The organism is Streptomyces sp. NPDC003023, assembly GCF_042888225.1.
Taxonomy (GTDB): Bacteria; Actinomycetota; Actinomycetes; order Streptomycetales; family Streptomycetaceae; genus Streptomyces.
This window is the reverse complement of record NZ_JBIAPL010000001.1, coordinates 298,596-356,266: the sequence shown is the minus strand read 5'-3', so window position 1 is coordinate 356,266 and position 57,671 is coordinate 298,596. Positions and strand designations below refer to the sequence as shown.

The window sequence follows — 57,671 nt, the reverse complement described above, 5'->3', positions numbered from 1 at the left end:
GTTCGCCCCGCAGCAGGATGCGCAGATGGCGGTGCAGCACGTCCTCGGTGCCCGGCGGCCGGCAGACCGCCCCGTACCGGCCGCGCAGCAGCCGGTCGGCGAGGTCGCCGCTCTCGACGAGGACGACGCCGAACGCGTCTGCCGCCAGCAGCAGCCTGCTGAAGCGGTCCAGATGCAGCTCGGTGAGCCGGGCGGGGCGGGCGGCCTCCCGCCCGTCGGATGCCGGGGAGCGGTTCCCTTCGCGGTGCAGTTCCTCCGAGGGGAGTTCCAGCAGATGCCCGTATCCCTCCTTGAGCATGTCGCCGGTGAAGGAGTGCACCGCCTGGCTGGGGTCCAGCCGGGTGACCTGGTTGCCGGTCAGTTCGGAGAGCAGCGCGAGGGCGGTGGCCATGCGGCCGCTGCCGCGCTCGCCGCACAGCACCAGCAGACCGCACTCGCGCAGTCGCTGCCGCATCCGGACGTACCCGGGCGACTCGCAGTAGACACCGGCGAGCCGGCGCAGTTCCTCGACGGGGACCGGCCCGTCGAGCATGGCGGGCCCGTGCCCCGTGCCGAACTGGCTGATGAAGTAGTTGCCGTGGAAGTACTGGCCGTCGTCGCCGAAGTTGACGACGCGTTCCGCCTGCCGGGGTGCGAAGGTCCGGCGTGCCGCGTGGGCCGTGCCTGCTCCGCCGGTGCCGCCGGCCGAACCGATCGGGTTGCGGCCTGCCGTCGCGAAGGGGTTGGGTGCCTCCGGCGCCGGTTCCGCGCCGTCCGGTGCGGCCGCGCCGGCCGCGGCGTCCGCGTCCGCCGCGGGCCCCGGGCCGGGTGCGGCGGGGGGCTTGTCGTCCGCGGGGCCGGGGCCGTCGGCGGGCGGTGCCTGGTCCTGTTCGCTCATGCCGCACCGTCCGCGTCGCCGGCGGCGGCCCCGCGGTCCTTGCGGATGCCGGTCACGTCACCGTGGAAGACGTTGTTCTCGAACGAGGCGACGTCGCCCCGTGCGTTGATCTGTGTACCGATCCGCGGCGGAGCGGTGGGCGGTGGGCCGTCCCCCCGTGCCGGCCCACCGCCGGTCTTCGCACCCGGTGCGTCAGCGGCACCGGGCTGGTCATGGGTCCGGTCACCGGCTCGGTCACCGGACTGGTCGCCGGTCCGGTCACCGTGCTGCTCGTCGGGCAGCGGCGGCGCGGCCGAGCGCGGAATGTGGAACCAGGCCAGTTCGTCGGTCTCCTTGAACCTGACCCGCGCGCTGCGGTACGTCTCCGGCTCCACGTAACGGCCGCCTTCCGCCACCACGTTGGTGTAGAGCCAGTCGGAGACGACCAGCAGGAGGTCGGAACCGGGGGCCAGTTCCATCGTGCGCTTGGCGACCGGGCTGTCGCAGAGCCGGGCGGCCAGATCGACGGCCCGGCCGACCAGCCCCCTGCCGTCGTCGAGCACCGGGCCCGCGTTCATCCCGATCCTTAATCGCATGCGGTGCGCGCTGCCCGCGTTGTGCTCGCGCAGGCTCTGGAACAGGGTGTCGATCCATGTGCCGACCATCAGCGTCGGCGGTACACCCGGGTCGAGCGCCGCGAGGATCCCGTCTCCGCGGTCCTCCTGGTGGATACGGTCCACGTCGACGCCGACGGCCGCGTACGCCTCGGCGTACGCCCCGTACATGGCGGCCCGCATACGCCTCTTCGCGTCGAGGCCAAGGGCGCCCGATCCGCAGACGTCACCGAAGACCACCAGCCTGTTCACGGCTGCTGCACTGCTCACTGGGACCCCCTGGGTGCTGTCGTCCGACGGGACAAGACTGGATGGCTTCTGCGGCGGGCGATGTAGCCGTTTACACAAGTGGCGGCCTTTTCCTCACCGTCTTGCGGTTCGGCGGTTGTTCGCGCCCCTCGGCAAGCAGCCGCAGCAGGTCCATGTCGGTCACGATCAGACGGCGGTGCGCGGTGCGAACCACTCCCTGCTCGCGCAGCAGGCGCAGCACCTTGGCCACCGCCTCGCGGGTCGCGCCTATCGCCGCCGCGAGATCGTGCTGGGGCAGGGGCAGGTCGATGACGGTGCCTTCGTCACAGGGGCGGCCCACCCGCCGGCCGAGCTCGACCAGGCGCGCGGCGAGCCGCTGGAGCACCGAACCTGAGGCCAGCGACCGGCGCTCGACGTCCGCGCTGCGCAGCCGGGCGCTGAGCTGCCGCATGATCAGTGCCGTGGCCTGGGGTCTGGCGGCGAGAAAGCTGCGGAAACGTTCGCCGGACACGGCCACGGTGCGTACCTCGCCGAGCGCGGTGACCGTGGCACTGCGCGGACCCCGGTCGACGGCGGCGAGGTCTCCGACGACCTCGCCGGCGCCGCGCAGAGCGAGGATGAGACGACCGCCGCGGGCGGTGTCGACGGAGACCACGGCCCATCCGGAGAGCAGCAGCAGCACGAATGTGCTGGTGTCGCGCTCCTGGATCATGACCGATCCGGACGGGTAGACGTGTGAGCCGCCCAAGGCCGTGAGCGTGGCGCGGTCCTGCGGAGTGAGGGCGTCGAGAAACGAGCGGCCCCCTCCGAACAGACTCATCTTTCCGCCCCCCGCGGTGGCTGTACTGGCCCTTCGGGGGACCACGTTCCCAGCCGGTGTCACTGGCCGCGCAGCGTCTCAAGAGGCACTCGGTGCCACAGAGTTCACCAACCGTCACACTGCGTCGGGGCAATGACGCTAGGGGCGGGTTCCTGGCCGGTCAACATCACCTCGAAGGACCTTGGGAGCACAAGGGGCGCACTCCGGCCACATACCGGCGCATGGCTTCCAACCGTACTTCGGGTGCGAGCCCCCTCCGCACCTCATCGGGGGCCCTGCGGCACCGGAGCCTCGGAGGGGCCGGGGCCGGGGTCGGGGCCGGCGGGAGGGCGGCTCCCGTTGCCTCCCCCTGGAATCCGTGCAAGTCGTCCGCCGGCGGGCGGCGGACGACCACGGATCAGGGGGAGGGCACCGACGTCGCCGCCCGCGCCGGTTGCCGGACCCGCGCGGTCAGAGCCGGGGGTCGACCGGCTCCGACTCCAGGGCGAGTACGGCGAACACCGCTTCATGGACCCGCCACAGCGGCTCACCGTCGGCCAGGCGGTCCAGTGCCTCGAGCCCCAGGGCGTACTCGCGCAGCGCGAGGGACCGCTTGTGGTTGAGGTACCGGCTCCGCAGCCGCTCCAGGTTCCGCGGCCTCGTGTACTCCGGGCCGTAGATGATGCGGAGGTACTCGCGGCCGCGGACCTTGACGCCGGGCTGCACGAGCCGGCCCTTCTCGTCCCGAGCCAGTGCCTGCAGCGGCTTGACGACCATGCCTTCGCCGCCCCGGCCGGTCATCTCCAGCCACCAGTCGGTACCGGCGCGCACCGATGCCTCGTCCCCGGTGTCGACGATCAGCCGCCTGGTGACCTGGAGCAGGCCCGTGGGGTCGTGCTCCACCAGCTTGTCCAGCCAGGCCAGTTGTTCGTCGTGCGGCACCGCGGCGAGTGAGCGGCCCTGGACCGCGAGGATCTGGAACGGGGCGAGCCGCACGCCCTCCAGCCCGTCGGTGCTCCAGCAGTAGCGCCGGTAGGCGTCGGTGAACGCGGCGGCGTCCGTGGCCCGCTCCCGCTGCAGCGCGAGCAGACCCTCCACGGCGACACCCCGTGCGACGGCCGCCTCCAGTGCCGCACCGGCCTTGGGGAGCACGGCGCCGGAGGCCGCGCCGACCGCGGCGTACTGCGAGCGCAGCAGCCCGGACGCCTTGAGGGACCACGGCATCAGCTCGGCGTCCAGCAGCAGCCAGTCCGTCCCCAGCTCGTCCCACAGACCGGCCGCGGTGACGGCCGTGCGCAGGCGCTCCAGGATCTCCTCGGTGATCGCGGGGTCGTCGAAGAAGGGCCGCCCGGTGCGGGTGTGGATCGCGCCCGTCGGGCCTCCCCCACCGCCTTCGGCGTCAAAGGTGCCGACACCGAACCGTTCGCGCGCCGCCTCCGCGTCGCGGCACACCAGTGCCACCGCGCGGGAGCCCATGTGCTTCTCCTCGCACACGACCCTGGCGACGCCGTCGGAGCGGTACTGGGCGAACGCCTCCGCCGGGTGCTCCAGGTACCCCTCCTCCCCGGAGGTGGCCGTCGGGGCCATCGTCGGCGGCAGGTAGGCCAGCAGCCGCGGGTCCACCGCGAAGCGGCTCATGACCTCGAGCGCGGCCGCCGCGTTCTCCTCACGCACGCCGATACGGGCCATGTGCCGCGTCTCCACGACGCGCCTGCCCTGGACGTCGGCGAGGTCCAGCGGCCGGCCCTCGCGGCCCCCGGGCGCCTCCGTGACGAGCGGCCGGACCGGCTCGTACCAGACCTTCTCCGCCGGTACGTCGACCAGCTCACGCTCCGGCCAGCGCAGCGCGGTCATCTTCCCGCCGAACACGGCACCCGTGTCCAGGCAGATGGTGTTGTTGATCCACGAGGTGTTGGGGACGGGCGTGTGGCCGTACACGACGGCGGCCCGGCCGCGGTAGTCCTCGGCCCACGGATAGCGGACGGGCAGGCCGAACTCGTCGGTCTCCCCCGTCGTGTCCCCGTACAGCGCGTGCGAGCGGACCCGGCCGGAGGTGCGGCCGTGGTACTTCTCCGGCAGACCGGCGTGGCAGACGACGAGCCTGCCCTCGTCGAGGACGTAGTGGCTGACGAGACCGTCGATGAACTCCCGTACCTGCTCGCGGAAGGTGTCGTCCTCCTTCTCCAGTTGCTCGATCGTCTCCGCGAGGCCGTGGGTGTGCTGGACGTTGCGGCCCTTCAGCCAGCGGCCCAGCTTGTTCTCGTGGTTGCCGGGTACGCACAGGGCGTTGCCCGCCGCGACCATGCTCATCACCCGCCGCAGCACGCCGGGGCTGTCGGGGCCGCGGTCGACGAGGTCTCCGACGAAGACGGCGGTGCGGCCCTCGGGGTGGACGCCGTCGGCGTACCCCAGCTCGCCGAGCAGGGTCTCCAGTTCGGAGCTGCAGCCGTGGATGTCGCCGATGATGTCGAACGGGCCGGTGAGGTGGCGCAGGTCGTTGTAGCGGCGCTCGAGGACGATCTCCGCGCCCTCGGCCTCCTCCACGCTGCGCAGGACGTGCACCTTGCGGAAGCCCTCGCGCTCCAGGCCGCGCAGCGATCGCCGCAGCTCGCGGCGGTGGCGCCCGATGACATGCCGGGGCATGTCGGCGCGGTCGGGACGGGTGGAGTTGCGCAGGACGCACACCTCCTCCGGCATGTCGAGCACGATCGCGATCGGCAGGACGTCGTGCTCGCGGGCCAGCCGGACCAGCAGGCGGCGGCTCTCCGGCTGCACGTTGGTGGCGTCGACGACGGTGAGCCGGCCGGCCGCGAGGCGCTTGCCGACGATGTAGTGGAGGACGTCGAACGCGTCGCCGCTGGCGCTCTGGTCGTTCTCGTCGTCCGCGACGAGTCCGCGGCAGAAGTCGGAGGAGACGACCTCGGTCGGCTTGAAGTGCTTGCGGGCGAAGGTGGACTTGCCGGAGCCGGTGGCGCCGACGAGGACGACGAGGGACAGGTCGGTCACCGGGAGCCGGCGGCCGGGGGTGCCTGCCACGGTTGCTTCGGTACTGGTCATGCGGCCTTCGCCTCCTTCGTTCCGGGGGTGTCGGTCCCCGTCATCTCGAACACCGCCATCTGCGTGGGCGGCCCCACCTCGGGGTCGTCGGGTCCGACGGGCACATGGCGCACGTCGTACCCGTGCCGCTCCGCGACGCTCTGTGCCCAGGTCCGGAATTCCTCACGGGTCCACTCGAAGCGGTGGTCGCCGTGGCGCGCGTGGCCGGCGGGCAGGCTCTCCCAGCGGACGTTGTACTCGACGTTCGGTGTCGTCACGAGCACGGTGCGCGGCCGGGCGGAGCCGAACACCGCGTACTCCAGGGCCGGCAGCCGCGGCAGGTCGAGGTGCTCGATCACCTCGCTGAGCACGGCGGCGTCGTAGCCGGTGAGCCGCTTGTCGGTGTAGGTGAGCGATCCCTGCATCAGCTTCACCCGTGCGGCCTGGCGCTCACCGAGCCGGTCCAGCTTGAGACGCCGGCCTGCGATCGTCAGGGCCCGTACGGACACGTCGACGCCGACGATCTCGGTGAACCGGACGTCCTTCAGCAGTGCCTGCACCAACTGGCCCTGCCCGCAGCCCAGGTCCAGCACGCGGCTCGCGCCCGCGGCTCGCAGGGCCGTCAGGACGGCCTCCCGGCGCTGCTCGGCGAGCGGAACGGGACGCTCCTCCGTGTCGGTGGCCTCGTCCACGGCGTTGTCCACGTCCTCGACCTGCAGGTCGTCGGCCTCCGCGAGGCGGACCAGCTCGAGGCGTTCCATGGCCTGGCGGGTCAGTCCCCAGCGGCGCGACAGATAGCGGCTGGTGATCAGCTTCTGCTCGGGGTGCTCGGCGAGCCAGCCCTCACCGGCGCGCAGCAGTTTGTCGACCTCGTCCGGTGCGACCCAGTAGTGCTTGGCGTCGTCGAGGACGGGCAGCAGGACGTAGAGCTGGCGCAGCGCGTCGGCGAGCCGCAGCTCTCCTTCGAGCACCAGCTGTACGTAACGGGAGTCGCCCCACTCGGGGAACCGGACGTCGAGCGGCACCGGTTCGGCCTCGACGGAACTCCAGCCGAGCGGCCCGAACAGCTTGCGGACCAGTTCGGCACCGCCTCGCGCGGGCAGCGCGGGCACCTCGATGCGCAGCGGCAGCGGGGCCTCTGCCCGCCCGGGCAGGGCGGCGCACACGCCGCGCAGGGCGCTCTTGAACACCGTGCTCAACGCGACGGACAGCAGGGACGACGCCGCGTAGGGTCGGTCGTTGACGTACTGGGCGAGCGCGGAATCGGGGGCGCCGCCGCGGCCCTTGCCCTTGCCGCGCCGCACCAGGGCCACCGGATCCACCTCCAGCAGCAGCGCGGCCGTGCACCGCTCGGCCGACGCCTCGGGGTAGAAGACGTGTGCCGTGCCGTGCGAGGTGGAGAACGTCTGCGCCTTGTCGGGATGCTTGTGCAGCAGAAAGCCCAGGTCGGTCGCGGGACGTTCAGGGGTGCCGGTGGTACTGATCGTCAGGAACACGCGTTTGAGTATCGTCCGCTCGGGCCGCGCCGACCAGGGGTTTTCATCATGGACCCGGCTCCCGGCCCCGCTCGGTGCCCGTCTCCCTCCCCCGCACGGTGCCCGGCTCCCGGCCCCGCACGGTGCCCCTCTCCGGGCCGGGGGCCGCTTCCGGCTCAGGGCCCGTCTCCGCGTCCGGCCCTGCCCGGGATGCCAGAACCCGCGCGAGCCCGCCGATCTCCGCCGGACCGACCCGGCAGCAGCCGCCGACCAGCCGGGCACCGGCCGCGCACCACTCCAGGACCAGGGCGGGTTCGTACACCGAGCCGCCCCGCCAGGCCCGCGCGGCGGCGTCCCACCGTTCGCCGCTGTTGGGGTAGACGACGACCGGCTTGCCGGTGACCCGCGACGCGAGCGCCACCGCGGCTCCCGCCTCCCGCGGGTCGCAGCAGTTGACGCCGACGGCGATCACCTCGTCACGCCCCGCGGCGAGCCCGAACGCCTCGGCGGCGTCCTGACCGGCGCGCGTCCGGCCGCCCGCCAGGGTGTACGACAGCCACACCGGAACCCCGCAGCCCTCGGCGGCCCCCAGCAGCGCCGCCGCCTCGTCCGTGTCCGGGATCGTCTCCAGCGCGAGCACGTCCGGACCGGCGGCCGCGAGCGCCTCGATCCGCGGCCGGTGGAAGCGTTCGAGCTCGCGCACGCTCAGCCCGTACCGTCCGCGGTACTCGCTGCCGTCCGCGAGCATGGCGCCGTACGGTCCGACGGAGGCGGCGACCCACACGTCGTGTCCGGCCGCCTCCGCCGCGGACCTGGCCAGGCCGACGCCGCGCTCCAGCAGCCCGGCCGCCTGGGCCCGGCCGAGGCCCCGCCGGGCGAAGCCCTCGAAGGTCGCCTGGTAGCTCGCGGTGATGAGCACCTGCGCGCCCGCCCGTACGTACGCCGTGTGCGCCGCCTGGATCTGCCGCGGGTCGTCCGCGAGCAGCCGGGCCGACCAGAGGCTGTCGCTCAGGTCGCAGCCCTGTGCCTGGAGCTGGTTGGACAGTCCGCCGTCGAGGACGACGGGCCCGGCGGCGAGGGCGGCGGCGAGGGTACGGGCGGGTTTCACGGCGGCTCCCGGTACGTCAGCTCAGCTGCGAGCCGACCTGGGACGAGATGAGCTCCAGGTGGTCGAGGTCGTCGAGGTCGAGCAGCTGCAGGTAGACACGGGAGGAGCCGGTGGCGGCGTAGCGCCCGATCTTGTCGACGACCTCCGCGGGTGAGCCCGCCAGTCCGTTGGCCTTGAGCTCCTCCACGTCGCGGCCGATCGCCGCCGCGCGGCGGGCCACCTCCGCGTCGTCCTTGCCGACGCAGACCACCAGGGCGTTCGAGTAGACCAGGTCGTCCGCGTGGCGGCCGGCTTTCTCCGCCGCGGCGCGCACGCGGCCGAACTGCCGTTCGGTGTCCTCGATCGAGGCGAAGGGGAGGTTGAACTCGTCCGCGTACTGAGCGGCCAGGCGGGGGGTGCGGGTCGCTCCGTGGCCGCCGATCAGAACCGGGACCTTGGTCTGGGCTGGCTTGGGCAGTGCGGGCGAGTCGGTCAGCCGGTAGTGCGTGCCCTCGTACGAGAAGGTCTTGCCGGCCTCCGTGGACCACAGGCCGGTGACGATCTCCAACTGCTCCTCGAGCCGCGCGAACTTCTCCTTCGGGAACGGGATGCCGTACGCCTTGTGCTCCTCCTCGAACCAGCCCGCTCCCAGGCCCAGTTCGATCCGGCCGCCCGACATCTGGTCGACCTGCGCGACCTGGATGGCCAGCACGCCCGGCAGCCGGAAGGTCCCCGCGGTCATCAGAGTGCCGAGGCGGATGCGCTTGGTCTCACGCGCCAGGCCCGCCAGCGTGATCCAGGCGTCGGTCGGCCCGGGCAGTCCGTCGGCGGAACCCATGCGCAGGTAGTGGTCGGAGCGGAAGAAGGCGTCGAAGCCGAGGTCCTCTGTGGCCTTGGCGACGGCCAGGAGGGTGTCGTAGCTCGCGCCTTGCTGGGGCTCGGTGAAGATTCGAAGATCCATGATTCCATCCTGCACCTTCGGCCGAGGGCGCGTCGCGGTCGGCCGACGACCCGCTCGCACGCTCCCCGGTCCTTCGATCCGGCCCCGGCCGGTGTCAGGGACCGGCGCGTCCGCGGACGGTTTCAGGCGGTCGTTCCGGCTCGCGCTCGGCCAGCCGGCGCAGCATCCCGCGCACCCGGTCGCTCGACTCGTCGGCGGCGTCTATCGTCTCGATGCACTGCCAGTACAGGCCCTCGTCGTCCGTGGCGCAGGCGACGCCGACGAGCGCGATGCCGACGTCCCCGAGCAGCACGTTCAGAGCGAGCAACGCCGCCTCGGGGTCGGCGACTTCGGTCAGCTGAGTGGCCCGGACCACGCCGCTGCGCACCATCGGATGGTCCAGCACACCGCACCCGCGGCCGCCGATCTCGCCCAGTCCTCTGGCCTCGCCCCTGAGTTCGGTGGGGCCGCTGAGCGCCAGCCGGGCGCCGATCGCCTGCGCGAGCGCCTGGGCCTGCCAGGCCTCGGCGACGATGTCCGGCACCGCGCGGCTCTGTGCCAGCGCATGTCGGCATACCTTGACGAGCCGTTCCGCATCCATGTACGCGCCCCCGTTCGTACGACTTACTGCCTACCAAGTTCATTACCCAGAGTGAAGCCCATTGAGCCGAAAAGCCAGGGGAATTCGGAAATCTGTGGACAGCAAGGCCGTTGTGGATAACTCAGCAACTCCATAGAGTGACGAAACGCTGTCGCGTGCCCGGTTGAACCCCTCCGTCGGCCCCGGGTTGTCACTTCCGGGGGAAGCGGATCTCGTTGCGGTCGATCTTCTCCGACAGGGCCTGCAGGGCGTCGATGCCGAGCACTTCGCAGAACTGGAGCAGATACGCCAGCACGTCGGCGACCTCGTCACGCACCCGGTGCGCCTCCTGTGGCTCGTCCATCACCCGCGCCGACTCCTCCGGCGTCAACCACTGGAAGATCTCCACCAGTTCGGCCGCCTCGACGCTCAGCGCCACGGCCAGGTTCTTCGGCGTGTGGTACGGCTCCCAGCCGCGTTCCGCCGCGAAGGAGGCCAGCCGCCGCTGCAGCCCGTCGACATCCAGCCCGTCGTCTCTTGTCACAGCACAAGGTCTACCACCGTCACGCCGGCGACCCCCCGCGCGCACTCCGCGTCGGTGACCGTCCCCACCAGCCGGATGTGCCCTCGTGCGCACATCTCCGCGCCGAGGGCCACCAGTTGACGGGTCTGCTCGGGGTCGAGGCTGCGGTCGAAACCGTCGGCGAGCACCGTCAGCGACTGGTACGCGACCGGCACCTCCGCCACCTGGTCCACGGCCAGCACCCCCGGCCCGGTGAGCAGCACCAGGGCGAGGCCCAGATACCTGAGTTCACCCTCGCCGAGGCGCCCCACCGGAGTCGATCCGCGGGCGCCCCGCGCCAGCAGAGCGCGCACCCGCCCGTTCGCCAGTTCCTCCACCTGCAGATCGTCCACCGCTCCGGCACACCCCACCCGTGCCGCCGCGGCGAGCCTCGCGTGCCGCTTGGCGCATTCGCTGCGCGTGCGGTGCAGCACCGCCGCCAGGTTGTCGCAGCCGCGGCGCAGCCGTCCCGTCCCGGCCGGTACCGGCTCACGCATCCGCTCCGGCAGCGGGTCGCAGGCGAAGACCGACCGCAGTGCCACCACCACCTGCTCCGCCGAAGCGAGCACCTGTAACTGTGCCTCGGTGCTGCCGGCGACCCGCAGCGGCAGCAGCGCCGTGCCGAGCCTGTCGTCGGGCAGCGGGCCGCGGGTGACCTTCGCCGAGCCCGCCGTGTGCCAGGCCGCCTCCACGACGGGCCTGGCGGGATCGCGCAGCGCCGTGGTCAGCAGGGTGCGGCCGCCGCCCGTGAGACGTTCTCCCACGATCCGCAGGCGGGGCTCCACCTGCACGGCGACGTCGAGCCGGACCGGACCGGCCGGCCCGTCGACCGTGCAGCCGATCCGGAACCCCCGCCGCCCCTGCCGGTCGGCCGCGGCCCGCTCGGGAACGCATTCGGCCGGTTCGGGGAAGGCGGCGGCCAGGTCGCACCCGGCGCCCAGCAGCGCCAGGGCCTCGTACGCCTGCAGCGCGTTCGACTTGCCGCTGCCGCTCGCACCGGCGAACAGCGTCATCGGGCCGAGCGGGAAGGCGGCGGCGCGGTGCGATCTGAAGGCGGAGAGCCGCAGTTCCGTGACGGCGGGCCTGGCCCTGAGGGCCTCGCCGGGCGGCGTGTTCACGAGCGGGGCGCCGCTCCCCCGGGCCGGCGGCGTGTGCGGGTCCATGACCAGCGTGTTCGCGTTCATGAGCGGGACGGTACGCAGTGCCGCACACGCGGAACCGTTACGCCTTCGGGAGCTTCCTACGAATGAGGTACCGCGGTGGCCGCGATTCCCTCGACCTCGGTGCCGACGGGTGCCAGCAGGAAGACGTTGCGGTCGACGCGGTGCATGCCGCAGCCGAGTCCGAACACGACACCGCTGCTGAAGTCGAGGATGCGCTTGGCGACATCGGTGTCGGCGCCGGTGAGGTCGAGCAGCACGGGCATCCCGGCGACGAGGTATTCGGCCACCTCGCGGGCGTCGGCGAAGACCTGTACCCGCAGGACGATGAAGCGACGGTTCTCGGTGGCGGCGTACTCCCGTGGGGCCGTGACGTGGTCGACCCGCGACGGCCATTCGTTGCGGCCGCGCAGCGGGACCACCTGGGCCAGGCCCTCCCACTGCTCGTCGGTGGCGTCGTACCTCTCGTACCTACTCATGGTTCCATCCTCGCTCCCCTCACCCGTTCGGCCCAACAGCGACACGGGTGAGGGGACGGGGAACCTCGGGTGACGAGCGCGTTTCCTCAGCCGCGCTCGAACACGGCGACCGTACGCGCCGGGACCGTGAAGGTGCCTGAACTCCTCTCGTACGATGAGGACTTGACGGCCGCGTCCGAGCCGTCGCGCTGGATGTGGTGGAGGGCGTAGGCCGTGCCGGCCAGTGCGCCGACCCGCTGTGTCTGCTGCTCGGGAGTGGCATTGAACACCACGACCAGATCACCGAGCCGCATGGTGATCACACCGGGCGTCTCGTCCTTCCCGGACAGCGGGAAGGACAGTGCCGACTGGACCTGGTCCGCGGTGGACAGGCCGAAGGCCGGCTCACCGGTACGGATCCTCAGCAGGTCCCGGTAGGCGGCGGACGTGCCGTCGATCTCGGCGCAGCCCACGGTCAGCGAGGGTGCGGTGAGCAGTGGCTCGGCGAAGCCCCACTTGGACTTGTTGTCCGCCTCCGGCGGGAGTCCGCGCCCGAAGCCGTTGCCGTCACGGCAGTCCCAGTGGATGGCGTTGAACCAGTCGCCGCTGTCGTACGAGTTGCGGTCCAGGGACTTGGAGCGCAGGAGGTCCGAGCCCGCCTGGGAGAGCGAGGGCCCCTGCGACAGGGCGGAGGCCGCCATCGCGAGCACCTGCATACGCGCCCGGTCGGACGGAGAGGTACCGGCCGGGAGCTTGAAGGCGAGCGCGTCGTACAGCGACTCGTTGTCATGGGCGTCCGAGTACGCGAGGGCGTCACCGGGCACGGCGGCGTAGCCGGCCGGGGAGCCGTTGTAGTCGACCTCGGAGCCCTTGACGGTGCGGCCGCGGCTGTCGGTGAAGGAGTACGACGCGAGGTTGCCGGACAGCCCGACCTTGATCAGGTCCTGGTAGTGCAGCAGCCGTGCCTTCTGCTCCTCGGGAGTCCCGTTGGCCGGTGAGGAGTTCGGGTCGGTGTAGAGACCGGAGGCGAAGCCCTGCACTCCCGGGTCCTCGTCGAACGGCCCGCCGCCGCGGACGGCGTCGCGCGCACGGTCGGAGAAGGTCGCGACGCCGGTGCCGGCCATGTTCTTCTGGGTGGCCTGGACGAAGCGGGCGTCGTCGGCGATCTCACCGAAGTTCCAGCCCTCGCCGTAGAGGACGATGTTCTTGCCGTCCACGCCGTCCCGTTCGAGCGTCAGCTCGTCGAGCGCGGAACGGACCGCCAGGATGTTCTCCTTCGGGTGGTGACCCATGAGGTCGAACCGGAAGCCGTCCACCTTGTAGTCACGCGCCCAGGTCACCAGCGAGTCGACGACGAGCTTGCCCATCATCGCGTTCTCCGGTGCGGTGTTGGCGCAGCAGGTGGAGGTCGCGACGCTGCCGTCGGCCAGCAGCCGCTGGTAGTAGCCCGGCACGATCCGGTCGAGCACCGACTTGTCGGACTGCCCGGCGGCCACGGTGTGGTTGTAGACCACGTCCATGACGGTGCGCAGCCCGTCCTCGTTCAGGGCCTTGACCATCTGCCGGAACTCGACCGTGCGGCGCGTGCCGTCCGGGTCCGTGGAGTACGACCCCTCGGGGACAGTGTAGTGCAGCGGGTCGTAGCCCCAGTTGAACGCGTCCTTCGCGGCGGCCTTCGCGATGCACGCCTGCTGCTCGGGCGAGTCGGGCGCGAGGATCTTGAGGTCGCACTCCGGCTGCTGCTGGTCCGACTTCTTCTCGGGGATGGTGCCGATGTCGAAGGCGGGCAGCAGGTGCACGTACGAGGTGCCGGCGCCGGCCAGGTCCCGAAGGTGCTTCGAGCCCTTGCTGTCCTTGTCGGTGAAGGCGAGGTAGGTGCCCTTGTGGTCGGCGGTGGCGTCCGCGATCGAGAAGTCGCGGATGTGCAGCTCCTGGATCTGTGCGTCCTTCAGCGGCACGGCCGCCGGCTTCTTCAGCGCCGACCAGCCCTCGGGCTCGAGGGACTTGTCGGACAGGTCGACGACGATGCTCTTCTCCGAGTCCGCCGTCAGCGCGAGCGAGTAGGGGTCGGTGACCTTGTTGGTGACGATCTTCTGGACGCTCGGCGCCCAGACCTTCACGTGGTACCGGTACGCGTCGCCCTTCCAGTTCCTGCCGCCCCTGACCGACCAGACGCCGCTCGCGTCGTCGCGGCGCATGGCGACGGTCCTCCCGTCGAGTTCGAGGGAGACCTGCTGGGCCGTGGGCGCCCACAGCCGCAGTGTCGGGACGCCCTTGCGGTCGAAGGTCGCGCCGAGGTCCGCTCCGGTGGCCTTCGCCGCGTACAGGTCGTCGAGGACTCCGGCGATCTGCACCCCGGTGGCGGTCAGTGCCGCGCCGGTGGCCGCGTACTGCGCGGCGACGATCTGCCCGCGCAGCGCTTCACGCACCCTGTCGCGGTCGCGCGGGTCGACGGACCAGGCCGGGTACGCCTTGAGATGCGGGAACTTCGCCTTCTGCGCGTCCGTGAGCTGTGACCTGTTGAGACGGAGCACCTGGCGGTCACCGCCGAGCACGCCGTCCTTGACGGTGATGGAGCCGCCTGGCGAGTACAGCAGCGCGGTGGAGGCGGCGGCGTCGCTGCCCTTCCAGGCGACGGTGTTCTCATCGATCCAGACGGCCTCCGACTTGGTCAGGTCGAGGGCCGCGCCGCCGCCCTTGGGCTGCGGCAGCAGGTACTTCTCCTGGCCGGCGAGCAGCCACACCTCGTGACCGTTCGCCTTGAGGTCGAGCGACTGGTCGGACGGCAGGTCCTTCTCGTCGCCCTTGTGCAGGATGTAGCTGAGCGAGGTCGCCCCGGCCGCGAGCGGCACCTCGTACACCGCCCCGAACGCGTCGGTGCGCACCGGCTCCAGCGGCTTGCTCCAGTCGGTCGGGTTCGCGGCGCCGGTCCAGGTGTGCAGGCCCCAGCCCGCGTAGTCGCCGTCGGCGCGCTGGTAGTGGAGCACGGCCTTCGTGGTGTCCTGGGGCGGGTACGCGCCCTCGGGCGCGGTGCCCAGCACCTCGGGTTCGCCCTGCTCGATCCAGACCTCGCCGGTCTTCGACAGGTCGATCGTGCGGTCGGCGTCGGTGTCCTTCACGCCGTCCTTGTTCACGGCGATGAAGCCGACGGAGGAGGCGCCGGGCTTGAGCTTGACGTGGGCGAAGGCGCCGTAGGCGTCGCGGCCGGTGAACGGCTTGCCCGCGGGCCAGGTGGTTCCCTCGCCCTCCGCGATGTCGCCCCAGGTGTAGAGGCCCCAGTCGCTGTAGTCGCCGTCGGTGCGCTTGTAGTGCACGATCGCGTAGTCGCGCTGGGTGGCGGTCGGCGGCTGCTCGACCGCGGGAGCGCCGGCGGTCGACTCCGCGGTCGCGCTCGCGGTGCGGCCCGCGCTGTCGACGACGACGGCCTTGTAGCGCAGGGCCGTTCCCGCCGGGGCGGTGATGTGCTGGGTGACCTTGTACGGGGCGTGGTCGGCGGAGCCGAGTACCTGCCAGTCGCCGGTGCCGGCCTGGGCGGCGAACACGACGCGGTTCAGCTGTCCGCCGTCGACGTCCGCGGTGATCTCGACGGTGCCGGCCGCGCCGGCCGCCGGGGCCTTCAGTGTGACGGTGGGCTTCGCGGCGGGCGCGCCGAGCGGCTTCTCCGCCTTGAGCACCAGGGAGCCCAGCGCCGGGACGGTGATCTCGATCTTCTTGTCCGTGCCGCTGCGGGCGGTGCCCGAGGCCCCGTGGACCGACGTGAAGTCCGTACCGGCGGAGCCGGTCGGGATGCGCACCGTCTTCGCCTCGGTGGCGTTGTTCACGGCGACGACGTACTCGGTACGCGTCTTGGCGTCCGTACGGGAGAAGGCGTACACCGAGCCCTCGGCGTACCGCTGCTCCTGGACGCCGTCGCGCAGGGCCGGGTGCTCGCGGGTGAGCTTCGACAGCGCGGCGATCTGCCGGTACAGCGGGTGCGAGGTGTCGTACGCGTCCTCGCCGTGCGTACGGGCGGTGCCGATCCGGTCGTCGTCCAGGTAGTCGGCGGTCCTGGAGGCGAACAGCGTCTGCCGGGAGTCCTTGTCGCCGCCGGCTCCCGTGTAGCCCTGCTCGTCACCGTAGTAGACGACGGGGTTGCCGCGGCTGAGGAACATCAGCTCGTTGGCGAGCCGGTAGCGCTTCAGCAGTTCGGCGTCGTCGGCCTTCGGGTTGTCCTGCGCCAGGAAGGTGCCGAACCGGCCCATGTCGTGGTTGCCGAGGAAGGGCACCGACTCGTAGGCGTTGGCCTTGCCGGTGGTGTAGCGGTAGTCCTGCGCGAAGAGGTTCGCGAGCCTGTCCGCGGAGCCGCCCTGCGAGGCGTAGCCGCGCGCGGCGTCCTGGAACGGGAAGTCGAGGGTGGCGTCGAGGCGGCCCTGGGTCACGTACTTCGAGGTGATGGCCGGGTCGGCGGAGTAGACCTCGCCGAACATGAAGAAGTCGTCGCGTCCGCGCTTCGCCGCGTACTCGTCCAGCGCGGTGGCCCATTGGGTCCAGAACTCGGTGTTGACGTGCTTGACGGTGTCGATGCGGAAGCCGTCGATGTCGAAGTCGCGCACCCAGCTCTGGTAGATCTTCGCCATGCCCTCGACGACCTCGGGACGCTCGGTCCACAGGTCGTCCAGGCCGACGAAGTCACCGTTCTCCGCGGACTCGCCGGCGAAGGTGGAGTCGCCCCGGTTGTGGTACATCGTCGGGTCGTTGAGCCAGGCCGGGACCTTGAGGTCCTTCCTGTCCGCGGGGACGACGGGCGTACGGGGGAACGAGTCCGCGTCGACCCGCGGGAAGCGCTTCGAGCCGTCCGCACCGTCTGCGTAGCTGCTGTCGTCGAACGGCACGCCGTCCTTCGTCAGATACGGGAAGGCGCCCTCGGAGAGATAGCCGTACGACTTCTCCTTGTAGTCGACGACGTCGGCGGTGTGGTTGGTGATGACGTCGAAGAAGACCTTCATGCCCTTGGCATGGGCCTTGTCGATCAGCTTCTCCAGGTCGGCGTTGGTGCCGAAGTGCGGGTCGACCTGGGTGAAGTCGGTGATCCAGTAGCCGTGGTAGCCGGCGCTGGCGTCCTTGCCCTCGCCCTGCACGGGCTGGTTCTTGAAGATCGGCGCCATCCAGATCGCGGTGGTGCCGAGCCCCTTGATGTAGTCCAGCTTCTCGGTGATCCCCTTGAGATCGCCGCCCTGGTAGAAGCCCTTGTCGGTGGGGTCGTAGCCGGTCTCGAGGCGGGAACCGGTGAGCCCGCCGCGGTCGTTCTTCGCGTCGCCGTTGGCGAAACGGTCCGGCAGCACGAAGTAGAACTGCTCACGGGTCAGGTCGTGGCGGGCGGGCTCTGCGGCCAGCGCTCTGTCGGACGGCGGCTTCGGCGGTTTGGGCGCTGCTGCCGCCGGAAGGGCGGACACGAGCGCTGCGACCGTCGCCGCCGCCGCGGCGGTGGCCACCGCGGTGCGCAGCGGGACACGGGGGCGTATCAAGGCGGGTCTCTCCTGGATGAGGGTGACGGGTGGTGCTGGGCGCCCCTCCCGGCAAGCTCTGCCGGGAGGGGCACCGGTGCGCCGCCGCGTGCCCCGGGAGGGACACGCGGCGGCGCCGGAGGCCGGCGTCAGCTGCGCCAGGTGTCGTTCAGCGTGACCTTGCCGGACGCCGGAACGGTGGCGGTGCGGTTGGCACCGCTCTCCCAGACGACGTTTCCGGCCGCGTCCTTGCGGATGTACTTGTACTCGAAGGACGTGCCGGCGGGGAGGTTCACGTCGAGCTTCCACACGGGGTAGCTCGCCGGGTCCAGCTTGGGGGCGTTCGCCGGGCTCCAGTTGCCGAGCTCGGCGCGGTTTCCGGTGACGTGGATGTTCTGGCCCGTGACGGTGGTGGCCTCGACGGCGAAGGACGCGCCGGCGCTCACCGGATCGGGGTCCGTGGTGCCGCCGCCGGTGCAGTCCCTGGCGCCGGCGTGCAGCGCGACGGCGGTGTTCGCGCCGAGCGTGGCCGTGAACTGACCGGAGCCGTTCACCGTGACGGCGTTGCCGCTCTGCACGTCGCAGTAGGTGCCCGACGGCAGCGAGGTCTGGAAGGTGCGGGTCAGGGACGTGCCCTCGTGGTTGATGGCCACGTAGGCCTTGTCGCCGCGCCCGAAGGCGATCTGGTCGCCGCCGTTGTCCCACCAGTTGGTGACGGACTGGCCGCGTGCCGTGTTGCGGAAGGCGACCATCGACGAGATCTCGCGCCAGGCGTGCTGGCACTTCCAGCCGTCGTTGTAGCAGGCGTTCACCTGGCCGCCGCCGGGCGGACCGGCGTCGTGGTCGGAGAACTCGTAGCCGGAGTGGACGTCCGGAGAGCCGTACGGCCAGGCCAGCATGAAGACGTGCGCCAGGGTGTAGTTGGCGCCGTCCTTGTAGGTGAGGGTGTCGCCCACGCGCTCGGTGTCGTGGTTGGTGACGAACACGGCGGACTTGCCCGACTCCATGAAGCCCCAGCCCTCGCCGAAGTTCTTCAGGTAGGCGAGGTTCTCGTTGTTGAACACCTGCTTGAGGCCGCGCCCGTATCGGAACTCCTGGACGTCGCCGCTGCCGAGGTACTCGCTCGGGGAGACCGCCTCGCCGGCGCCGTGAATGGCCTCGTGCTTCCAGTACACGCCGGGTCGGGAGAGCCGCGACTTGATCGCGGCCAGGTCGTCGGCCGGCATGTGCTTGGAGGCGTCGATGCGGAAGCCGTCGACGCCGAGGGAGAGCAGGTCGTTCAGATATCCGGCGATCTTCCCGCGGACGTAGTCCTCGCCGGTGTCCAGGTCCGCGAGCCCCACGAGCTCGCAGTTCTGGACGTTCCCCCGGTCCTGGTAGTTGTTGATCTGCGAGGTGCAGTTGTCCATGTCGGGCGAGGAGTACACGCCGGGGTAGTTGTACTTGGTGTACGAGGATCCGCCGGTCCCGGTGCCGGAACCGGCGGACATGTGGTTGATGACGGAGTCGGCGATCACCTTCACACCGGCCGCGTGGCAGGTGTTCACCATGCTCTGGAAGGCCGCGCGGTCACCGAGACGTCCGGCGATCCGGTAGCTCACGGGCTGGTACGAGGTCCACCACTGGCTGCCCTGGATGTGCTCCTGGGGCGGCGAGACCTGTACGAAGCCGTAGCCGGCGGGGCCGAGGGTGTCGGTGCACGCCTTGGCGACGGAGCCGAACTTCCACTCGAACATCACCGCGGTGACGTCCTTGTCGCCAGGTGGGGAGGCCTGGGCGGGGGTGGGGGCCGTGACGGCGACGGCGGCTCCTGCCACAACGGCGAGTGCCGCGGCCACGGTTCTGCTGGCCATGATTCCTCCTGGGGCTCACAGGAAGGTGCGGATGCGAGGGGTGCAGCCTCGTGCGGCAACGCGCCGTGCCCGCAAGGCCTTTTGGATTTCTTGCTGCAAGAAGTCTGAAACTCGTTGCGGACGAGACCGTAAGCCCCGACCGCCCGCCGGTCAACCCTCCAGGCAGGCTCCGATGACAGGCTTGGAAAGAGGCCGTTTCGTTGCCGCAAACTCTTTCGCAAGTCATTGCAGCGGTGTTACGTTCAACCACGACTCCGGCCCGGTCGGCCGGGGGCCCCGGTCAGTACCGGAGCCCTACGCGCCCGGCCGGCCGGGCCGGTCATGAGCCGGCCCGAGCCGAAGAGGCGTTGCCCGCGACGGGCCGGAGCGTCACGAGCCGGACGCCCGGGGCCGACGACAGCCCCCGCCGCCCCTTTCAGGGCAGGTCCCGGGCTTCCGAACAGCGGGCGCTACCGCACCGGTCGGCGGGCGCCATCAGGCAACGGGCGCACAGCGCCGGCCGCAGCACAGGGGCGCGCCCGCCGGCACGGCGTCACCGCACCCGTCGGCAGAGCGCCACCGCGCCCCACCGCCACCCCGCCGAGCGCCCGCCGAGACGTTTCAGCGCCGTGGCGCACCCGTCGAACCGCGCACCACGAGCTCCGGCTGGAAGACGAACTCCGTCCTCTGCACGGGGTTTCCGTTTATCTCCTCGACCAGCGCGTCCACCGCCGCCGTCGCCATGGCCTGCACCGGCTGCCGCACCGTCGTGAGCGGCGGGTCCGTGAACGCGATGAGCGGCGAGTCGTCGAAGCCGACGACAGAGACGTCCCCGGGCACGTCGAGCCCCCGGGCCCGCACCGCCCTGATCGCCCCCAGCGCCATCAGGTCGCTGCCGCAGACGATCCCGGTGCACCCCTGGTCGAGCAGCAGGCCGGCGGCGGCCTGACCGCCCTCCACGGAGAACAGCGTGCGCTGGATGAACCCCTGGGCGTCGTCCGCCGGCAGGCCCAGCATCGATTGCAGGGCGTCGGTGAAGCCCTCGGCCTTGCGCAGGGAGGGCACGTAGCGGGTCGGCCCGATGGCCAGACCGACGCGCTCGTGCCCGAGTTCCACGAGATGCCGCACGGCCATCCGCGCGGCGGACCGGTCGTCGGGAGAGACGAACGGCGCCTCCACGGCCTCGTTGTAGCCGTTGATGAGGACGAACGGGATGCCCCGGCCCGCCAGTTTGAGATAGCGGGACGGGTCGGCCGTCATGTCGGCGTGCAGTCCGGAGAGGAAGACGATGCCCGTGACGCCGCGTTCCTCGAGCTGCTCGACCAGCTCGTCCTCCGTCGAACCGCCGGGCATCTGTGTGCACAGCACGGGCGTGTAGCCGTGCCCCGCCAGCACCTGTTCGATGACCTGGGCGAACGCCGGGAAGATCGGGTTCGTCAGCTCGGGGATGATCAGGCCGACGAGGCCCGCGCTGCGCTGCCGCAGCCGCGTCGGCCGCTCGTAGCCGAGCACGTCGAGAGCGGCCAGCACCTTGTGCCGGGTGGCGGCGGCGACGCCGGCTTTCCCGTTCAGCACCCGGCTGACCGTGGCCTCGCTGACCTGGGCCTGGAGGGCGAGGTCGGCGAGCCTCGGGGCGCCGTTTCCGTCGCCCCGAGGCAAGGGGACCGTCACACCGCCCACCAGACGGTGGTGTCCGCGGGCACCTCTGCCGTGCCGTCCACGACCATCACCGCGTCGTTGGCGAGCAGCATGCGGCCGGGCACCGGGATGCGGACCGTCTCACCGGTGGTGTTGGCGGTGCACTCGAAGCCCTCACGGCGGAAGGCCAGCACGCCCTCCGGGGCGTCCAGCCACTCGACCGACTCACCGGCGCCGAGGCCCGGCTGCTCCCGGCGGACGGCGAGCGCGCTGCGGTAGAGCTCGAGCGTCGAGCCGGGGTCTCCGGTCTGCGCCTCCACGCTCATCGCGCCCCAGCTGTCGGGCTGCGGCAGCCAGCTGCCGCCGCTGCCGAAGCCGTACGAGGAGCCTTCCACGGTCCACGGGATGGGCACGCGGCAGCCGTCGCGGTACCCGTCCTGTCCGCTCGCCCGCCAGAAGGACGGGTCCTGGCGGACCTCGTCGGGCAGGTCGGTGACGTCGGGCAGCCCGAGCTCCTCGCCCTGGTACACGTAGGCGGAACCGGGCAGTGCCAGCATCAGCAGCGTGGCGGCACGGGCGCGGCGCAGGCCGAGCTCCCGGTCGCCGGCCTCGCGCAGCTGCGTGCCGAGGCCCGCCGGGTTGGCGAAGCGGGTCGCGTGCCGGGTGACGTCGTGGTTGGAGAGCACCCAGGTGGTGGGCGCGCCCACGGGCCGCATGGCGGCCAGCGACTCGTCGATGACCTTGCGCAGCTCCGCGGCGTCCCAGTGGGTGCCGAGGTACTGGAAGTTGAAGGCCTGGTGCATCTCGTCGTGGCGCACGTAGTTCGCGGTGCGCTCGACGGTGGGGGTCCAGGCCTCCGCGACGAGGACGCGGTCGTCGCCGTACTCCTCGAGGACCTTGCGCCACGAGCGGTAGACGTCGTGGACGCCGTCCTGGTCGAAGAACGGCATGACATCGTTTCCGAGCAGCTTCAGCTGGTCGTGCTTGCCGAGGTCGGGCAGGCCCGGGGCCTTGATCAGACCGTGGGCGACGTCCACGCGGAAGCCGTCGACGCCCATGTCGAGCCAGAACCGGAGGATCGAGCGGAACTCGTCCCTCACCGCGGGGTGCTCCCAGTTGAAGTCGGGCTGCTCCGGGGCGAAGAGGTGGAGGTACCACTCCCCGTCCTCGACGCGGGTCCACGCGGGGCCGCCGAAGATGGACTCCCAGTCGTTCGGCGGGAGTTCGCCGTTCGCGCCCTTGCCGGGACGGAAGTGGTAGCGCTCCCTCAGCGGCGATCCGGGGCCCTCGCGCAGGGCGCGCTGGAACCACTCGTGCCGGTCGGAGGAGTGGTTGGGCACCAGGTCGACGATGATGCGCAGGTCCAGTTCGTGGGCCTCGCGGATCAGGGCGTCCGCGTCGAGCAGGTTGCCGAACATCGGGTCGATGGCGCGGTAGTCGGCGACGTCGTAACCGGCGTCGGCCTGCGGGGAGGCGTAGAAGGGGCTGAGCCAGACGGCGTCGACGCCGAGGTTCCGCAGGTGGGGCAGCCGGCTGCGGATGCCGTCCAGGTCTCCCATGCCGTCGCCGTTGCCGTCGGCGAAGCTGCGCGGGTACACCTGGTAGATCACCGCGTCGCGCCACCAGCCCGTGTGCGTGCCGGAGGTGGGGGCGGCGGGGGCAGCAAGGTGCTGGGTCATGTCATCCCTGGAGGTGATGGGGTGGGGTGCGGCGCCGGCCCGGGGGTCGGGCGCGGACCGGCGCCGCCGCTTCATACGAGTGGTCGGGGCTGTTCGTCCGGGCCCTGCCGGGCCGCGGACGAACGAGCGGCCCCAGTGGCCCCTCCCGGCAAGCTTTGCCCTGTCGCGCAAACATTGCCGGTCACGGCCCTAGCCCTTGACGGCACCGGCGGACATACCGGTCACCAGATGCCGCTGGGCGAAGAGGAACACGAGCGCCGCGGGAATGGCGATGAGCACGGAGGCCGCCGCCATCGGGCCCCACTGGGCGCCGTACTGGTTGACGAACTTCTGCAGACCGCCGGCCAGCGTCAGGTTCTCGTCACCGACCATGAAGGCGGAGGCGTAGGCGACCTCGCCCCAGGCGGTGATGAACGAGTAGAACGCGGTGACCGCGATACCGGGCTTGGCGAGCGGCAGGATGAGCCGCCAGAACGTACCGAACGGGTTGAGCCCGTCGACCTGTCCCGACTCGTCGATCTCTCTCGGGATGGTGTCGAAGAAGCCCTTCATCATCCAGGCGCAGAAGGGGACGGCGATGGTCAGGTAGGTGATGACCAGGCCGGCCGGCTGGTTGAGCAGCCCCATGGTGGCCATGATGTTGTAGATCGGCACGATCAGGACGGCGACCGGGAACATCTGCGTGATCAGCAGGGTCCACATCAGACCGCGCTTGCCGGGGAACCGGAAGCGGCTGACCGCGTAGCCGGTGGTGGCGGAGACGAAGACGCCGAGCACGGTGGTGAGGCCCGCGATCAGCAGCGAGTTGCCGAACCAGCTGAGGAATTCGGTGTTCTCGAGCAGGTTGGTGTAGTTCTCGAACGTCGTTTCCTTCACGAAGTCCGTGGTGATCGCGTACTTCGCGGGCTTGAGCGAGGTCAAAAGGACCCACAGCACCGGGAAGACGGCGATCACGGACGCCACGACGAGGGTGGCGTGCAGTCCTGCGGAGGCCAGCGGCGAACGACGGCCGCGGCGGGGGGTGTTCACGGCGGTGGTCACCAGACTTCTCCCTGCTTGCGGAGGACTCGCCGGTAGACCGCGGCGAAGAACATCAACAGGACCAGGATCAGCACGCCCCAGGTGGACGACTGGGCGAAGTCCCGTGGGCTGATCTCGAAGGCGAACTTGTACGCCTGGGTGACCAGGATCTGGGTGGCCTCGCCGGGCCCGCCGCGGGTGAGCAGGAAGATCACCGGGAACATGTTGAACGTCCAGATGGTGCTCAGCAGGATCACGGTGGTGCTCACCGAGCGCAGTCCGGGGAGGGTGATGTTGCAAAACCGCTGCCAGGCGCTCGCGCCGTCCATCTCGGCGGCCTCGTACAGCTCGCCGGGGATGGACTGCAGGCCGCCGAGGAGGGCGACCATCATGAACGGCACTCCGAGCCAGACGTTCACGGCGATCACCGAGAACTTGGCCCAGGTGGGGTCGTTCAGCCACGGCACGGCGTCGATGCCGCCGCCCGCGAGGATCTTGTTGAGGAGGCCGTTGTCCTGGTTGTAGAGGAAGCGCCAGGCGAAGACCGAGACGAAGCCGGGCACCGCCCAGGGCAGGATCAACAGCATCCGGTAGAAGGAACGGCCGGCGATCCTGCGGTTGAGCATGTTGGCCAGGCCGAGGCCGAGGCCGAAGGTGATCGCGACACAGGCCGCCGTCCACACCAGCGTCCAGCCGAGGGTGCCGAGGAACTGGTCGCCGGTCAGGGCCTCCGTGTAGTTGTCGAGACCCACGAACTCGTAGGTGGCGGGGATCTCGTTGACGCCGATGCTCCGTGCGACGTTGCGCTCGTTGGCGTCCGTCAGCGACAGGTAGATGCCGCGGAACAGCGGGTAGCCGATGATCACGGCGATCACGATCGTCACCGGGGCGACCATCGCCCAGGCGTACCAGTGTGTGGAGAAGGAGCGCCGGAGCTTTCCCTCAGGCTTGCCAGTACCGCGGCTCCGGCCGCGGGCGGTGTCGCCCGCGGCCTTCGCCACCGACTGGCTGCTGGTGTCCACAGCCATCAGCCGGCCAACCTTTCCTTTACTTCCAGTCCTTGAGGAGCTTGCGGTAGGCGTCGCCCGTCGCCTTCACACCCTTCTCCGGGGTGGTCTGGCCGGTGAGGACCTTCGTGTACTCGGTCACCAGCGGGGCGAAGAGGCTGCCGGTCTCCGGGATCCAGGGACGCTCGACGGCCTTGTCGACGACCGGGCGGAAGAAGCCGACGATCTCGTTGCTCGCGACGCCCGGCTGCGAGTAGACGGAAGTGCGGGTGGGGAGCAGGTTGAGCTCCTTGGCGACCTTGGCCTGGGTCTCGGCGGAGGTCATGTACTCGGTGAAGGCGTACGAGGCGTCCAGGTTCGCGGAGCCCGCGTAGACGGCGAGGTTGTGACCGCCCTGCGGGGCGCCCTGGCCGGCCGAGCCGGCGGGCACCGGGGCGACACCGAGGTTGGCCTTGTCGGTGAACTCCGGGCCGGCGTAGGTGTCCGCGACGGCCCACGGGCCGTTGATCATCATGGCGACCTTGCCTTCCTTGAAGGCGGTCTGCATGTTGTTCCAGCCGTCGGTGGCGTCGGTCTTGGCGGCACCGGAGGTGACCAGGTCCTTGACGACCTTCATGGCCTTGACGCCGGCCTCGTTGTCGACCGTGACGGTCTTGTTCTCGGCGTCGACCAGGTCGCCGCCCTCGCCGTAGAGGAAGGAGAGGAACCAGTAGGCGTCGTCGCCGCGGAGGTAGAGGCCGGTCTTGCCGGTCTTGTCCTTGATCGTGGCGGAGACGGTCTTCAGCTCGTCGATGGTCTTGGGGACCTCGACGCCGGCCTCCTTGAAGATCTTCTTGTTGTAGAAGATGCCCATGGAGTCGATGACCTGCGGCACGGCGTAGGTCTTGCCGTTGTACTCGGTCGAGGCCGCGGCCTGCTTGAGGAAGTCGTCCTCGTTCTTCAGCGCGGCGGTGCCGTCGAGCGGCGCGAGGTAGCCGAGGTCGGCGAACTCGGGGGTCCAGGCCACCTCGGAGCGGATGACGTCGGGGGCACCGGAGCCGGACTGCGCGGCGTTCTTGAACTTGTTCTGCGCCTCACCGAACGGCACGTTGACGTACTTGACGGTGACCTTCGGGTGCAGCTTGGTGAAGTCCTCCGCGATCTTCTTGAAGACCTTGTCCTCGCTGCCGACCGTGGAGGTGTCCCACCAGGTGACCGTACCGCTGAGCTCGCCCGAGCTCTTCTTGCCGGTGTCGCCGCTGTCGCCCGACCCGCACGCCGTCGCCGAGAGGGCCATCGCCGCAATCAGCGCAGTGGCCGCTATGCCACGCCGCATGTGAACTCCTTCAACTGAGCCCGGAAGGGCGGAGGCGAAGACCTGCCTCCCGCCGTCCGCTCCCTCGCGGTGCCGGGTTGCCAGGAACGTAACAGGGCTGAAAACCATCGGAAAGACCTTGCGGCAAATTTCTGCAAGGACGGGTGATCGTTACATCCGCGTGTCCTGAGGGTTGCCGAAGGACCGGTTGACAGGCCCCTCTCCGCCGAAGCAGTCCCAGGGTGCGCCGGGACACGGGGCCTCCGCAAGCACTCCGCAAGGCTTTGCAGCGCTGTGACACGTCTCATCCCCCGCGCGGGCCCCCGGTACGGGCCGGGCGGCGACAGGACGCTCGAACCCGACGAATCCCGCACCTGGTGGGCAATCCGACGCGCGCCCGGTACAGTCCACTCCCATGACCGCGCGGCTCGCCGACATCGCAGCCCAGGCGGGGGTCAGTGAAGCCACAGTCAGCCGCGTGCTCAACGGCAAGCCCGGCGTGGCCGCGGCCACCCGTGAATCCGTGCTCGCCGCACTCGACGTGCTGGGCTACGAGCGGCCGGTGCGGCTGCGCCGGCGCAGCGCGGGCCTGGTGGGCCTGATAACCCCCGAACTGGACAACCCGATCTTCCCCGCCCTCGCCCAGGTCATCGGCCAGGCCCTGACGCGTCAGGGCTACACGCCGGTGCTCGCCACACAGACCCCGGGCGGGTCCACCGAGGACGAGCTCACCGAGATGCTCGTCGACCGCGGTGTCTCCGGGATCATCTTCGTCTCGGGCCTGCACGCCGACACCACCGCAGACATGGAGCGCTACGACCAGCTGCGTGCCAAGGGCGTTCCCTACGTCCTGGTCAACGGCTTCTCCCCCAAGGTGCAGGCCCCCTTCGTGTCCCCCGACGACCGGGCCGCGATGCAACTCGCCGTGACCCATCTGACCTCCCTCGGTCACACCCGGATCGGTCTCGCGCTCGGCCCCCGGCGGTTCGTACCCGTGCTGCGGAAGATCGAGGGCTTCCAGCTCGCCATGGAGGAGCGGCTCGGGTTGTCGCCGCAGGAGTCGCAGGAGCTGATCCAGCACTCCCTCTACACCCTGGAGGGCGGCCAGGCCGCGGCGGCCGCGCTCATCGCCAGGGGCTGCACCGCGATCGCCTGCGCCAGCGACATGATGGCGCTCGGCGCCATCCGGGCGGCCCGGCAGCAGGGTCTGCACGTGCCGAGGGACATCTCCGTCGTCGGCTTCGACGACTCACCGCTCATAGCGTTCACCGATCCCCCGCTGACCACCATCCGCCAGCCGGTGCAGGCGATGGGTCAGGCCTCGGTGCGTGCGCTGCTCGAGGAGATAGAGGGCACACCCGCCCCGCACAGCGAGTTCGTGTTCATGCCGGAACTGGTGGTGCGCGGTTCGACCGCCTCCGCCGTGAAGCGGGCCGCGGCCCGGGAATGAGGCCGAGTTGAGCGACGACCCCTTCGACGTGCTGGTCGTCGGCGGCACCGGTGTGGACACTGTCGTCCGGGTGGACGCGCTCGAAGTACCGCCGGGCGACTCGGTGTTCGTGCCTCCGGTGCGCGACTACGTGGGCCACACCGGCAACGGGGTGGCGCTCGGCTGGCACTGTCTGGGCCTTGCCACCAAGTTCATCGACTTCCTCGGCGACGACGTCCAGGGCCGGACGGTGCTCGAGGCGTACGCCGCGCACGGCCTCGACTTCAGCCATGTCGTCTCGCCGCACGGCACCCCGCGCGGGGTCAACCTGGTCGACCCCGAGGGCCGGCGCTTCTCCTTCTACGACGGGCGCCACCCGGCCGGCCTGCGACTGCCGCGCGCCTTCTACCTGCCGTTCCTGGAACGCGCCCGTCACGTCCATCTCTCGATCGTCGGTCACAACCGCGACATGTACGAGGACGTCCACCGGCTCGGGATCACGAGCTCCACCGACCTGCACGACTGGGACGGCCGCGATCCGCACCACCGTGACTACGCGCTGGCCTCCGACTACGTCTTCCTGAGCGCGGCCGCCCTCGACGGTCGGCTCGACGAGGTGATGCACCAGATCGTGGAGGAGGGCCGGGCGCGGCTCGTCGTGGCGACCGCCGGCGCGGAGGGCTGCCATCTGCTGGTGCGCGGCGGGAAGGTGCGCCGCTTCCCCGCCGTACGCCCGGAGCGCCCGGTCGTGGACAGCAACGGTGCGGGGGACGCGTTCGTCACCGCGTTCCTGCACGCGCTGTTCGAGGGCCGCGACATGGAGGAGTGCGTGCTGGCCGGCTCGGTGTCGGGCGCCTTCGCCTGCGGGTCGGAGGGGACGCACACCGAGTTCATCGGGCCGGCGGAGCTGCGCGCCGCGTGCGCGAGGGCGTCCGCGACGGCACAGGCCGCACCCGCTTGAGCCGCCCCCACGTCGACCTGGGGCGGCGGGTACGCGGGCGCGCGGAGGCCGGGAACGGCTAACGCGCCGGGGCAGGGCGATCGACCCATGACATGCGCCGGGGCCCGCAAGGTGCCCCACGCACCTTGCAGGCCCCGACTCCCCTGCGTGTCAGCTCTTGACCGCGCCCGAGGTGATGCCCCCGACGATGTGCTTGCCGAGGACGGCGAAGACCACGAGCAGCGGTACGGTCGCGATGAACGCGCCGGTCAGTACTATCGCATGGTTGACGGTGTGATTACCTGACCCGAGGCCCGCGAGCGCCACCTGGAGGGTGGGTGAACCGTCCGGTGTGAGCGCGATGAACGGCCAGAAGAAGTCGTTCCAGGCCTGGACGAAGATCAGCATGCCGAGGACCGCCATCGCCGGCCGGGCGATCGGGAAGACGACGTGCCAGATGATGCGCAGGCTGTGCGCGCCGTCCATCCGGGCCGCCTCGATGAGCTCGACCGGCAGCGCCTCCAGCAGGTACTGCCGCATGAAGAACACGCCGAACGCGGCGACGAGACTGGGCAGGATCACCGACTGCAACTGGTCGACCCAGCCGAACTCGGTGATCAGCTGGTAGAGCGGGATGACGCTGAGCTGCGGAGGAACCGTCATCGTGGCGACCACGACCGCCAGCAGTATGTTGCGTCCCTTGAAGCGGAGCTTGGCGAAGGCGAACCCGGCGAGCGTCGCGAAGAGCACCGTGCTCAGCGCGACCGCGCCGGCCACGATGGTCGTGTTGATCAGCGCCTCGCCCATGTCGACCTGGTTCCAGGCGACTTCGAGGTTGTTGAACAGCTCCTTGCCGGGCAGCAGGGGGCTGGGGGCCTGGACGACGCGCTCCCCCGTGTGGGAGGCGGCGACCAGGTTCCAGTACAGCGGGAACAGGGAGATCACGGCGGCGAAGACCAGCAGCGCGTACGTCAGCGGGCCGCCGTGGTGCTGCCGGCCGGCCTTCTGGCCCAGCCGCCGCCGGCGCACCTTCGCGGGCGACGCGGCCGGCGCCTTGTCCAGCACATGGCTCATCAGTGTGCCGCTCCGTTCTTCTTCCGCGCGCTCGACCGGCTGAGCAGGCGCTGTACGAGTCCGATGGCCAGCAGCAGGAGCAGCATCACCCAGGCGATCGCGGATGCCTGGCCGAGCGCACCGGTGACCCATCCCTTCTCGTACATCAGCAGGCTCAGCGTCTGGTACTGGTTGCCGCTGCCGCCGCCGATGCCGAGGCTCCCGCCGAAGATCAGCGGCTCACCGAAGAGCTGGGTGGCCCCGATGGTGGAGACGACGATGGTGAACAGGATCGTCGGCTTGATCGAGGGGATGGTGATGCTGACGAACTGCCGGAAGCGGGACGCCCCGTCGAGTGCGGCCGCCTCGTAGAGATCGTTCGGCACGGCCTGCATCGCGGCCAGGTAGATCAGCGCGTTGTACCCGGTCCAGCGCCAGGTGATGATGGTGGAGATGGCTATCTGGGCGGGCCATTTCTCGGTCTCCCAGTGCACCGGGTCGATGCCGACGTAGCCGAGCAGCTGGTTGATCAGCCCGTAGTCGGTGTTGAACAGCTGGGCGAAGACGAGGGCCGCGGCCGCGATGGACGTCGCGTAAGGGGCGAGGATCGCGACCCGGTAGAAACCCCGGCCGCGGATGCGGTAGTTGAGCAGATGCGCCAGGCCGAGCGCCATCAGCAGCTGCGGCACGGTGGAGATCACACCGATGGTGAAGGTGTTCGCCAGGGCGTTCCAGAAGAAGTCGCTGTCCCAGAGCCTGGTGTAGTTCTCCAGACCCCGCCACTCCGCGGTGCCGCCCAGCTCGACCTTCTGCAGCGAGAGCCAGCCCGTGTAGACGAGCGGGAAGAGCCCGAAGGCCGCGAACACGAGGAAGAACGGGGCCACATAGACGTACGGGGTCGCCTTGAGGTCGAGGCGGTAGAGGCGGCTGCGCCAGCCGGACGGGTCCCGGTGCCTCGGCGCCTTGGGTGGGCCGGACGAGGCGGCGATCACTTCGGCGCCCTGGTCGGGCTGGAGGGAGGTGGCCATCAGGCGCCCTTTCCCTGGTGAGTGGTGGCGGAAGAACGGCGAGTGCCTTCACGGCACCCGCGAAGGGGCCGCCGGCTGCCGCGGGGCAGCCGGCGGGAGGGCGGCGACTACTGGTCGATCTTGTCCTCGACCAGCTTCCTGACGTTGTTCCAGGCCTTCTCGGGCGAGGTGCCGCGAGTCTCGATGTCGAGGATGCCGTTGTCCGTGAGGAAGGTCTTCAGCTGGCCGTCCCAGCGGCCGATCGGGGCGGGCTTGATCTGCTGCGCCGCCTCCGAGTAGATCTTGCCGACGGGGACGCCGGGGAAGTACTCGGGCTGCGCGTTCTGCACCGTCTGCGACTTCAGGCCCTCGGTGGTCGAGGGGATGTTGCCGTTGACGGCGAACACCTTCGCCTGCTGCTCGGGCGCGGTCAGCCAGGCGGCGAGCTTCGCGGCCTCCTCTGTGTGCTTGCCGGCCTTCGGCACGGCGAGGAAGGAGCCGCCCCAGTTCGCGGGGACGGGCGCCTGGGCAATGTCCCACTTGCCCTTGTTGGCGGGTCCCGCCTGGTCCTTGATGATGCCGGTCATCCAGGACGGGCAGGCGACCGTGGCGAACCTGGAGTTCTTGAACGCCGCGTTCCAGGTGCCCTTCTCGTCGAACTGCCGCAGCTTGGCGGTCAGTCCGCCCTGCGCGGCCTTGACGGCGGTGTCCCACGCCTTCATCACGCCGAGGCTGCTGTCCCAGCGCAACCGGCCGTCCTTGCCGGAGTACTGCTCGGGCTGGCTGGAGACGACCGCGTTGAACAGGCCGCTCGCCGAATCGTGGAACGCCGTCCCGGCCGGCGCCTTGGCCTTGTACTTCTCCCCCTGCTCGAGGAACTTGGCCCAGTCGCCCGCCCACAGCCTGCCGACCTCTTCACGGTCGGTGGGCAGCCCGGCCTTCTCGAAGAGGTCCTTGCGGTAGCAGATGCCCATGGGGCCGATGTCCGTGCCCAGCGCGATGGTTTGGCCGCCGCCGGTGGTGGCCTGCTGCACCTTCCAGTCGAGGAACTTCGAGGTGTCGACACCCTCGGCCTTGCCGAGGTCGACGAACTTGCCGGCCATCGCCTCGCCGGTGGCCTCCGCGATGTAGCCGACCTCGACCGCCTGGATGTCGGCGAGCCCGCTGCCCTGCGAGAGCCTCAGCTTCAGGGCGTCCCAGTACTTCTGGCCGTCGGCGACGTTCGTCTCTTCGATCTTGATGCCGGGGTTGAGCTTCTCGTACTCGGCGTAGAGCTTGGCGCCCGTCTTGTTGTCGAAGCCGAACGACCCGAAGGTGCCGACCCGGAGGGTGATCGTCCCACCCGCGCCGTCGCTGCCGCCCTCGTCGCCGGAGCCGCCGCATCCGGTCACGAGGAGGCCCAGGGACAGCAGGCCCGCGGTGGTGAGGGTGACTGCGCGGCGTCTGCGCGGGACATCACCGGGAGATATGCGCATTCGAGGCTCCTACGACTGTTTCGGCTGGTGGCGGGCCCGAGCGACAGAGTGGGGCTGACGGCGAGCAGGACCGGTCACAAGAGGGGAAGTGAGGAAGCGGTGCACAGCAGTCCCGCAATGGGAAGTGGGAGCGCTCCCACTACTGCTTGGCTCGAAAGCTTCCCGGCGTCGACACCCTCTGTCAAGGTCGAGAAACAGAGCTTTATTGCTCCGAGATGTCTCCGGCGTGAGAATCTCCCGCTTTTCACGACGGGCAAAGCGCATTGATCAATCCATATCACCCACCTGCCCGCCGCTTCACCGAGCCGCGGTCGCCGCCCCGACGGCCGCCCCTGCCCCGGCTCGACAAGCCGAATCGGAGCGATCAATAATGGGAGCGCTCCCGATCTCTCTGTCACCATGGTCTCCAAGGGAGAATCGACGCACACGGCAAAACCGCACCGGAGGTCACGCATGGCAGCACGGGGCCGCTACGGCCAGCCCACACTCGAGCAGGTCGCCGCTCTGGCCGGCGTCGGGCGGGGCACCGTGTCACGGGTGATCAACAAGTCCCCCGGGGTCCGGGACTCCACCCGGCACGCCGTCGAGCAGGCCATCGCCGAGCTCGGATACATCCCGAACCACGCCGCGCGCGCCCTCGCCGGCAGCCGCACCGACGCGGTGGCCCTGGTCGTCCCGGAGACCGAGAAGCGGTTCTTCACCGAGCCCTACTTCTCCGAGATCATCCACGGTGTCGGCATCGGCCTGGCCGACACCGAACTGCAGCTGCTGCTGACCCTGGTGCGCACCGAGCGCGAGCGCAGCCGGTTCCTCCAGTACGCGAAGGCCCGCCGAATCGACGGAGTGCTGCTGGTCTCCGTCCACCGCGACGACCCGCTCCCCGACCTGCTCTCCGAGATGGACATGCCCACCGTCCTCAACGGCCGCCGGACGAGCGACGAAACGGTGTCGTACGTCGACTCCGACAACGCCGGAGGGGCGCGACTCGCCGTGCGCCACCTGGCGGAGTCCGGCCGCCGCAAGATCGTCACCATCACCGGCCGCGGGGACATGTACGTCGCCCAGTGCCGGCTGCGCGGTTACGAGGAGGCGGTCCGCGGCGCGTGCGCGGAGTTCGAGCCCTCGTGGGTGGCCGCCGGCGACTTCACAGAGGAGAGCGGCCGCCACGCCATGAAGGATCTGCTGCGCCTCCACCCCGACCTCGACGCGGTGTTCGCCGCGTCCGACGTGATGGCCGCCGGCGCGCTGCACACCCTGCGCGCCGCGGGTCGCGGGGTGCCCGACGACGTCGCCGTCATCGGCTTCGACGACTCGCCGCTCGCGCAGCACACAGACCCCCAGCTGACCACGGTCCGCCAGCCCGTCGAGGAGATGGGCCGCACCATGGCCGGCGTTCTCCTCGACCAGATGGCCGACCCCGGCGCCGCGTGGCGGAACATGGTGCTGCGCACCGAACTGGTGCGCAGGGAAACCGCCTGACTCCGCCTGACTCCGGCTCCCCCCGGGCCCGCCCTCGGGAGCGGCGCGTTCCCGGGTCCGGCCCCGGGAACGCCGAGGGCCGCCACCACGGAGCTCGGTGGCGACCCCTTGGAACGGGACGGGTGAATCGGCGGGCGTCGATCAGCGTCCGAAGACCTGGATCTCGTGGAGCGAGATGCCGTACGGGGTGGCACGGGTCTGCCCCAGGAGGCGGACGTAGCGCCCCTGGCCGGCGACGTCGAGCGTCTGGGTGCCGCCCGTTCCGCCGGAGGTGGAGTACAGATCCGTCCAGGTGCGGAAGGCGGGATCGTCGGAGACCTGGATCCGGAACGATCTGGCGTACGCCGCCTCCCACTTGAGCACCACGCGGGACACCGACCGGGACACCCCCAGGTCGATGTTGATCCACTGGTTGTCCTGGAAGGCGCTGCTCCAACGGGTGTCGTCGCGGCCGTCGACGGCCTGGCGCGGGGTGAGCCCGCTGTTCTCCGACGACGACGCCCAGGCGGGCCTGTTCTGCGACAGCAGTGAGACGCCGGGCGCCGGGCCACCGACCGCCAGCCGGTCCGCCGTGCGGTTCAGATACGTCGCCGTCCACACCAGCGGCGCGTTCCAGTTGACGGTGTTCTCCTTGGAGCCCCAGGCCTCCGGCGCGGTGTCCGGTCCCGCGTAGGACTTGGCCGCGGGCCGGCCGGTGGGGGTGGCCGGGTCGTTGATGTTCTCGTTGTTGGGACCGCCGGAGAGCCAGCCCTTCGGGTAGGGGGTGGCCGGGTAACGGCCCCAGGCGAGCCGGTCGTGCAGGTCGGACTCGGCGTATTCGCCGTAGCCCGTCACGTACGACAGCCGCATGGCGTTGTTGCCCATCAGATAGTCCATGCCGCGGTGCATGGCCTTGAGGTACCGGATGTCGTCGGTCAGCCGGTGGGCGGTGCCGAGGAGCAGCATCCGGTTGGCGATGAAGGAGTTGGAGCCCCACGGGTACTGCGCGGAGCCGGGGATGAGGGAGGGGTAGCCCTCGCCGTTCAGGGTGGCGACGGCCGAGTCGGCGAACGCCGTCAGGTTGGCGCGCATCCTGGCGGTGTCGGCGGCGGGCAGGTCGGCCGCGACGGTCAGCAGGGAGAGCGTGCCCGCGGTGGCGACCTCCGCCCAGTCGAACTGTCCGACCTGGCCGTAGTGCGGCGAGCCGGTGACGGCGGAGCGGTAGCCGGCGGCCGCTCCGTCGGAGCGCTGGTGGGCCGTGAGGTAGAGCTCGGCCGCGGCGGCGTAGCGGTCGTCGCTGTTCTTGGTGTCGGGGTAGTCGCCGCCGCCCTCCGCGTCCGAGTCGGTGGCGTAGTCGACGTCGGGCTGCGCCTCCGCCCGCTGCCAGGCGGTCCGCGCGCTCGCCCAGAGCGCGTCGGCGCGGCCGGGATCGTACTGGCGCAGCACACGGGCGAGTTGGGCGTTGGTGCGGGCCACGGCGTAGGTCGCGTTGGTGGACGGCGGCATGGCCGAGCGTGTGAGGGCGTTCTCCGCGTCGATGTCGGTGACGGGGAAGGCGCTCCAGGTGTGGTTGTGCACCTTGTGGGAGGCGAGACCGGTGGAGGGCAGCATCCCCGACATGAAGCGCGAGCCGTACTCGACCTCGTCGAGGATGTCGGGCCGTCCGTTGCCGCGTTCCGGGAGCGACAGGCTCGCGTCGCCGTACGCGGCCGGGTCGCGCTCGTAGAGGTTGAGCAGGGTCCACGCGGAGATGGCGTGGTTGACGGGATAGATGCCGAAGTCCCCGGCGTCGGCCCAGGAGCCGGCCACGTTCAGCCGCTCGCCGCCGCACCAGTCGTCGTAGCAGGGTACGGAGGCGTCACCGGGGTGGAGCGCGGCGTGGGCGTGGGCGCCGTCCTGGAGGTACTGGGCCTCGACGGGTGCGCCCATCCGGTGGAAGTAGAAGTACTGCATGCCCTCGCGCCCCAACTGCGGGTAGAGGGCCGTGTTCTGGATGGCGAAGGGCACGCTGGTACCGGCGCCGTCGACGGTCAGCCGGTAGTCGCCGGCGCGGGTGACCTCGGAGAAGTCCGCCTGGTGGACGTGGTCGCCGGAGGCGGGGTCGTCGCCGTGGACGCGGGTGGTGCCGGAGGCGACCACCGCGTTGTCGCCGGCGGCGCGCAACTGCCAGGCGAGGGGGGTGGTGGCACCGGCCACCACGGTGGCGATCTTGTCGGCCGCGGCGAGATAGCCGATCTGGTTGACGCGGACGGGGCTCGGGTCGCTGTCGGCCGCAGCCGGAGCGGCGCCCAGGGCGGGGGTGAGCAGGGCGGCGGTGAGCGCGGCCGCCAGTGCGGCGGCGGTGCGGGCGGGGCGACGGCGGCGCGGGCGGGGGTTGGGTTGGGGGTTGGGGTTGGGGTGGACGGCGCGGGGCATCGTACGGGCCTCCTGGACGGGGGACGGAAGCGGACGAGCGCGGGCGGGTTCGGGGGTGCGGACCTGGGGGCGGCGCACCTGGGTGGAGCGGCGGACCTGGGTGGAACAGGCCGTACGGGAGCGCTCCCAGTCCCCATCGCCGACGACTGAGTCAGGGGCAGTCGTCGGGCTGGATGCGGGAGCGCTCCCATACGTACGGCGCGACCTCGTGACAACCCTGACCCCTCACCGTCTGTGCGGACAGTGAGGGACCAGCACCACTGACGCGGCACCGCGGACCAATGAAGCGGTTCGCGCGGCCGGTGTCAATGACCGCGACAGAACCCTGCGCCCTTGACATCCCGCGCCCGCTGACCGAATCTCATGGGAGCGCTCCCATTCCGGCTGACGCAGCTCTGGTAATCCGCCTGCCCCGCCGCAGAGCTGCCGTCGCCGGAGCGGGAGCGCTCTCAACAGCTCCGCCGAGTTCGTGCCCGGCCGGCGCGGGCCCAGACCCGCCCCCGCCGGCGATCGACCGATCAGAGGATGACGATGACCGCAGAGAACGATCCGGTTTCCGCAGCGCTCCCGCGCCCGCCGGCCGCAGCGGCCTTCCCGCCCGGCTTTCTGTGGGGCGTGGCGACCTCCGCCTACCAGATCGAGGGCGCTGCGGACCGGGACGGCCGCGGAGTGTCGATCTGGGACACGTTCTCGCACACCCCGGGCAAGGTGGCGAACGGGCACAACGGCGACGTGGCCGCCGACCACTACGCACGGTACGAGCAGGACGTCGCCCTGATGTCCGAACTCGGCGTGGGCGGTTACCGCTTCTCCGTCGCCTGGCCCCGTGTCCAGCCGGACGGACGCGGCCCTGCCGAGCGGCGCGGCCTCGACTTCTACAGCCGGCTGGTCGACTCGCTGCTGGAGAACGGCATCGAGCCCGCGCTCACGCTCTACCACTGGGACCTGCCCCAGGCCCTGGAGGACGAAGGCGGCTGGCGCAGCCGGGACACGGCGTTCCGGTTCGCCGAGTACGCGCAGCTGGTGAGCGAGGCCCTGGGCGACCGCGTGAAGCTCTGGGGCACCCTCAACGAGCCCTGGTGCGCGGCCTTCCTCGGTTACGGCAACGGCATCCACGCGCCCGGTGCGGTCGACCCGGCGGGTTCGCTGCGCGCCGCCCACCACCTGCTCCTCGGGCACGGCCTGGCGGTCCCCGCGATCCGGGCTGCGGCACCCGAGGCCGAGGTCGGCATCACGCTCAACTTCTACCCGGTGGACGCGGATTCGCCGAGCACGGCGGACCTGGACGCCGCCCACCGCATCGACCTGCTGCAGAACCGCCTCTTCCTGGACCCGGTGATGGAGGGCGCCTACCCGGCGGACGTACGGGAGCACTTCGAGCGGGTGTGCGGCACCGACCACATCGAGACGGCGGACGAGAAGATCATCGGCGCGCCGGTCGACTTCCTCGGCGTCAACTACTACACGTCCTACCGGGTCGCCGGCGGCGGCGAGCCCGCGGGGCCCTCGCCCTGGCCGGGTGCGGAGGACGTGCGCTTCATCGACCGCGGACTCCCGCGGACCGGCATCGGCTGGGAGATCGACGCCGACGGCCTGCGCCGCCAGCTGGTGCGCATCCACCGGGACCACCCGGGGCTGAAGATGTACATCACGGAGAACGGCGCCGCGTTCGACGACACCGTCGACGCCGACGGCCGGATCGAGGACACGGACCGCACCGCTTACATCGAGGGCCATCTGCGCGCCGTGCACCGGGCCGTCGAGGAGGGCGCGGACGTCAGGGGCTACTTCCTGTGGTCGCTGCTCGACAACTTCGAGTGGGCGGAGGGCTACGGGATGCGGTTCGGCGTCGTCCGCGTGGACTTCGGGACGCAGCGGCGCACCCCTAAGCGAAGCGCCCTGTGGTACGGCGGCGTGGCCCGCGCCAACGGTCTCCCCGGCTGACGGCCGAAGGGTTCGCGGAACCACTCCCCACGGGCCGGTCCGGCCCCCATCCCCAGGACGAGGCCGCTCCCGCACGAGGGGGCGGGAGCGGTCCTCCAGGCCAGGGACCTCATCTCAGGGACGGCGCCAGGAGTCGTCCCTGAGATGGGAGCCCGCCATGGGCCCCATGCGCAGCATTCCGCCGTCGACCGACCACGACGCGCCGGTGACGTAACCGGCCTCCGGACCGGTCAGGAAGGCGATCACCGCGGCGACCTCCCTCGCGTCACCGGGGCGGCGCAGCGGGATGCCGGGGCGCTCGGCGGCCCTCGGGTCCTCGTCCTCCTGGCCGGTCATCGGCGTCGCGATCTCGCCGGGCGCCACCGAGTTGACGGTGATGCCGTGCTCGGCGAGCTCGAGCGCCATCACCTGGGTGAGCAGACCGAGACCGCCCTTGGCCGCGCAGTAGGGCGCGGCACCGACCCGGGGCTGGTGCTCGTGGACCGAGGTGACGTTGACGATCCGGCCGCCGTCCCCCTGGTCGATCATCAGGCGCGCGGCCCGCTGGCTGCACAGAAAGGGGCCGACGAGGTCCACGTCGACGACCTCGCGGACCGTGCCGAGGTCCAGGTCGAGAAACGGTGTGGCAGTGCCGGTGCCCGCGTTGTTGACGAGCACGTCGAGCCGGCCCAGTTCGCCGGCGAGCCGGTCGATCACGTCGGCGGCGTCCGGGAGCACCGTCAGGTCCATACGGGCGACGGCCGCGCGACGCCCGTGGCCACGTACCTCCTCCGCCGTCGCCTGCGCCCCGTCCCTGTCGGTGTGGAAGGTGATTCCGATGTCCATGCCCGCCGCGGCGAGGCGGACCGCGGTGGCGCGTCCGATGCCGGAGTCGGAGCCGGTCACGACGGCGACCGGGGCCTGCCCGCCTCGCTGCGGGCCCACGGGCGTCACGGCCATGACGGCTCCTTCCTCGGCACGACAACCAGCTCGGACACGGCGCTGGTGTCGGGGACGGACAGCGCGTAGAGGACGGTGTCGGCCACGATGTCCGGGCTCTGCAGCATGTCGAGGTCCGCCTCGGGGAAGCGCTCGAGGATGAACGGCGTGGCCATGCCGCCCGCGATGATGCCGGTGACACCGATGCCGGGGCAGTCGCGCTGCGCCTCCTGGAAGAGCGTGTGGGTGAACGCGCGCAGGCCGGACTTGCCGGCTGCGTACGGGCCGGCCTCCGTCCATGTCCGGTTGGCCGCGGTGGAGAGGATGTTCACGATGTGACCGCCGCCACGCGCGACCATCCGGCGGTACGTCTCCAGACAGAGGAACATCGGTCCGAGCAGGTTCGTGCTGATCACCCGGGTCACCTCGTCCGCCGTCAGGTGCTCGATCGGCTTGCAGACGTCGACAGCCGCGTTGTTGACCAGGATGTCGATGTGGCCGCCGTCCTCCTCGAGCTCACGGAAGACATCCGCGACCGCGTCGGAGTCGCGTACGTCCAGCGCCACGAAGTTCGCCTTGCCCCCGTCGGCGGCGAGTTGTTCGCACAGTGCCTCCGCCAGGTCCCTGCGTACGTCCGCGACCAGTACGGATGCCCCGGCCGCGGCGAGCCCGCGGGTGATGGAGGCCCCCAGCCCTCGCGCTCCGCCGGTCACCAGTGCCTGCCTGCCGTCGAGGTCCACCTGCACTCCGCCGTCCAATGCTCTGCCTTTCCTCCGCGCCCTCGGCCCCCGCCTTCTCACTGTGACCCGCGCAACTGCGGACGGCACTCGGGGCGCGGGCCGCCCGGCCGGGCGCGATGCCTGTGAGCAAGCCCACCAGCAGTTCGCGATCCCAGTCGGCACAAGGGCTCGGTGGCCCGACGGACGTCCCCGGCGGGCCGGGCAGGAGTGCTTCTCGGGAACCGTCTGCCACGATGGTCAGCGCCATCTTGGTGGAGCGGCCGCGCAGTGCAGCCGGTGTCACAAGCTTCCGCCGCGTTCCACCACATGGGTCCCCCCGGGACTCGTCATCCGGGTGATCCGACCGTGTCTGCTTCCTCTTCCGCGCCCTCTTCCGCGCCCTCTTCCGCGTCCTCTTCCGCGCCCTCCTCCGCGTCCTCCTCCGCTGCCGCCGCCGTTCCTTCCGGCCGCCTCGCCCGGCGCCTGCTGGGCGCCAGCTCTCCGTGGCGCTGCCTCAAATACCCGAGCATGCGCTGGTGGTCCGTCGCGAACTTCGTTTCCAACGCCGGTACTTGGATGCAGCTCACCGTGCAGAACCTGCTGGTGCTCCAGATCACGGGCTCGGCCGCCGCGACGGGTCTCTCGATGTCCGTGCAGGCCGCCCCCGGACTGCTGATGAGTCTCGCGGGTGGTGCGGCCGTCGACCGCTGGCCCCGCAAGCTGACCGCGGCCGTCAGCCAGGCACTGCTCGGCGCCGTCGCCTTCCTGACGTCGTTCCTCGTGGCGGTGGACCAGCTGAACCTGGGCGTCCTGATGGCACTGGCCGCCGTCACGGGCGTCATCGCCACCGTCGACGGCCCCGCCTGCGCCCTGCTCGGCAACGACCTCGTCCGTACGGAGGACGTCCCCTCCGCGATCGGCGTCGGCTCGCTCGTCCACAACGCGGGCAGGCTGGCGGGGGCGGCCCTCGCGGGTGTGACGGTCGGCTTCCTCGGCACGGCCGCCGCGTATGCGGCGAACGGGGTCTCGTTCCTCTTCGTCACCGCCGTCATCCCGTTCCTGCGGCCGGTTGCCGGAGCCGTCCTCGCCCGTTCCGGCAAGGACGGCTCCGGCCACCCGGACGAGCAGCCCACCGTGCCGGCAGAGGACCGAAAGCAGGACCAGGACATGAGCATGCGCGAAGGGCTGAGGTACTTCGCCCGCAGGCCGCGGCTGGTCGCACTCGCCGGGGTCACCGGGCTCAGCGCCGTGCTGGGACGCAACTACCAGCTCACGCTCGCCGTGCTCGTCGTCGGGCCGCTCGCCGGCGGGGCGGGGGCGTTCGGCACCGTCTCCACCGTGCTGGCCGTCGGCGGCATCCTCGGCGCGGTGCTCGGAGCCCGGCTGCGCCGGCCGTCCGTGCGGCTGGTGGGCGTCCTGGCAGCCGCCGGCGGTGTGCTGCAGATCGTCGCCGGGCTCTCGCCGTCGCTCGCGGTGCTGCTGGTCGTCGTGCTGCCCATGGCCGTGGTGGAGTCGGTCTCCGACACCGCGGGGACCACCGTGCTGCAGACCGATCCGCCGCCGCACATGCGGGGCCGCGTCCTGGGCGTCTGGGGCAGTGTCAAGACGGTGTGGGGTCTGGCGGGGCCGCCGGCGCTGGGTCTGCTCATGGAGCTGGCCGGGGCGCGCGGTGCCCTGGTCACCGGCGGGCTGCTGATCGCCGGTGCCATCGCGGCCGGCTACCTGCTGCGCGAGCGCCGCGGTTCCGGGCCGGTGGCCGTACGGACCGAGGACTCCGCCCCGATCCCTCAGCCGGCGCTGGGCACCGCTGCCTGAGCCGTGCCCGGACCGGTCGGCGCCGGCGGCGGCAGGGTGCGTACGGCTTCCAGCACCTCGGCGGCGGTGATGCGCAGCAGCCGCTCGTCGGGCCGGTCGCCGTGCGCGTCCCCAGGACGGGGATCGTCGTCGGCGCCGGGGTGCCACAGGACCCGGTGGCGCGGCCGGGCCGGCGGACCCCAGAGACGGGGTGCCACCGGGCCGAACAGCGTGACGGACGGGGTGCCGAGCGCGGTCGCCAGGTGGGCCGGTCCGGTGTCCCCCGCCACCACGCAGCGGGCGTGGGCGATCAGCGCGGCCAGCGTGCCGAACGCGACGTCGCCGCCGGTCCCGCCGAAGACCGCGCCTCGCGCCAGTCCCGCCCGGTCGGCCACCGAAGCCGCCAGCCGCCCCTCCGCCGCCCCGGCCGTCACCACGACCCGGTGTCCGGCGCGGCTCAGCTCCCGTGCCACGTCGGCGAACCGCTCGGCGGGCCAGCAGCGGGCGGGGGCGTCCGCGCCGGGGTGCAGCACGACGGCTCCGGGGGCGGGCGAGGGCGCCGTCGGCGCCGGCACGACCAGGTCGTCGGGGTCGGCCGGCAGACCGTACCCCTTGAGCAGCCGGCACCAGCGCTCCCGTTCGTGTTCGTCGTCCCGCCACTCGGGCGCGTCCGGCTGTGCGTAGGCGTACAGGCGGCGCGGACGGAGAGCGGCGAGCAGCCCGCGGCTCTCGGGGCCGTTGCCGTGCAGGTCCACGGCGAGGTCGGGAGCGGGGCCCGCCCAGCCCAGTTCGGCGGGTACGGCCCGGCCGGCGGCGGAGGTGGCCAGCAGCCGGTCCACCAGTCCGGTCGCCGCAACGGCCCCGGCCAGCCGCGCGGGGGCGGCCAGCACGAGGTCGTGGTCCGGCATGGCCCGCCGCAGGGCACGCAGCGCGGGTACGCCGGCCAGCAGGTCCCCCAGCCCGAGCGCCCGCAGCACCAGGATCCGCGGGCGGGCGCCGCCGGGGCGCCGCGCGTTCGTGGTCATCTCGGCCTCCTGTGCGGCGGATCAGCGCGACGGGCTCCGCACGGCGGCGGCCTGGGACTCGGCCGCGCGGCGGGCCAGCAGGGTGGTGGAGCGGCCGTCGAGGTACGGCAGCACGACGGCCTGTCCGCCCCATGCCCGTACGACGTCGGCCTCCGGAAGTTCCTCGACGGCGTAGTCACCGCCCTTCACCCAGACGTCGGGCCGCAGTCGGTTCAGCAGCGCGATCGGGGTGTCCTCGTCGAAGACCGCGACGGCGTCCACACTGCCGAGGCCGGCGAGCACCCGGGCCCGGTCCTCCACCGGGTTGAGCGGGCGGCCCGGACCCTTGCGGCGGGTGATCGACTCGTCCGAGTTGACGCAGACGACGAGGCAGTCGCCGATGCGCCGCGCGCTCTCCAGCAGCCCCACATGACCGGCGTGCAGCAGGTCGAAGCAGCCGCCGGTGGCGACCACCGTCCCGCCGCGCGCCCGGACGCGTTCCACCAGGGCGAACGGGTCCTTCTCCACGACCCGCGCCGGGCGGGCCGGGACCGCCGTGCGCCACAGGTCCGTGTTGCCCGCGCCGCCCGCCGCCACGAACGCCGCCGCCCGGACGACGGCCCGCTGGACCGCCTCCTCCGGCAGGGCGCCGCCGACCAGTTCGGCGGCCGTCGCGGCCGCGAAGCAGTCACCCGCTCCGCATGTGTCGCCGACCGCCCGGTACGGGGCGGGGACCAGCATCGGCGTCCCGTCGCCGGGCGCGGTCAGCAGCACGCCGCGGTCGCCGAGGGTGACGGCCACGGCCGCCGCCCGCCACCGCTCCGCCAGCCGTCTGCCGTACTCGGCGAAGTCCCGCAGCGACCGGCCCGCCCCGGCGGCGGGTTCGGTCGTCAGGGACGAGACCTCCGCCGCGTTGGGCGTGACGATCCGCGCGCCGGGCACGGGCGCGTCCCCGTTGGGATGCGGGTCCCACACCAGCGGGACCCGGTGCGCGGCCGCCGCCAGGTGCTCCCGGACGGCGCCGGCCGTGCCCCGCCCGTAGTCGGCGACGAGAACGGTGTGCGCGTCGGCCAGCGCGGTGAGCACCGCGTCGTCGGGTTCACCGGGCGTGCCGCCTCCGCGGTCGATCCGTACGAGGGGCCGACCGCCCGCGATCACGCGGGTCTTGACCGGCAGTGTGCCGTTCAGCGGCACCTCCACGAGCCGGACCCTTCCGCACAGCGCACGGCGTACCGCCTCGCTGGCCGGGTCGTCGCCGAGAGCGGTCACCAAGGCCACCTCGCAGCCGGACCGAGCGGCCAGTACGGCGGCGAGTCCCGCGCCGCCGGGGCGGCGCAGGTCGCTGCGCACGTCGACGACGGGCGCGGGGGCGTCGGGGGCGAGCCGGGCGGCGACGCCGGAGATGTCCTCGTCCAGCAGGACGTCCCCGACCACGACGAGCGGTCCCCGGGTGCTCACGACATCCTCCGGCGGGCGACGGCGGCCTGGGTCGCGGACGCCCCCGGGGCGCGCCGTACGGTCGACGCGGGCGCGGCGCTCGCCAGGTCGAACGCCTCGCAGAGCAGGTGGACGGCGACGAGATGCGCCTCCTGCACGGTCGCGGCGGAGTCCGCGTCGACGCAGAGCGCCTCGTCGGCGGCCTCCGCCAGTACGTTGGGGCGCGGTCCGGTCATCGCCCACACCCTCAGTCCGGCCGCCCGTCCGGTCGCGGCCGCGCTGATCAGGTTGGCGCTGCCGCCGGACGTGGACAGCAGTACGAGGATGTCGCCGGGGCGGCCGTGGGCCTCGACCTGCCGGGTGAAGACCTGGTCGAAGCCGTAGTCGTTGGCGATGGCGGTGATGCTGGACGTCTCCGCGTGCAGGGCGACGGCGGAGTGGGCGGGCCGTTCGTCGCGGTAGCGGCCGACGAGTTCCGCGGTCAGATGCTGCGCCTGGGCGGCGCTGCCGCCGTTGCCGGCGGCCAGCAGCCGGCCGCCGACCGGCAGGACCGCGGCGAGGTGGCCGCCCCATGCGGTGATCTGCCCCAGGTTCTGGTGGCGGAACCGGACGAGCGCGTCCTGGAGCGACTGGCAGTGCCGGTGCGCGGCCTCGCTTGCAAGGGCTTCGTTCATGCTGGTCGGGGCGGCCGGGCGTCCAGGGGACGACGGCCGCTCCCGCACCTCCTTCGAACGTCGGTGCTGCGCGGTCTCGTTGGCGGTCGGTCGGCGGTCTCGTCGGAAATCAGCGGTCTCGTAGTCGGTCCGTGGTCGGTCAGGGTCGGTCAGGGTCGGTCCGTGGTCGGTCCGTGGTCGGTCCGTGGTCGGTCCGTGGTCGCTCCGGCGGCAGGCCCGGGTCACATCACCCCGGTCGCCCGGGGCACCCCGGAGACCCCTCTCGGGGCGGGCCGTGCGGCCAGGGCCCCGGCGTACACGCTCTCGGTGGCGGCGGCGATCCCCGTCCAGCTGTACCGGCCGAGGACCCGTCGCCGTCCCGCCGCTCCGCACGCCTCCCGCGCCACAGGGTCGGCGAGCAGGCCGGCCACGGCCCGGGCGAGCGCGTCGGGGTCGCGGGGTGGCACGAGCCGCCCCGTGTCCGGGTCGGCGACGGTGTCGAGCTGGCCGCCGACGGCCGTCGCGACGACGGGCCTGCCGCACGCCATCGCCTCCAGGGGGACGATCCCGAACGGCTCGTAGTCGCCGGGGCACAGCACCACGTCGGCGCTGCGCAGCAGCGGCGCGATGTCCTCACCGGCGACGGCCCCGGTGAAGACGACCCGGTCGGCGACCCCGAGGCCGTACGCCAGGTCGCGCAGCCGGCTCACTTCCGGGTCGTCCTCGAGCCGGCCGGGCGGCGGGCCGCCGACCACGAGCAGTTCGACGCCGGGCAGCCGGGTCAGCGCGGTGATGGACACGGCGGCGCCCTTGCGCGGGACCACCCGTCCCACCTGGATCAGTCGGTGGCGCTGGGCGCCGCGTTCCGCGACCGGCCCGTCCGGCGTGAACTGGTCGGTGTCGACACCGCACGGCACCACATCGACCTTGTCGGCGGGGAGGCCCATGGCGGCGAGCTCCACGACCTCGTCGCGGCATGTGGCGATGATCCGGTCGCAGCCGGTGCCGACCTCCTTCTCGCAGGCGATCCGGGCCGGCGGGCTGGTGTCCGCGTGCCGCTGGTTGCGCCGCTTGACGGTGCCGAGCGCGTGGAAGGTGTGCACCAGCGGCAGCCCGAGTTCCCGTACGGCGTGCAGCGACGCGAGGCCCGACATCCAGAAGTGCGAGTGCACCACGTCGGGAGGGCGGGTCTGCCAGTCACGGGCCAGGTGACGGCCGAAGCCGAGCATGTGGGGCAGCAGTTCGTCCTTGGGTATCGCCTCCGGGGGCCCGGCGGGCACATGCCGGACATCGACTCCGGCACGCAGCGGCATCAGGTCGGGCAGGTCGCGCCGGTCACGGCGTGTGTAGACGGTGACCCGGTGGCCGCGGTCGGCGAGAGCGCCCGCAAGGCGTGCGACATGGACGTTCTGGCCGCCCGCGTCGATTCCGCCGAGGGCGGCGAGCGGACTGGCGTGCTCGGACACGAGCGCGATGGACAGCGCTTCCGTGCCGATGAGATCGCGATCGGTCATGCGCGCACCTCCGTCATCAGGCGTTCCCAGTCGTCGAGGAAGCGTTTGAGGCCGTAGCGCCGGAGCGCCGCCTGGCGGGCCCTGGCGCCGTCCTCCGCCGCGGCCTCCGGTTCGTGGAGATACCGCCGGGCGGCCCGTGCCAGCTCCTCCGGCCGGGTGGACAGCGTTCCGGTGCCGGCGGGGACCGCTTCGACGGCCTCCGTGGTGGCGAGGGCGACGACCGGCATTCCCAGGTGCATGGCCTCCAGCAGCGACAGGCCGAGGGAGGTCCAGCGCACAGGGTGGAGATACATGCGCCGCTCCGCCATGGCGCCGTGGAGTTCGTCCTGCGGAAGGTCGGCGGTGCGGCAGCGGGACTCCGGCAGACCGAGGTGCTCCGCGAGACCCTCGGTACGCATGCCGAAGACGTCCAGCGGGGCCGCCTGCGCCAGCGCGGGCAGCAGATCGGTTCCGGTGTGACGGCCGCGCCGTACGGGCTCGTTGACGACGACCGCCGCGCGGGCCAGCCGGCCCGTGTAGAGGTGGCCGGGGTCGACGATGCCGTGTTCGACGACTTCCGTGCGGGTCCGGCCGTTGTCCCAGAACAACCGGTTGAAGTGCGTGACGTGCACCAGCGTCAGGTCGTCGCGATCCGCACACGGGTGCCGGGTCGCGGGTACGTCGCCGTCCGGCGCGTTGTGCTCGAGGTAGACGGCCGGTACGTCACGGCCGGGGCGTCTCCCGCCGAGCCAGCGCTCGGCGAGCTCCGACTCGTGCGGCCGCTGCAGTACGACCATGTCGACGGCCTCGTCGCGCAGTTGCTCCGGTGTCACCTCCCGCACCGAATCCGGCCAGGCGAAGGTCCGGGCCCGCCCGAGGCCGTCGGGTCCCCGGTCGGGAGTGACCGGAACGAGATAGGTGTGCGGGCCCTGCACGAACGCCGTCGTCCAGGAGCCGTGCACGTGCCACAGCAGAATGTTCATCGTCGCGCGCCTCGTTCCTCTTCCGTCGCGCCGAGGGCCGCCACGGCGGCGAGCACCTCCGCGTTGCCGACACCGTCGAGACAGGGATGGCCGGGGACCGGACAACCGCGCGCCCTGCTCCCCGCGCACCCGGCGGCCTGATCGCCGAGCAGTACGTGCGGCACGTTGTAGGGGCGCCAGCGCTCGGCCGGCACGACCGGGGCGAACAGGCAGGCGACCGGCGTGCCGACGGCCGCGGCGAGATGCCCCGGCCCGGTGTTGCCGACCACGGCGACCCGCGCGCCGGCGAGCACGCCCGCCAGTTGGTGGAAGTCCGTCAGACCGCCGAGATCGAGCGCGTGGTCGGCGGCGACCGCCGCGGTGAGGTCCTTCTCCGCGCGACCACCCGTCACGACGACCCGGTGACCGGCGGCGGAGAGCGCGGCGGCCGCCCTTGCCGCCCGCTCCGCGCTCCACGCGCGCGCGGGCACGGCCGCCCCCGGGTGCAGCACCACGTACGGCTCCGGCCCGGTCAGGTGTCCGGTCCCGGGCGGCGCCCCGACGCGCAGGGCGCCGTCGTCGCCGGGCGGCAGGGCGAACCCGAAGTCGAGGGCCAGATCCAGCGCCGCCTCCACCTCGTGGCGGTGCGGCCTCCGGTGGTGCCTCAGGTCCAGCAGCGCGCCGGGGTAGTCCTCGCTGTCCGCGGCGATCCGCCCGACGCCGGCCAGCTTCAGCAGCAGCGCGGCGGGCAGCGGGCTCTGGTGGTGGGAGACGAGGATCAGCGCCCGGTCGTAACGGCCGGCCCGCAGCCGCTCCAGCAGTTGCCGGGTGGCCTCGTACGACACAGGTGCCGGTTCGAGACCGACCCAAGGGGCGTCGTGCACCAGCACCTCGTCCACCCCGGGCAGCAGATGCGCGGCGTGCACGCCGAGCGGGCCGCAGAGCATGGCGGTGTGCGAAGAGCCCGCCGCGACGGCCCTGACCGCGGGGCCGGCCAGCAGCACGTCGCCGGCGCTGTCGAGCCGCACGACCAGCGTCCTCGGTCGCCCGTTCATCGCGCCTCCTGCGTCAGGGCCCGTTGCGGGGCGGGGTCGGGTGCCGCGGACGCTGCGCCTTCCCCGGCCAGATCGTCGGCGAGCGCGACCGGGCGGCCCGCTCCCCCAGGTGCCCCGGAACCGGCCGCCACCGTGGGACACGGCCCTCCCCCACCAGGCGCGGCCGACCGCTTCCGCACGGGCCGGGCCGCCGGCCCATCCGTACGATCCCCGGCCGCCCCGGCGGGATCATTCGCGGCGGCGACTGCCCCCGGACCAAAAGCCATGCCCGGCACGCAGGTTGCCGGACCGAAGGACGAGGCCGTCACAGGGGTCGCCGGGACGCGAGGCGTCACCGGCACGGACGTTGCCGAACCAACGGGCATGCCCGGCACGGACGTTGCCGGACCAAAAGGCGCGCCCGGCACGGAGGTTGCCGGGCCGGGGCCGAGCGGCTTCGCGCCTCCGCGGTGCGGCTGCGGCGCGGGGCGGCGGCATCGTGCCGTCGGGTCCAGGACCAGCCGTACCGCCCCCAGCACGTCGAGGGCCGTGTCGTGTGCGGCTGTGACTTCCTCCGGGCGGGTGGCCGCCGTGGGGACCAGGACCCCGCGCGAGCCCGCGGCGGTGGCGGCGTCCACGTCGGAGCCGATGTCGCCGATGACGGCCGTGCGCGCCGGGCACACACCGAGCCGGTCGCACGCCGCGAGCACGAGCCCGGGCGCGGGCTTGCGGCACCCGCAGCCGTCGTCCGGTCCGTGCGGGCAGACCGCCCACACGGCGAACGGTCCGAGGAGCGCGTCGATCCTCCGCTGCACGGCGGCCACTTGACGGTAGGTCAGCAGACCGCGGGCCACGCCCGACTGGTTGCTGACGACGCCGACCGGTATTCCGAGCGCCCGCACGGCGGCGAGTGCCTCCGCCACCGACGGCATCGGCACGACCCGTGACGGGTCGCCGTTGTAGGGGACGTCGGCGACGAGCGTGCCGTCACGGTCGAAGAGGACCGCGACGGGCAGGCCCACGGCGTCCGGTGGCGGCACGGTGCAGCGCGCGGCGGCCGGACCGGTGAAGAGCCACGGGCCGTCGGCGGTCGGGACCGAGCACGGGGCGCTCATGGCAGCACCGCTTCCCTGGCCGGCCGGTCAGCGGAGCTCTGGAACGTGACCGGACCGGACCGCCGCGCCGGCGGCGTGATGCGGTGGCGCAGGTGCGCGCCGATCCAGTGCCAGGCGGCCACGGGCGGAATGAGTGCGCTGGTCAGCGCCATCGACACGACCTCGTCACGGGTTCTGGGCCCGGGCGCGATCCTGGCCCAGGCGAACTCGGCCGTTCCGGCGAGCCACAGCGCGGCGCACACCGTGGCCGCGGCGGGCCTGGCCAGCGCCGCGCAGGAGAGCGCCGCCGCCCCGGCGGCGGTCACCGCGAGGTGCCCGGGCAGGCGCCCCCGTGGCGCGTCCGCCCGCTGCCACCAGTCGCTGCCGTGCAGCCGGTTCATGAGAACGTCGTCGGCGTTCCCGGCCTGGACGCGTACGGAGACCCAGCGGCCGGCCGGCCGCACCGGGTGGGTGGTGCTGCGGGTGCCCGCCGTCAGCGCCCAGCCGGCGGCCTGGACCCGCAGGGCGAGGTCGGCGTCCTCACGGAATGCCCGGGGGAAGCGTTCGTCGAAGCCGCCGACGGCCTCCAGAGCCTCGCGCCGGTAGGCCATGTCGGCGGTGATCCAGCGGGCGGTGGCGAGCCCCGCGGTGTTGCGTTCCCAGTCGGTGGGAGCGCGGTCGGCGGGCAGTGGCACGTCGATCCGGGCGGTGACCCCGCCGGTGCGGTGTCCCGCGCCGGCGAGGTCGCGGGCCAGGTCTTCGCACCAGGTGGGCCCCGGCACCACGTCGTCGTCGAGGAAGACGATCCACGGCAGGGGGCCGGCCACCCGCAGGCCGGTGTTGCGGGCCGCGGCGGGACCCCGCGCCCGGCCCGGCACCACCGAGGTGACGGGTCTCAGCGTCGCCGGGATCTCGACCGGGAGCGGGACGCGCGGGGCGCCGCGGCGGTCGTCGACGAGGACCACGCGGGACGGACCGGGCCCGGCGGCGGCGGACAGCGCCCGCAGGCAGGCGCTCAGGCTGGGCCGGCCGAGGGTCGGTATCACCACGGTGTAGCGCGGGGGCGCGGCCCCGTGCCCGGTCATCGTGCCGCTCCCGTGCCCGCGGCGTCCGCGTCGTCCGCGTCGTCGCAGCGGCGGAAGAAGTCGCAGCGCCGGATGGCGTACGGGCCGATGGCCAGCAGGTCGACGGGTGAGGAGCCGAAGCATTCGAGGGCGTCGCGGGGATCGTCGACCATGGGCCGGCCGGCGGTGTTCAAACTGGTGTTGACGACGACGGGCAGCCCGGTGAGCCGCTCGAACTCGCCGAGCATCCTGGCCACCAGGGGTTCACGGTTCCGGTCGACGGTCTGGATGCGTGCGGTCCCGTCGACATGGACGACGGCCGGGATGCGTTCCCGCCAGGCGGGGGCCACGTCGTGGACGAAGAGCATGTACGGGCTGGGCATGGGGCCGTCGAACATCTCGGGTGCACGTTCTGCGAGCACCATCGGGGCGACCGGCCGGAACTGTTCGCGGCCCTTGACGTCGTTGAGGCGTTCGAGGTTGCCGGCGTGGCCGGGGTGGGCGAGCAGCGACCGGTGGCCGAGCGCCCTCGGGCCGTACTCGGAACGCCCCTGGAACCACGCGACGATCGCGTTGTCGGCGAGGGCCTCCGCGACGGTCGCGGCGATGTCGGCGGGACGGTCGAACGGCACGGCGGCGGTCTTCAGCCAGGCCCCGAGCTCCGCGTCGGACCAGTCCCTGCCGAGGTCGGCGCCGTCCATGGGCACCGGGTCGTCGCCTTCACCGGCCGCCAGCAACAGGGCTCCGCCGAGGGCGGTGCCGGCATCACCGGCAGCGGGCTGCACCCACACGCGGGAGAACGGACCCTCCCGCGCGATACGGGAGTTGGCCACGCAGTTGAGGGCGACTCCGCCGGCCAGGGTGAGCAGGCTGTCGTGCGTCACTCCGTGCAGCCGGCGCACGAGGTCGAGCATGGTCTCCTCGAGGACCGCCTGCGCGCCGGCGGCGAGGTCCGCGTGCTCCTGGGTCCATGCCTCCTCGGAGCCTCGGGGCGCGCAGAACTGGTGCCAGGGCACGCCGGTGGCGCGGAAACCGCCGTCCCCGGTGGGGTGGACGTACTTGCGCAGCTCGCCGAGCATCCGGGGCGTGCCGTGCGAGGCAAGGGCCATCACCTTGAACTCGTCGGACGAGCGCAGGAATCCGAGGTGCTCGGTGAGCTCCTCGTAGACGAGCCCCAGGGAGTGGGGCAGTTCCTGCGCGTGCAGCGCCTCCAGCCGGCCGTGGACACGGCGCGCGGCGAGGTGCGAGGCGCGCTCGCCGCGGCCGTCGAGGACGAGGACGGAGGAGGTGTCGGCGTCGGACGCGGCGAAGGCCGCGGAGGCGGCGTGCGCCATGTGGTGCGGTACGAAGCGGACGATGTCCGGGTCGAGTCCCGGCAGCGCTGTCTGCAGGAAGCCGGGGGCCTCCCGCGCGTAGGCGAGCCGCAGATGGTCCCAGGGGTCGTCGAGGCCCATGGCGTCGGTCGGCCTCGCCAGCGACGGGTCGAAGGAGTACGCCACGGCGTCGAGGTCCTGGGGCCGCAGTCCGGCCCGCTTCAGGCACCACGCGGCGGCCTGTTCGGGCAGTTCCCAGGCGGAGAAGGGCAGTGGCCGCTTGCCGTGTTTACGTCGGGAGAAGCGTTCCTCCTCTGCCGCGGCGACGGTTCTGCCGTCGATGACGAGGGCGGCGGCGGGGTCATGGAAGAGAGCGTTGATTCCGAGAATGCGCATGCCAGTCACAGGCCTTTCGACAAGCCGCGTCCGAGGCTGCCCCGGCGCGTGCCGGGGGCCCCGGCCGCACAGGCGTCCGGGCAGTCGTTGCGTGGGTCAGTCGGCCCGCTCGCGGAACCAGGCGATGGTGCGACGCAGGCCCTCCTCGGCACCGACCACGGGCTCCCACTCGAGCTTGTCGCGGGCGAGGGTGATGTCCGGGCAGCGCACGGCGGGATCGTCCGTCGGCCGTTCGATGAAGCGGACCTCGGAGGCGGATCCGGCGAGTTCGACGACGAGGCGGGCGAGGTCGAGCATGGTGATCTCGGTCGGATTGCCGATGTTCACCGGGCCCCGCAGCCCGTGGGCGGCCGCTGCGAGGATGCCTCGTACGGTGTCGTCGACGTAGCAGAGGGACCGGGTCTGGCGGCCGTCACCGGTGACGGTGAGGGGCTCGCCCGCCAGCGCCTGGCGGACGAAGGTGGGGACCGCGCGGCCGTCGTAGCCGCGCATCCGGGGGCCGTAGGTGTTGAACAGGCGCACGATGCCGGTGTCCGTGCCGTGTGCGTCGGCCTGCGCGGTGGTCAGTGCCTCGCCGAAGCGCTTCGCCTCGTCGTACACGCTCCGGGGGCCGACCGGGTTGACGTTGCCCCAGTAGCGCTCGTTCTGCGGGTGCTGCTGGGGGTCGCCGTAGACCTCGGAGGTGGAGGCCAGCAGAAAGCGGGCTCCGAAGGCGTGGGCGAGTGCCAGAGCGTTGCGGGTGCCGAGGCTGCCCGCCTCCATGGTGTGCAGCGGCAGCCGCAGGTAGTCGGCGGGCGATGCCGGGGAGGCGAAGTGCAGGACCAGGTCGGGAGGCCGGTCGACGGTGAACGGCTCCGAGACGCTGGCACGCACGAACTCGAAACCGGGGCGGTCGCGCAGCGCGGCCACGTTCTCCGGCCGTCCCGTGCTGAGGTCGTCGACGCAGGTGACCGCGGTACCGGAGTCCAGCAGTGCCGTGCACAGGTGCGAGCCGACGAAGCCCGCCCCGCCGGTGACGACTGCGTGTTTCCAGGTGCGTGAGAAGGCGGCGTTCATTCGATCTCCTCCGTACGGGCGGTGCGTCGGGTACGTGTCGTGCGTCGGTCATCAGCGTCGGACGCTTCAGGAGGCGGGGCGCGGTTCACGTACTGCATTCGAGTGAGCCACGGAACGTGAGCGGGGACCCCGCCGCGCAGCCGGCCGGTGAAAGGAACGCGGGTGGGTACCCGTCGCTGCATGACCGACATCAGACCCCTGGCCGTTGTCACCGGTGCGTCCAGCGGCATCGGCTACGAACTGGCACGACAGCTCGCCGAGCGCGGTTTCGACCTGATCGTCAACGCCGAGGACGACGCACGGCTCCATGAGGCCGCCGAGCGGGTGCGCGCCGCCGGGGCGGCCGTCCAGGCGGTCCGGGCGGACCTGCGCGACTACGACGAGACCGAACGGCTCTACGCGGCGATCACCGCGACGGGCCGGCCGGTCGCGGTCGCCGCGCTCAACGCCGGCATCGGCCGGGGCGGCGCTTTCGTGGACACCGACCTCGCCGACGAGCTCTCGGTCGTGGACCTCAATGTCAGGTCGACCGTGCACCTGGCCAAGCGGCTGCTGGGGGACATGACCGACATGGACGAGGGGCGGCTCCTCATCACGTCGTCCATCGCCGCGACCATGCCGGGCTCCTTCCAGGCGGTCTACAACGCCTCGAAATCGTTTCTCCAGTCCTTCGCGCAGGCGCTGCGGAACGAACTCGAGGACACCGGAGTCACCGTCACCTCGCTGATGCCCGGCCCGACGGAGACGGACTTCTTCCGCCGGGCCGACATGGGCGACACCAGGGTCGGACAGCAGGACAAGGACGATCCGGCGCAGGTGGCCGAGCAGGGTCTGGACGCCCTCATGTCCGGCGTGGACAAGATCGTCGCGGGCTCGGCGAAGACGAAGGCGCAAGGGCTCGCGAACAAGGTGCTCCCGGACAGACTCAAGGCCGCGGCCCACCGCGGCATGGCCGAACCCGGCTCCGGAGACCGGCCGCGGAAGAAGCGTGAGGACGAGGAGGCATGATGAAAGCACTGACCTGGCACGGAAAGCGCGACGTCCGCGTGGACACCGTCCCCGATCCCCGGATCCGTGAGTCGACCGATGTGATCGTCAAGGTGACGACGTCCGGGCTGTGCGGTTCGGACCTGCATCTGTACGAGCTCTTCGGGCCGTTCATCGACGCGGGCGACATCCTCGGGCACGAACCGATGGGGATCGTCGAGGAAGTGGGCTCCGAAGTCACCCGTGTACGTCCCGGCGACCGTGTCGTCGTGCCCTTCAACGTGTCGTGCGGGACGTGCTTCATGTGCGCGCAGGGACTGCACTCGCAGTGCGAGACCACGCAGGTGCACGAGCACGGCAAGGGCGCGTCGCTGTTCGGGTACACGAAGCTCTACGGCCAGGTGCCCGGCGGCCAGGCCGAGTACCTGCGGGTGCCGTTCGGCAACACCCTGCCCATCAAGGTCCCGCAGGGCCCGCCGGACGACAGGTTCGTCTACCTCTCCGATGTGCTGCCCACCTCCTGGCAGGCGGTCGAGTACGCCTCCGTGCCGCCCGGAGGCTCCGTGGTGGTGCTGGGCCTCGGACCGATCGGCGACATGTGCACACGGGTCGCCGCACACCGCGGCGCGGGGCTGGTGATCGGCATCGACCGGGTGCCGGAGCGGCTGGCACGGGCGAAGGAGCACGGCGTGCGCACCTTCGACCTGGAGGAGTACGGCGACAAGATCGTCGACGCGGTCCGTGACCTGACCGACGGGCGCGGTCCCGACTCCGTCATCGACGCCGTCGGCATGGAGGCGCACGGTTCTCCGGTGACCAAGGGCGCCCAGCAGATGACCACCCTGCTGCCCGACGCGCTCGCCGCCAGGATGATGGAACGCGTCGGCATCGACTCCCTCTCGGCGCTGCATCTGGCGATCGAACTCGTACGCCGCGGCGGCACCATCTCGCTGTCCGGCGTCTACGGCGGCATGGCCGACCCGATGCCACTGCTGACCATGTTCGACAAGCAGGTGCAGCTGCGGATGGGGCAGGCCAACGTCTGGCGGTGGGTGGACGACCTGCTGCCACTCGTCACGGAAGGGGATCCGCTCGGAGTGGAGAGGTTCGCCACCCACCGCGTGCCGCTCACACAGGCTCCGGCCGCCTACGAGATGTTCCAGAAGAAGAACGACGGAGCCGTGAAGGTCCTTTTCACCCCCTGAACGGCACCCCGAGCGGCCCTTCGCGCCCGCGGCGGCCCGTCAGACGAGACCCTGGGCGAGCATCGCGTCGGCGACCCGCTCGAAACCGGCGATGTTCGCGCCCGTCACATAGTCGCCGGGGGCGCCGTAGCGGTCGGCGGTCTCGTGGCACACGCGGTGGATGTCCCGCATGATGGCCGCCAGCTCGTCCTCGACGCGGTCCGCGGTCCAGGTGTCCCGGGCCGCGTTCTGCCGCATCTCGAGAGCGCTGACGGCGACTCCCCCGGCATTGGCCGCCTTGCCGGGTCCGAAGGCCACGCCGGCCTCCTGCAGAACCCTGATCGCCTCCGGCGTGGTGGGCATGTTGGCCCCCTCGGCGACGGCCTTGACCCCGTTGCGCACCAGGGTGACCGCGTCCGCCTCCCCGAGCTCGTTCTGGGTGGCGGAGGGGAATGCCAGGTCGGCGGGCACGTCCCAGACGCTGCCGCCCGGCACGTAGCGGGCCGAGGCGCCGCGCCGCGCCGCGTACTCGCTGATCCGGGCCCGCTCGACCTCCTTGAGCTGCTTGAGGAGTTCGACGTCGATGCCCTTCTCGTCGACGACGTAGCCGCCGGAGTCCGAGCAGGTCAGGGGGTGGGCGCCGCTGCGGAGGAGCTTCTCGATCGTGTAGATGGCGACGTTGCCGGAGCCGGACACGACGGCGGCCTGGCCCTCGAGGTCCTCGCCGCGCGGCTTCAGCATCTCGGCCGCGAACAGCACACTGCCGTAGCCGGTGGCCTGGGTGCGGATCGCGGACCCGCCCCAGCTCTGCCCCTTGCCGGTGAGGACGCCCGCCTCCCAGCGGTTGGTGATGCGGCGGTACTGGCCGAAGAGGTAGCCGATCTCCCGCGTGCCGACGCCGATGTCGCCCGCGGGCACGTCGGTGTGCTCGCCGATGTGCCGGTACAGCTCCGTCATGAACGACTGGCAGAACCGCATGACCTCCGCGTCCGACCGGCCGTGCGGGTCGAAGTCGCTGCCGCCCTTGCCGCCGCCGATGCCCAGACCGGTCAAGGCGTTCTTGAAGATCTGCTCGAAGCCGAGGAACTTCACGACGCCAAGGTTCACCGACGGATGGAAGCGCAGCCCGCCCTTGTACGGCCCGAGGGCGCTGTTGAACTCGACGCGGAATCCGCGGTTGACGTGGACCGCGCCGCGATCGTCCTGCCACGGCACCCGGAAGATGATCTGCCGCTCCGGCTCGCAGAGCCGCTCGACGATGCCCGCCCGCGCGTACTCGGGACGGGCGGCGAACACGGGCGCCAGGGTGTCCAGCACCTCCCGCGCTGCCTGGTGGAACTCGGGCTGTGCCGGGTTGCGCCGCTCGAGTTCGGCACGGAGCGAGGCGAGTCGGTCCTTCGGGGATGACGGTGTCACAGATGTCCCTTCCTGCCATGGCGTCGGACGGTGCGGCGACGCCGGCCGGGGTGTCGCTGCCTGCGACCTGTACGGCCGGCCACCTGCCCGCCGTTCACCTCGGCCAGGATCACGTCGTTCGTGGCGGATTCGACGGCGCTGTCGAATGTTCGGCCATCAGTGTGGCGTACGACGGCCTTCCGCTGCCGACCGGCCTTCTCCGGGGCCCGCGCACCGCACCGCTCCGATCAAGGTGACGGTCCGCGTCAGCGCGCCGCCGGCCATGTGCTTTTTGACCCGCCGGTCAGCGGCAACGGCTTCCGGCAGAACGGTGTTCGTCGCGAGCTTCGCCACGAGAACCAGGCCGCCTGGGACCGGGCGCGGCTCATTCGGGCAGCGGCCTGTCCTGGACGACGTTCTTCATGACGAGGGTGGATGTCAGGCGCTGGACGCCGGGGAGGCGGGCGAGCTGCTGGTCGTACAGCTCCTGGAAGGAGGCCAGATCGGTGGTCGCGACCCGCAGCAGGTAGTCGGGCTCACCGAACAGGCGCTGCGCCTGGAGCACGTGCGGGACGGCGGCCACGGCCTCTTCGAAGGCGGTGACGGTGTCGGGCGTCTCCCAGCGCAGCGTGACGAAGACGAGGGCCTCGAAGTTCAGGCCGACGGCCGCCGGGTCGACGACGGCCCGGTAGCCGCGGATCGCGCCCTCGCGTTCGAGGTCGCGCAGCCTGCGGTGGCAGGGCGAGACGCTGAGCTGCACGCGAGCGGCCAGCTCGGTGACCGTCAGGCGGCCGTCGAGCTGCAGCTCGGTAAGAATCTTCCGGTTCAAGGCGTCCATGGAGAAGATTCTCCCCCGAACTCCGCGATCATGAGGTAAATACGCAAACACCTTCGGGCAAATCCGACCTAGCGTTCCCTCCAGAGCAAGACGCGAGAGGGAATGATCGATGGACACGACGACGCTGGCAGCCTTTCTGACGGTTGACCTGCTGCTGGTCTTCACTCCGGGCGCGGACTGGGCCTATGCGATCTCCGCCGGACTGCGAGGGCGCTCGGTCGTCCCGGCCGTCACCGGACTGATCGCCGGACACGCCGCCTACGCGCTCGTGGCCGTCGCGGGCCTGGCGGTGATCGTGGCGAGCTCCCCGACCGCGCTCACCGCCCTGACAGTGGCGGGCGCCGGCTACCTGTTGTGGCTCGGGTGGGGAGTCCTGCGCCGGCCGGCCGTTCCAGCGGCCGCTGGTGAGAGAACGGACGCCTCCCACCTACAGGTCCTGCTGAAGGGGTTCGGGATCAGCGGCCTGAACCCGAAGGCGCTGCTGCTGTACTTCTCGCTGTTCCCGCAGTTCATCGACCCGGCCACCGGTTGGCCGGTCGCCGCGCAGACCGGGCTGCTCAGCACGGTGCACCTCACCGCGTGCGCCGTCGTCTACCTCGCCGTCGGCGTCCTCGCCCGCACCGTCCTGAGCACCCGACCCTCGGCCGCCCGGATCGTCACCCGCATCAGCGGTGCCATGATGATCGCCATCGGCGCCCTCCTGCTGGTGGAACGCCTGGCCCGCTGAAGCCCCGCCGCCCGACACGGACCCGAAGGAGATCACGCAGGTGAAGACCGGATGCAGCAGGAACAGGCGAGCCCCGCGGTGCAAAAGCGCGTCCGGGACAGCTTCGATCGGCA

Annotated in this window: 45 protein-coding genes and 1 pseudogene (2 of these 46 cut by a window edge); 9 read left to right on the top strand and 37 right to left on the bottom strand. The window is 71.7% G+C overall.

Annotated features, from left to right (window positions below; all coding sequences use genetic code 11):
• The 18 genes from ACFYV1_RS01330 to ACFYV1_RS01245 form a co-directional block, all read right to left on the bottom strand.
• On the bottom strand, positions 1-877 hold the 5' portion of the coding sequence (locus tag ACFYV1_RS01330; protein ID WP_389393268.1) for a hypothetical protein. 1,445 nt of this gene lie to the left of the window's left edge; the window shows 877 of its 2,322 coding nt (coding positions 1-877); the start codon lies at positions 875-877; its stop codon lies beyond the left edge, outside the window.
• Entirely contained in the window at positions 874-1,740 is an 867-nt protein-coding gene (locus tag ACFYV1_RS01325) for a hypothetical protein (RefSeq protein WP_389393267.1), read from the bottom strand. The genes ACFYV1_RS01330 and ACFYV1_RS01325 overlap by 4 nt, the downstream gene beginning before the upstream one ends.
• A gap of 70 nt (positions 1,741-1,810) precedes the next feature.
• Positions 1,811-2,539 carry a Crp/Fnr family transcriptional regulator gene (locus ACFYV1_RS01320; protein ID WP_389393266.1) on the bottom strand — a complete coding sequence of 243 codons (729 nt, stop codon included), beginning with the start codon at positions 2,537-2,539 and terminating at the stop codon, positions 1,811-1,813.
• A gap of 450 nt (positions 2,540-2,989) precedes the next feature.
• Complete coding sequence (locus tag ACFYV1_RS01315; RefSeq protein WP_389393265.1) at positions 2,990-5,575, bottom strand: polynucleotide kinase-phosphatase; 2,586 nt, start codon at positions 5,573-5,575, stop codon at positions 2,990-2,992.
• Entirely contained in the window at positions 5,572-7,050 is a 1,479-nt protein-coding gene (locus ACFYV1_RS01310) for a 3' terminal RNA ribose 2'-O-methyltransferase Hen1 (RefSeq protein ID WP_389393264.1), read from the bottom strand. Before ACFYV1_RS01310 ends, ACFYV1_RS01315 begins: the two co-directional genes overlap by 4 nt.
• A gap of 46 nt (positions 7,051-7,096) precedes the next feature.
• Entirely contained in the window at positions 7,097-8,137 is a 1,041-nt protein-coding gene (gene mmuM, locus ACFYV1_RS01305) for a homocysteine S-methyltransferase (RefSeq protein ID WP_389393263.1), read from the bottom strand.
• A 16-nt stretch (positions 8,138-8,153) separates the two neighbouring features.
• On the bottom strand, positions 8,154-9,077 hold the full coding sequence (locus tag ACFYV1_RS01300) for an LLM class F420-dependent oxidoreductase (protein ID WP_389393262.1): 924 nt from the start codon (positions 9,075-9,077) through the stop codon (positions 8,154-8,156).
• Positions 9,078-9,171: 94 nt separating this feature from the next.
• Complete coding sequence (locus ACFYV1_RS01295; protein WP_389393261.1) at positions 9,172-9,657, bottom strand: DUF6099 family protein; 486 nt, start codon at positions 9,655-9,657, stop codon at positions 9,172-9,174.
• Between the two features lie 190 nt (positions 9,658-9,847).
• Entirely contained in the window at positions 9,848-10,180 is a 333-nt protein-coding gene (locus tag ACFYV1_RS01290; RefSeq protein WP_389393260.1) for a nucleotide pyrophosphohydrolase, read from the bottom strand.
• Positions 10,177-11,382 carry an AAA family ATPase gene (locus ACFYV1_RS01285; protein WP_389393259.1) on the bottom strand — a complete coding sequence of 402 codons (1,206 nt, stop codon included), beginning with the start codon at positions 11,380-11,382 and terminating at the stop codon, positions 10,177-10,179. The genes ACFYV1_RS01290 and ACFYV1_RS01285 overlap by 4 nt, the downstream gene beginning before the upstream one ends.
• Before the next feature lie 56 nt (positions 11,383-11,438).
• Complete coding sequence (locus ACFYV1_RS01280; protein ID WP_389393258.1) at positions 11,439-11,837, bottom strand: cell division protein SepF; 399 nt, start codon at positions 11,835-11,837, stop codon at positions 11,439-11,441.
• An 86-nt stretch (positions 11,838-11,923) separates the two neighbouring features.
• Positions 11,924-17,320 carry a pullulanase-type alpha-1,6-glucosidase gene (gene pulA, locus ACFYV1_RS01275; RefSeq protein WP_389393257.1) on the bottom strand — a complete coding sequence of 1,799 codons (5,397 nt, stop codon included), beginning with the start codon at positions 17,318-17,320 and terminating at the stop codon, positions 11,924-11,926.
• A gap of 128 nt (positions 17,321-17,448) precedes the next feature.
• Positions 17,449-19,152 (bottom strand): carbohydrate-binding module family 20 domain-containing protein, encoded by a 1,704-nt coding sequence (locus ACFYV1_RS01270; protein ID WP_389393256.1) that lies wholly within the window; start codon positions 19,150-19,152, stop codon positions 17,449-17,451.
• A 600-nt stretch (positions 19,153-19,752) separates the two neighbouring features.
• Positions 19,753-20,811 carry a LacI family DNA-binding transcriptional regulator gene (locus ACFYV1_RS01265; protein WP_389393255.1) on the bottom strand — a complete coding sequence of 353 codons (1,059 nt, stop codon included), beginning with the start codon at positions 20,809-20,811 and terminating at the stop codon, positions 19,753-19,755.
• On the bottom strand, positions 20,799-22,448 hold the full coding sequence (locus ACFYV1_RS01260; protein WP_389393254.1) for a glycoside hydrolase family 13 protein: 1,650 nt from the start codon (positions 22,446-22,448) through the stop codon (positions 20,799-20,801). Before ACFYV1_RS01260 ends, ACFYV1_RS01265 begins: the two co-directional genes overlap by 13 nt.
• Positions 22,449-22,637: 189 nt before the next feature.
• The gene (locus ACFYV1_RS01255) at positions 22,638-23,489 is read right to left on the bottom strand and encodes a sugar ABC transporter permease (protein ID WP_389393253.1); all 852 of its coding nucleotides are present in this window, start codon (positions 23,487-23,489) and stop codon (positions 22,638-22,640) included.
• The gene (locus ACFYV1_RS01250; RefSeq protein ID WP_389393252.1) at positions 23,486-24,496 is read right to left on the bottom strand and encodes a carbohydrate ABC transporter permease; all 1,011 of its coding nucleotides are present in this window, start codon (positions 24,494-24,496) and stop codon (positions 23,486-23,488) included. Before ACFYV1_RS01250 ends, ACFYV1_RS01255 begins: the two co-directional genes overlap by 4 nt.
• A gap of 19 nt (positions 24,497-24,515) precedes the next feature.
• On the bottom strand, positions 24,516-25,790 hold the full coding sequence (locus ACFYV1_RS01245; RefSeq protein ID WP_389393251.1) for an extracellular solute-binding protein: 1,275 nt from the start codon (positions 25,788-25,790) through the stop codon (positions 24,516-24,518).
• 394 nt (positions 25,791-26,184) lie between these two features.
• Here ACFYV1_RS01245 and ACFYV1_RS01240 point away from each other — a divergent pair, with 394 nt between their 5' ends.
• Together ACFYV1_RS01240 and ACFYV1_RS01235 are read left to right on the top strand one after the other, a co-directional pair.
• On the top strand, positions 26,185-27,219 hold the full coding sequence (locus ACFYV1_RS01240) for a LacI family DNA-binding transcriptional regulator (protein ID WP_389393250.1): 1,035 nt from the start codon (positions 26,185-26,187) through the stop codon (positions 27,217-27,219).
• Positions 27,220-27,226: 7 nt separating this feature from the next.
• A complete protein-coding gene (locus ACFYV1_RS01235; protein WP_389393249.1) occupies positions 27,227-28,159 on the top strand; it encodes a carbohydrate kinase family protein in 933 nt (310 codons plus the stop codon).
• Positions 28,160-28,309: 150 nt separating this feature from the next.
• Here ACFYV1_RS01235 and ACFYV1_RS01230 read toward each other — a convergent pair whose 3' ends face one another.
• The 3 genes from ACFYV1_RS01230 to ACFYV1_RS01220 all read right to left on the bottom strand — a co-directional run bounded on the left by ACFYV1_RS01230 (position 28,310) and on the right by ACFYV1_RS01220 (position 31,673).
• Positions 28,310-29,212: a carbohydrate ABC transporter permease gene (locus ACFYV1_RS01230; protein WP_389393248.1), complete on the bottom strand. Its 903-nt coding sequence runs from the start codon at positions 29,210-29,212 to the stop codon at positions 28,310-28,312.
• Positions 29,212-30,219 (bottom strand): carbohydrate ABC transporter permease, encoded by a 1,008-nt coding sequence (locus ACFYV1_RS01225; RefSeq protein ID WP_389393247.1) that lies wholly within the window; start codon positions 30,217-30,219, stop codon positions 29,212-29,214. The genes ACFYV1_RS01230 and ACFYV1_RS01225 overlap by 1 nt, the downstream gene beginning before the upstream one ends.
• A gap of 107 nt (positions 30,220-30,326) precedes the next feature.
• The gene (locus ACFYV1_RS01220; RefSeq protein ID WP_389393246.1) at positions 30,327-31,673 is read right to left on the bottom strand and encodes an ABC transporter substrate-binding protein; all 1,347 of its coding nucleotides are present in this window, start codon (positions 31,671-31,673) and stop codon (positions 30,327-30,329) included.
• 453 nt (positions 31,674-32,126) lie between these two features.
• Between ACFYV1_RS01220 and ACFYV1_RS01215 the strand changes: the two genes are divergently transcribed.
• On the top strand, positions 32,127-33,152 hold the full coding sequence (locus ACFYV1_RS01215; protein WP_389393245.1) for a LacI family DNA-binding transcriptional regulator: 1,026 nt from the start codon (positions 32,127-32,129) through the stop codon (positions 33,150-33,152).
• Between the two features lie 141 nt (positions 33,153-33,293).
• On the opposite strand, the gene ACFYV1_RS01210 is transcribed toward ACFYV1_RS01215, so the two are convergent.
• Entirely contained in the window at positions 33,294-35,546 is a 2,253-nt protein-coding gene (locus tag ACFYV1_RS01210; RefSeq protein WP_389393244.1) for a glycoside hydrolase family 9 protein, read from the bottom strand.
• A 531-nt stretch (positions 35,547-36,077) separates the two neighbouring features.
• Between ACFYV1_RS01210 and ACFYV1_RS01205 the strand changes: the two genes are divergently transcribed.
• On the top strand, positions 36,078-37,490 hold the full coding sequence (locus tag ACFYV1_RS01205) for a GH1 family beta-glucosidase (protein WP_389393243.1): 1,413 nt from the start codon (positions 36,078-36,080) through the stop codon (positions 37,488-37,490).
• Positions 37,491-37,604: 114 nt separating this feature from the next.
• On the opposite strand, the gene ACFYV1_RS01200 is transcribed toward ACFYV1_RS01205, so the two are convergent.
• The 3 genes from ACFYV1_RS01200 to ACFYV1_RS01190 form a co-directional block, all read right to left on the bottom strand.
• A complete protein-coding gene (locus ACFYV1_RS01200) occupies positions 37,605-38,429 on the bottom strand; it encodes an SDR family oxidoreductase (protein ID WP_389393242.1) in 825 nt (274 codons plus the stop codon).
• Complete coding sequence (locus ACFYV1_RS01195) at positions 38,420-39,166, bottom strand: SDR family oxidoreductase (protein ID WP_389393241.1); 747 nt, start codon at positions 39,164-39,166, stop codon at positions 38,420-38,422. The genes ACFYV1_RS01200 and ACFYV1_RS01195 overlap by 10 nt, the downstream gene beginning before the upstream one ends.
• A 308-nt stretch (positions 39,167-39,474) precedes the next feature.
• Entirely contained in the window at positions 39,475-39,645 is a 171-nt protein-coding gene (locus tag ACFYV1_RS01190; RefSeq protein WP_389393240.1) for a hypothetical protein, read from the bottom strand.
• Between the two features lie 10 nt (positions 39,646-39,655).
• Between ACFYV1_RS01190 and ACFYV1_RS01185 the strand changes: the two genes are divergently transcribed.
• On the top strand, positions 39,656-40,942 hold the full coding sequence (locus ACFYV1_RS01185) for an MFS transporter (RefSeq protein WP_389393239.1): 1,287 nt from the start codon (positions 39,656-39,658) through the stop codon (positions 40,940-40,942).
• Here ACFYV1_RS01185 and ACFYV1_RS01180 read toward each other — a convergent pair.
• The 10 genes from ACFYV1_RS01180 to ACFYV1_RS01135 form a co-directional block, all read right to left on the bottom strand.
• Positions 40,915-41,946: a glycosyltransferase family 9 protein gene (locus ACFYV1_RS01180; protein WP_389393238.1), complete on the bottom strand. Its 1,032-nt coding sequence runs from the start codon at positions 41,944-41,946 to the stop codon at positions 40,915-40,917. The two genes, ACFYV1_RS01185 and ACFYV1_RS01180, sit on opposite strands and share 28 nt — an antisense overlap.
• Before the next feature lie 21 nt (positions 41,947-41,967).
• Entirely contained in the window at positions 41,968-43,383 is a 1,416-nt protein-coding gene (rfaE2, locus tag ACFYV1_RS01175; RefSeq protein WP_389393237.1) for a D-glycero-beta-D-manno-heptose 1-phosphate adenylyltransferase, read from the bottom strand.
• Positions 43,380-44,036: an SIS domain-containing protein gene (locus ACFYV1_RS01170; protein WP_389393236.1), complete on the bottom strand. Its 657-nt coding sequence runs from the start codon at positions 44,034-44,036 to the stop codon at positions 43,380-43,382. The genes rfaE2 and ACFYV1_RS01170 overlap by 4 nt, the downstream gene beginning before the upstream one ends.
• Positions 44,037-44,257: 221 nt before the next feature.
• Positions 44,258-45,529 (bottom strand): glycosyltransferase, encoded by a 1,272-nt coding sequence (locus ACFYV1_RS01165; RefSeq protein WP_389393235.1) that lies wholly within the window; start codon positions 45,527-45,529, stop codon positions 44,258-44,260.
• Positions 45,526-46,491 (bottom strand): glycosyltransferase, encoded by a 966-nt coding sequence (locus tag ACFYV1_RS01160; RefSeq protein WP_389393234.1) that lies wholly within the window; start codon positions 46,489-46,491, stop codon positions 45,526-45,528. Before ACFYV1_RS01160 ends, ACFYV1_RS01165 begins: the two co-directional genes overlap by 4 nt.
• Positions 46,488-47,525 (bottom strand): glycosyltransferase family 9 protein, encoded by a 1,038-nt coding sequence (locus ACFYV1_RS01155; protein ID WP_389393233.1) that lies wholly within the window; start codon positions 47,523-47,525, stop codon positions 46,488-46,490. Before ACFYV1_RS01155 ends, ACFYV1_RS01160 begins: the two co-directional genes overlap by 4 nt.
• The gene (locus ACFYV1_RS01150) at positions 47,522-48,619 is read right to left on the bottom strand and encodes an HAD-IIIA family hydrolase (RefSeq protein WP_389393232.1); all 1,098 of its coding nucleotides are present in this window, start codon (positions 48,617-48,619) and stop codon (positions 47,522-47,524) included. Before ACFYV1_RS01150 ends, ACFYV1_RS01155 begins: the two co-directional genes overlap by 4 nt.
• A complete protein-coding gene (locus ACFYV1_RS01145) occupies positions 48,616-49,683 on the bottom strand; it encodes a glycosyltransferase family 2 protein (protein ID WP_389393231.1) in 1,068 nt (355 codons plus the stop codon). Before ACFYV1_RS01145 ends, ACFYV1_RS01150 begins: the two co-directional genes overlap by 4 nt.
• Positions 49,680-51,371, bottom strand: coding sequence for a carbamoyltransferase (locus ACFYV1_RS01140; RefSeq protein WP_389393230.1), 1,692 nt, complete (start codon positions 51,369-51,371; stop codon positions 49,680-49,682). Before ACFYV1_RS01140 ends, ACFYV1_RS01145 begins: the two co-directional genes overlap by 4 nt.
• Positions 51,372-51,467: 96 nt before the next feature.
• The gene (locus tag ACFYV1_RS01135; RefSeq protein ID WP_389393229.1) at positions 51,468-52,427 is read right to left on the bottom strand and encodes an NAD-dependent epimerase/dehydratase family protein; all 960 of its coding nucleotides are present in this window, start codon (positions 52,425-52,427) and stop codon (positions 51,468-51,470) included.
• A 180-nt stretch (positions 52,428-52,607) separates the two neighbouring features.
• Here ACFYV1_RS01135 and ACFYV1_RS01130 point away from each other — a divergent pair, with 180 nt between their 5' ends.
• The gene (locus tag ACFYV1_RS01130) at positions 52,608-53,435 is read left to right on the top strand and encodes an SDR family NAD(P)-dependent oxidoreductase (RefSeq protein ID WP_389393228.1); all 828 of its coding nucleotides are present in this window, start codon (positions 52,608-52,610) and stop codon (positions 53,433-53,435) included.
• On the top strand, positions 53,435-54,619 hold the full coding sequence (locus tag ACFYV1_RS01125; protein ID WP_389394539.1) for a zinc-dependent alcohol dehydrogenase: 1,185 nt from the start codon (positions 53,435-53,437) through the stop codon (positions 54,617-54,619). The genes ACFYV1_RS01130 and ACFYV1_RS01125 overlap by 1 nt, the downstream gene beginning before the upstream one ends.
• A 39-nt stretch (positions 54,620-54,658) precedes the next feature.
• On the opposite strand, the gene gdhA is transcribed toward ACFYV1_RS01125, so the two are convergent.
• Together gdhA and ACFYV1_RS01115 are read right to left on the bottom strand one after the other, a co-directional pair.
• Complete coding sequence (gdhA, locus tag ACFYV1_RS01120; RefSeq protein WP_389393227.1) at positions 54,659-56,014, bottom strand: NADP-specific glutamate dehydrogenase; 1,356 nt, start codon at positions 56,012-56,014, stop codon at positions 54,659-54,661.
• A 364-nt stretch (positions 56,015-56,378) separates the two neighbouring features.
• Positions 56,379-56,831 carry an Lrp/AsnC family transcriptional regulator gene (locus tag ACFYV1_RS01115; RefSeq protein WP_389393226.1) on the bottom strand — a complete coding sequence of 151 codons (453 nt, stop codon included), beginning with the start codon at positions 56,829-56,831 and terminating at the stop codon, positions 56,379-56,381.
• Between the two features lie 109 nt (positions 56,832-56,940).
• Here ACFYV1_RS01115 and ACFYV1_RS01110 point away from each other — a divergent pair, with 109 nt between their 5' ends.
• Positions 56,941-57,558, top strand: a complete 618-nt coding sequence (locus ACFYV1_RS01110) for a LysE family translocator (RefSeq protein WP_389393225.1) — start codon at positions 56,941-56,943, stop codon at positions 57,556-57,558.
• A 51-nt stretch (positions 57,559-57,609) separates the two neighbouring features.
• A pseudogene (locus ACFYV1_RS01105) lies at positions 57,610-57,671 on the top strand (DUF4442 domain-containing protein); its annotated part runs 94 nt beyond the window's last position; the annotation flags it as partial.

Coding starts and splice junctions, on each gene's coding strand:
- ACFYV1_RS01140 (WP_389393230.1), bottom strand. CDS start 51,371: ATGCGCATTCTCGGAATCAACGCTCTCTTCCATGACCCCGCCGCCGCC.
- ACFYV1_RS01205 (WP_389393243.1), top strand. CDS start 36,078: ATGACCGCAGAGAACGATCCGGTTTCCGCAGCGCTCCCGCGCCCGCCG.
- ACFYV1_RS01155 (WP_389393233.1), bottom strand. CDS start 47,525: ATGAACGGGCGACCGAGGACGCTGGTCGTGCGGCTCGACAGCGCCGGC.
- ACFYV1_RS01270 (WP_389393256.1), bottom strand. CDS start 19,152: ATGGCCAGCAGAACCGTGGCCGCGGCACTCGCCGTTGTGGCAGGAGCC.
- ACFYV1_RS01300 (WP_389393262.1), bottom strand. CDS start 9,077: ATGGATCTTCGAATCTTCACCGAGCCCCAGCAAGGCGCGAGCTACGAC.
- ACFYV1_RS01215 (WP_389393245.1), top strand. CDS start 32,127: ATGGCAGCACGGGGCCGCTACGGCCAGCCCACACTCGAGCAGGTCGCC.
- ACFYV1_RS01285 (WP_389393259.1), bottom strand. CDS start 11,382: ATGAACGCGAACACGCTGGTCATGGACCCGCACACGCCGCCGGCCCGG.
- ACFYV1_RS01160 (WP_389393234.1), bottom strand. CDS start 46,491: ATGAACATTCTGCTGTGGCACGTGCACGGCTCCTGGACGACGGCGTTC.
- ACFYV1_RS01170 (WP_389393236.1), bottom strand. CDS start 44,036: ATGAACGAAGCCCTTGCAAGCGAGGCCGCGCACCGGCACTGCCAGTCG.
- ACFYV1_RS01200 (WP_389393242.1), bottom strand. CDS start 38,429: ATGGCCGTGACGCCCGTGGGCCCGCAGCGAGGCGGGCAGGCCCCGGTC.
- ACFYV1_RS01295 (WP_389393261.1), bottom strand. CDS start 9,657: ATGGATGCGGAACGGCTCGTCAAGGTATGCCGACATGCGCTGGCACAG.
- ACFYV1_RS01240 (WP_389393250.1), top strand. CDS start 26,185: ATGACCGCGCGGCTCGCCGACATCGCAGCCCAGGCGGGGGTCAGTGAA.
- ACFYV1_RS01245 (WP_389393251.1), bottom strand. CDS start 25,790: ATGCGGCGTGGCATAGCGGCCACTGCGCTGATTGCGGCGATGGCCCTC.
- ACFYV1_RS01230 (WP_389393248.1), bottom strand. CDS start 29,212: ATGAGCCATGTGCTGGACAAGGCGCCGGCCGCGTCGCCCGCGAAGGTG.
- ACFYV1_RS01145 (WP_389393231.1), bottom strand. CDS start 49,683: ATGACCGGGCACGGGGCCGCGCCCCCGCGCTACACCGTGGTGATACCG.
- ACFYV1_RS01130 (WP_389393228.1), top strand. CDS start 52,608: ATGACCGACATCAGACCCCTGGCCGTTGTCACCGGTGCGTCCAGCGGC.
- ACFYV1_RS01315 (WP_389393265.1), bottom strand. CDS start 5,575: ATGACCAGTACCGAAGCAACCGTGGCAGGCACCCCCGGCCGCCGGCTC.
- ACFYV1_RS01225 (WP_389393247.1), bottom strand. CDS start 30,219: ATGGCCACCTCCCTCCAGCCCGACCAGGGCGCCGAAGTGATCGCCGCC.
- ACFYV1_RS01280 (WP_389393258.1), bottom strand. CDS start 11,837: ATGAGTAGGTACGAGAGGTACGACGCCACCGACGAGCAGTGGGAGGGC.
- ACFYV1_RS01110 (WP_389393225.1), top strand. CDS start 56,941: ATGGACACGACGACGCTGGCAGCCTTTCTGACGGTTGACCTGCTGCTG.
- ACFYV1_RS01180 (WP_389393238.1), bottom strand. CDS start 41,946: ATGACCACGAACGCGCGGCGCCCCGGCGGCGCCCGCCCGCGGATCCTG.
- ACFYV1_RS01260 (WP_389393254.1), bottom strand. CDS start 22,448: ATGACCCAGCACCTTGCTGCCCCCGCCGCCCCCACCTCCGGCACGCAC.
- ACFYV1_RS01115 (WP_389393226.1), bottom strand. CDS start 56,831: ATGGACGCCTTGAACCGGAAGATTCTTACCGAGCTGCAGCTCGACGGC.
- ACFYV1_RS01150 (WP_389393232.1), bottom strand. CDS start 48,619: ATGAGCGCCCCGTGCTCGGTCCCGACCGCCGACGGCCCGTGGCTCTTC.
- ACFYV1_RS01135 (WP_389393229.1), bottom strand. CDS start 52,427: ATGAACGCCGCCTTCTCACGCACCTGGAAACACGCAGTCGTCACCGGC.
- ACFYV1_RS01125 (WP_389394539.1), top strand. CDS start 53,435: ATGAAAGCACTGACCTGGCACGGAAAGCGCGACGTCCGCGTGGACACC.
- ACFYV1_RS01185 (WP_389393239.1), top strand. CDS start 39,656: ATGCGCTGGTGGTCCGTCGCGAACTTCGTTTCCAACGCCGGTACTTGG.
- ACFYV1_RS01320 (WP_389393266.1), bottom strand. CDS start 2,539: ATGAGTCTGTTCGGAGGGGGCCGCTCGTTTCTCGACGCCCTCACTCCG.
- ACFYV1_RS01250 (WP_389393252.1), bottom strand. CDS start 24,496: ATGGCTGTGGACACCAGCAGCCAGTCGGTGGCGAAGGCCGCGGGCGAC.
- ACFYV1_RS01220 (WP_389393246.1), bottom strand. CDS start 31,673: ATGCGCATATCTCCCGGTGATGTCCCGCGCAGACGCCGCGCAGTCACC.
- ACFYV1_RS01210 (WP_389393244.1), bottom strand. CDS start 35,546: ATGCCCCGCGCCGTCCACCCCAACCCCAACCCCCAACCCAACCCCCGC.
- ACFYV1_RS01165 (WP_389393235.1), bottom strand. CDS start 45,529: ATGACCGATCGCGATCTCATCGGCACGGAAGCGCTGTCCATCGCGCTC.